Here is a 53,797-nt window from a genome sequence, read left to right as displayed (position 1 = left end):
ATGAACGCACGGCCACCGGGCGGTTACGGCGGTCTCATCGGTTAAGCTCGTTTCGACTCGCGGAGGGCGTTTACGCAGGCGTAACACGGCTGAGCGAGGCTGGCACCACCCCGTCAGCGAAGCCGGGTTCCCCGCCGCGGCCACCGCGCCGCGTTAAGACGGAGGTGACTGACGCGTGGAGATCCTGCTGTTGGTGAGCGCCCGCGCCGGCGAGCCGTCGAGCGTGCTCTCCGCGCTCGACCTGCTCCCGCACTCGGTCCGCACCGCCCCGCGCGACGTGCGCACCCTGGTCAGCGGTCCCAGCCCCGACGCCGTGCTGGTCGACGCCCGCTCCGAGCTGTCCGAGGCCAGGGCCACCTGTCGCATGCTGCACGCCACCGGCCTCGGTGTCCCGCTGCTCGCCGTGGTCACCGAGGCGGGCCTGATCGCGCTCAACGCCGACTGGGGCGTCGACGACGTGATCCTGGCCAGCGCGGGCCCGGCCGAGGTCGAGGCCCGGCTGCGGCTGGCGGTCGGCCGGCTGACCAACGCCACGAACGCCGCCAACGGGCTGATCCGGGCCGGTGAGCTCTCGATCGACCCCGACACCTACGCGGCCAAGCTCAAGGGCCGCCCGCTCGACCTGACCTACAAGGAGTTCGAGCTGCTCAAGTTCCTCGCCCAGCACCCGGGCCGGGTGTTCACCCGCGACCAGTTGCTGCGCGAGGTCTGGGGCTACGACTACTTCGGCGGCACCCGCACGGTCGACGTGCACGTGCGGCGGCTGCGGGCCAAGCTCGGCTCCGAGTACGAGTCGATGATCGGCACCGTCCGCCAGGTCGGCTACAAGTTCGTCACGCCGCCCACGCGCTCCCTGCCCGACAACGAGCTGATGCCGGTCTAGCGTCCCGCGCGTCCCGCGAAAGGCCACCCCGTAACCTCGGGGTGGCCTTCCTCGTTTGTCCTATTTCGCCACATTAAACACGAATAATCCATACGCTGGCGAACGTGAAGATCGGAGCGACCACCCGGACCATCGCGATCGTCACGGTCATCGTCTCGGCGATCCTCGGCAGCTCGAACCTGCTCGGCGACTCCGCCCCGGACGACCGGGACCCGCCGGCCCGTTCGGCCGCGCGGGTCGACGACAGGCCGGGCTCGGGCGGCTACGACCCCGACGCGGTACGCGGTAACCGGCACCGCGGCAGCGCTGATGACCGCCCCGCGCCACGCGCGACGCCGTCGAGCGGTGCGCGAGGCCGGCAGCAGGCGGACGGCGAGCCGGCGCCGCAGGCGGACTCCGCGCCGAAGCCCGACGTGCCGGGTGGTGTCCCGCCGCAGCAGGCCGGGCCGCCGCTGCCGGCCTTCTTCAACCAGCAGGTCGTCGTCGGGCCCGGCAAGCCGCCGCTGCTGCCCGACAAGGAAGGACCGTTCGGCAGCCGGCTGACGACCGGGACGCTGCAGGTCGCGCTCACCTTCGACGACGGCCCGGACCCGAAGTACACCCCCGAGGTGCTCGGCCTGCTCGACGAGTACGGCGTGAAGGCGACGTTCTGCCTCGTCGGCGAGATGGCGGCGCAGTTCCCGGACCTCGTACGCGAGATCGTCGACAAGGGCCACACGCTCTGCAACCACACCTGGAACCACGACGTCGAGCTCGGCACGAAGACCAAGGCGGTGATCCGGTCGGACCTGGCGCGCACCAACGACGCCATCCACGCCGCGGTGCCCGACGCCAAGATCTCCTACTTCCGGCACCCGGGCGGCGCCTGGACCCAGGCGGCCGTCGACGTGGCCAAGGAGTTCGGCATGTCGTCGCTGCACTGGACGGTGGACACCCAGGACTGGACCAAGCCCGGTGCGAAGGTCATCGAGAAGACGCTCGCCACCGACACCGCGCTCGGCTCGATCGTGCTCATGCACGACGCCGGCGGCGAGCGCGAGGGCACGGTGACCGCGCTCAAGGCGATCCTGCCCGAGCTGGAGAAGCGGTTCGCGCTCGCGGCGCTGCCGCCCGGCGTCGACGAGCCCCGGCTGCACGGCCGCGACCTGCCCCTGCACCGCGGCCAGCGCTAGCGACCCCGGGTGGGGCTACCGTGATCACGTGACCAACGTGATCCGCGTCGATCGGCTCGACCGTCTGGACGCCGGCGACGTCGCCGCGGTGCTCGCGCTGGCGGCGCTGGCCGGGGACGCCGACGGCACGTACCCGTTCTCTGAGCACGTCGTGCTGCACATCCGGCGCGGCGGCGAGCAGGCCGCCGTGCACCTGCGGGTCCGCGACGACGACGGCACGCTGGTCGGCTACGCGCACGTCGACACGACCGACGTGGTCGAGGGCGCGGCCGCGGAGCTCGTGGTGCACCCGGAGCACCGCCGGCACGGGCTCGGGCGCGCGCTGGTCGACGCGGCCATCGCCGCCACCACCGCGGCCGGCCTGCGGTCGCTGCGACTCTGGTCCCACGGCGACCACCCGCCCGCCGCCGAGCTCGCGGTGGACCTCGGCTTCGAGCGCACCCGGGTGCTGTTCCAGATGCGCCGCTCGCTGTTCGCGCCGCTGCCCGACCGCGAGCTGCCGCCGGGGGTCACCCTGCGCGCCTTCGAGCCGGGCCGTGACGAGCAGGAGTGGGTACGCGTCAACGCCCGCGCCTTCGCCCACCACCCCGACCAGGGCCGCTGGACGATCGACGACCTGCGGATCCGGATGGCGGAGCCGTGGTTCGACCCGGCGGGGTTCCTGCTGGCGGTCGACTCGGACACCGGCGCGATGCTCGGCTTCCACTGGACCAAGGTGCACGGCAGGGGCGGGCACCAGCACGATCCGATCGGCGAGGTGTACGTGGTCGGGGTGGACCCGGCCGCGCACGGTCGCGGTCTGGGTGGCGCGCTGACGGTCGCCGGGCTGCGCTACCTGCGCGGGGCCGGGCTGGACCAGGCGATGCTCTACGTCGACGAGTCCAACGCGCCCGCGGTGCGGCTCTACACGGGGCTGGGTTTCGCCGTCTGGTCGACGGACGTGAGCTACCGGCGGTCATGGGAGTGACCGGCCGTATTCAGCCAGCGCCCCGAGCAGGCTGAGGAACGCCGCCAGGCACAGCCACGTGCGCACGTGGTTCCAGCGCACCCAGGTCGCCTCGAACGCGACGCGTACCGGATGTGGGTCGGTCATCTTCGCGGGGTCGCCGTCGGCCACCAGCGCGTTGTTGAGCGGCACGTTGACCCGGAACGTGATGCCGAGCTGCACCGCGTAGAGGACGGCCGCCGCGGTGATCCACCAGACGGTCGGCTCGCCGGCGTTCAGGCCCAGCGCGACGAGCGTGAACAGCAGCGCGCCGCCGAACGAGAACGCGAACAGGCCATTGAGGATCTTGATGTTGATCTCGCGCATCGCGGTGACGAAGGTGCGGTCGTCGGTGGCGGCGAGGCCGCGCATCACCGCGACGTCGAACGTGTAGAAGAGGCCGGCGGCCAGGCCCGTGGCCAGCGCCGCGAGAGCGAGGAAGCCACCACGTACGGTCAGCAGTTCGGTCATGTGAGTCAGTCTCGTGGCCGCCGCGCGCCGTTGACCATCGCTGATCCGCTCGCGCGCATGCGCCATCGTCTTCGGCCGGTTCACGGAATCGACATCCATGGCTCAGCAGGTGGCCACGTTCACGGCCGGAGCTGTTCACCGCGCGTTCACTCGGGCCGGGTGAGTCGGCTACCTACTGCTCCTAGCTTCGCTGGTAGCCCCGGGGGCAGCACGCGTCCGGGCCTGACCGAGAAATCGTTTCGAAGGGATATCCCTCAGGTGAAGCTCCAGCGGCACGGCACCATCGCCTGTCTCGCTCTGACCGCGGCCCTCGCGCTCAGCGCGTGTGGCTCGGACAACGAGGCGCCCAGCTCGCCGGGCGCGAGCGGCGGCGCGACCACCGCGGCGGCCGACTGCGCTACGGGCACGCTCAACGCGTTCGGCTCGTCCGCGCAGAAGAACGCCGTTGACGAGTGGCGCAAGGCCTACCAGCAGCTCTGCACCGGCACCACCATCAACTACGAGCCCAACGGCTCGGGTGCCGGCATCCAGTCCTTCATCGCCAAGACCGCGGACTTCGCGGGCTCGGACTCGGCGCTCAAGGAAGACGAGCAGCCGAAGGCCGACGCGCGTTGCGGCTCCGGCCCGGCGATCCACCTCCCCATGGTGATCGGCCCGGTCGCCGTCGCCTACAACCTGCCCGGCGTCGACGGCCTGCAGCTCAAGCCCGACACCCTGGCGAAGATCTTCGCGGGCACCATCAAGAAGTGGGACGACCCGGCGATCAAGGCCGACAACGCGAGCGCCACGCTCCCGTCGACCAACATCCAGACCGTGCACCGGTCGGACGAGTCGGGCACGACCGACAACTTCACCAACTACCTGAGCACCGTCGCCGCGGCCGACTGGACCTTCGGCAAGGGCAAGGCGTGGAAGGCCCCGGGCGGCACCGGTTCCAAGGGCTCCGACGGCGTCGCCGGCTCGGTGAAGCAGGCCGAGGGCACGATCGGCTACATGGAGTGGTCGTACGCGGAGAACGGCGGCCTGTCCAAGGCCAAGATCGCGAACGGCGCCGGTGAGTTCACCGAGCTGACCGCCGAGGCGGCCGGCAAGACCATCGCGGGCGCCGAGGTCACCGGCACCGGCGACGACCTGAAGATGAAGATCGACTACGCGACCAAGGCCGCGGGTGCCTACCCGATCGTCCTGGTCACCTACGAGATCGTCTGCAGCAAGGGCACCCCGGCCGACAAGCTCGCGCTGGTCAAGGGCTTCCTGAACTACGCGGCCAGCACCGACGGCCAGAGCTCGCTGACCGAACTGGGCTACGCGCCGCTGCCGACCGAGGTGCAGACCAAGGTCCAGGCATCGATCAAGAACCTCGCCTGAGCGACTTAGGCACCTAGGAACCTCAACCGAACCGAAGACGAAACGAGCGAGCAGATGGCCGACAGGCACTCCCGCTCGGCCGACGTCAACACCGGGGGGCCGGGCGTGACAAGCAGTCACGCCCGGCCCGTCGGTGCAACGGCGTCGACCGGCGTTCTCGACGGGCGGTCGGGCGGCGACGCTCCGGTGCCGCCGGACTTCCGCCACAACGGTGGCGCGCTCGGCGGCGGCGGGTCACTGCCGCGCCGCAAGGGCTTCGGGGCCGAGAACGCGTTCCGCGGTCTCACCCTCGCCGCGGGCACGATGGTGCTGGTCATCATCGTCGCCATCACCGTCTTCCTGATCGCCAGGGCGGTGCCCGCACTCCAGGCCAACGAGGCCAACTTCCTCACGACCAAGGAGTGGTACGCCACCCAGACGCCGCCGCAGTTCGGCATCGCGGCCCTCGTCTGGGGCACCGTGGTCACCGCGGTGATCGCGCTGCTCGTGGCCGTGCCGATCGCGCTGGGCATCGCGCTCTGCCTGTCGCACTACGCCCACAAGCGGATCGCCACGATCCTCGGCTTCCTGATCGACCTGCTGGCCGCCGTCCCCAGTGTCGTCTACGGCCTGTGGGGAGTGATGGTCTTCATCAACCCGGTCAAGGACTTCTCCGTCTGGCTCAACAAGTACTTCTCGTGGCTGCCGTTCTTCAGCGGCGAAGCGCCGTACGGCCGCTCGCTGCTCCTCGGTGGCCTGGTGCTGGCGATCATGGTGCTGCCGATCGTCACCTCGCTGTCCCGCGAGGTGTTCATGCAGACGCCGACCGCCAACGAGGAGGCGGCGCTGGCGCTCGGCGCGACCAAGTGGGAGATGATCCGCACCGCGGTGATCCCCTACGGCCGCCCCGGCGTGATCGCCTCCGTGATGCTCGGCCTCGGCCGCGCGCTCGGCGAGACCATCGCGCTCGCGATGACGCTCGGCTTCCTCAACGTGATCTCGCTGGACGTCATCTCGAACGGTGGCAACTCGATCGCCGCCAACATCGCCAACGGCTTCGGTGAGGCCAACGAGATCGGCCGGGGCGCGCTCATCGCGTCCGGTCTGGTGCTGTTCACGATCACGCTCATCGTCAACATGATCGCCCGCGCGATCATCTACCGGCGTCGCGAGTTCACGGAGTCCGCCGCATGAGCACGACCACGTTGCCCGCTCCGGGCCAGAGCCCGACGCTGCACACCAAGCGGCTGCCGGCCGTCGCGTTCCTCGGCATCGCCGTCGTCGCGCTCGGCGTCTCGGCCGCGATCTGCTACGGCGCCGGCATCGGTGGCTGGGTGCTCACCCTGGTCCTCGGCCTCATCCTCTACATGGTCGGCGTCTACTTCGCGGTTCGCGCCGTCGAGGGCGCCCGGTCCGCGCGCAACCGCACCTGGAGCGCGCTGATCCACTCGGCCTTCGTGCTCGCGGTGCTGCCCCTGGCCTCCGTGACCTGGACGCTGATCTCCAAGGGCATGGAGCGGTTCGACGGCGACTTCTTCAACGCGTCGATGAACAACATCGGCGCCCGCGACCCCAACGGTGGCGCCTACCACGCGATCATCGGCACGCTGGAGCAGGTCGGCATCGCCGCCGCGATCACGATCCCGCTGGGTGTGCTCGGTGCGATCTACATCGTCGAATACGGCCGGGGCCGGTTCACCTTCCTGATCCGGTTCTTCGTCGACGTCATGACCGGCATCCCGTCGATCGTCGCGGGTCTGTTCGTGCTGGCGTTCTGGGTGCTGATCGTGTCGCCGTGGTTCAACGACGGCGCTCCGGCCTTCTCCGGCTTCGCGGCCGCGTTGGCGTTGAGCGTGCTGATGTTGCCGACGATCGTGCGGTCGACCGAGGAGATGCTGCGCCTCGTGCCGGCTCCGCTGCGCGAGGGTTCGTACGCGCTGGGCGTACCCAAGTGGAAGACGATCCTCAAGATCGTCATTCCGACGGCCCTGCCCGGCATCGTCACCGGCATCATGCTGTCGATCGCCCGCGCGGCCGGCGAGACGGCCCCGGTGCTGCTGGTCGCCGGCGGCAGCGCCGCGATCAACTTCAACCCCTTCACGGGGCAGCAGGGTTCGCTGTCGCTGTTCGTCTTCCAGCAGGCCGGCGACGCCTCCCGGTTCGCGCCCGCCCGGGCCTGGACAGGAGCGCTCACCCTGGTGGCGCTCGTCCTCATCCTGACCATCGCGGCCAAGCTCCTCGCCCGCCGCAACCGCATCCCCCGCTAGATCTGAAGGACTGACAAATGGCCAAGCGTGTCGAAGCGACCGGGGTGACCGCCTACTACGGTTCGTTCAAGGCGATCGACAACATCAACCTGAGCGTCGAGCCGAAGACGGTGACCGCGCTGATCGGGCCGTCGGGCTGCGGCAAGTCGACGTTCCTGCGCTCGATCAACCGGATGCACGAGGTCCTGCCGGGTGCGCGCGTCGAGGGCAAGCTGACGATCGACTCCGAGAACATCTACGACAAGGACGTCGACGTCACCGCGGTCCGCCGCATGATCGGGATGGTCTTCCAGCGCCCCAACCCGTTCCCCACGATGTCGATCTTCGACAACGTGGTCGCGGGCCTCAAGCTCAACGGCGTGCGCCGCAAGTCGGTGCTCGAGGACGCCGCCGAGAAGGCGCTGCGTTCCGCGAACCTGTGGGACGAGGTCAAGGACCGTCTCGGCAAGCCCGGCGCGGGCCTGTCGGGCGGCCAGCAGCAGCGGCTCTGCATCGCCCGCACGATCGCGGTCGAGCCGCAGGTGGTCCTGATGGACGAGCCGTGCTCGGCCCTCGACCCGATCTCGACGCTGGCGATCGAGGACCTGATGTTCAAGCTGAAGGACCGCTACACGATCATCATCGTCACTCACAACATGCAGCAGGCGGCCCGCGTCTCGGACCGCACGGCCTTCTTCTCGATCGAGCGCACCGGTGACCCGGGCCGCCTCATCGAATACGACTCGACCCAGAAGATCTTCAGCAACCCGGGTCAGAAGAAGACCGAGGACTACATCACGGGCCGCTTCGGCTGACCCGCGCTCGATAGGATCCCGGCACCGCCGACCGGCGTGCCGGGATCCTTCGCATACGGGGACGTGATGGCCCACCCGGAGCTTCTGCTCGCCAGGCTCGCCGCCATGGCCCTCGCGCTGGGGTTCGGCTTCGGCGGCCTCGTCGGCATCCTCGACAGCGGCCACCCGATCGCCGCGGTGGCCCTGCTCGCCGCCCTGGTGCTGCTGCACCTGCGCAACTGCGTCCGGCCGCCGGACGGCCGCCGGCCCGCCGGCTGGCGGTGGACCCTGGCGGCCCAGGCGGTGTTGACGGCCGTCGGCATGATCTGGTTCGCCGGCACCTGGTACGGCAACTCCGGCTTCCTGGCCGCCGCCGTGCTGCTGCTCGTCCGCCCGCCGCGCCTGGCCTGGGCCGGCTTCGGGCTCGTGGTGGCCGCCCAGTTCGTCGCCGCCCTGCCGGTCCGCCCGACCGTCGGTGAGGCCCTCTATCTCGCGGTCGGCCACGCGGCCTTCGTCGGGATCGCGCTGTACGCCGTCGCCCGCCTGGCCGACCTCGTCAGCGACGTCCGCGACACCACGCTCGCCCTGGCGGCGGCCGAGGTCGCCCGGGAACGGCTCGCCTTCGGGCGCGAGCTGAACGAGCGCGTCGGCGCGAGCCTGCGCGACCTGGTCGCCGACGGAGAGGCGATCCTGGCCCGCGCCGAGGGCGCCCGGCCCCGGCTCGACGCGGCGCTCGCGCGGGCCCGGACCGCCCTGAACGAGGCGCGCTCGGTCGCCCACGGCCACCGCGACGACGCCGGGTCGGCACCTCGCCGCGCGGCCGCCGACCTGGGCACGGGCAGCGTGGCGGCGCTGGGCATCGCGGCGATCGTGCTGATGATCGCCCCGACCGCGCTGCGCTACGCGGCCCGGGCCGACCTGTCCGCCGGCGAGTGGGCGTTGCTCGTCGCGGTCCTCGTCACCTTCGTCGCCCTTTACCTCTGGGCCTGCCTGCCGCCGCGGCCGCGCTGGTGGCTCCTGCCCGCCGCCGTCGCGCTGGCGACCGCCCCGCTCGCCGTCCTCGACTTCCAGGTCTGGCACGTCGCGTACTTCCTGCCGGGCCTGTCCCTGGTGCTGCTCCGCGGCCCGGTGCGCTGGGTCGTGAGCGTGCCGCTGATCGGCCTGGACGCGGTGCTCTATCTCTGGGACGCCAACCTGGGCGACCCGACCGTGCTCGGCCTCATCTACGAGGCGGTCTGGTCCGGCGAGCGGGCGCTGCTGGTGCTCGCCCTGGCCAGCATGGCCGGTCTCACCGCCCGCCTGGTGGCCGCGCGGGCGGAGCTGGCCCGGGCCGCGGTGGTGCACGAGCGGCTGCGGTTCGCCCGGGACCTGCACGACCTGTTCGGCTACAGCCTGTCGGTGCTGGTGCTCAAGAGCGAGCTCGCGGTGCGGTTGCTCGACCGCGACGCCGGCCGCGCGCGGGCCGAGCTGGCCGCGGGCGTCGAGGTGGCCCGGCAGGCGCTGGCCGAGCTGGAGTCGGTGGCGGTCGGATACCGCGCGATGACGGTGGAGGCCGAGTCCCGCACGGCCCGCGCGGTGCTGACCGACGCCGGGATCGAGGTCACCGGCGAGGTGGCGTCCGGGCCGCTGCACGAGGAGATCGACACGGTGCTGTCGATCGTGCTCCGCGAGGGCGTGACCAACCTGCTCCGGCACAGCACGGCCCGCCGGTGCCGGTTGACGCTCGAGCGCGGCCCCACGCAGGTCTGCTTGTCGCTGGTCAACGACGGCGCGGCGGGCACCTCCACGGGCGGGCGGGGCATGGGCCTGGACAACCTGGCCCGCCGCGTCGGCGCGGTCGGCGGCCGACTGTCCACGGTGTCCGAGGACGACGAGTTCCGGCTCGTCGTCACCGTGCCGCTAGAGCCAGCCCTGGTCGGTGGCGATGCGGATCGCGTCGACGCGGTTGCGGGCGTCCAGCCGGGTGATGGCCGACGAGAGGTAGTTGCGCACCGTACCCACGCTCAGGAATAGCGTTTCCGCGATCTCCTCGGGCCCGGCGCCGGTCGCGGCCAGGCGCAGCACGTCGATCTCGCGTGCGGGCAGCGGGTTGTCCGGCGTCTCCAGCGCCGCGAGGGCGAGCTGCGGGTCGATCACGCGTCCGCCGGCGGCCACCTCGCGGATCGCGTCCACGATGGTCCCCGGCACCGCGTGCTTGAGCAGGAAGCCCGCCGCACCGGCGGCCAGCGCGCGCCGCAGGTGACCGGGCCGGGTCAGCCCGGTGAGGATCACCGGGCGGCAGCCGGGCACCTGGTCGCGCAGCAGCTCCGCCGCCGAGATGCCGTCGAGCGCCGGCAGGTCGATGTCCAGCAACGCGACCTCGGGCCGCGCCTCCAGCGCGGCGGCGACGACCTCGTCGCCCCGCTCGACGGCGGCCACGACCGTGATGTCGTCCTCGAGCTCCAGCACGGCGGCCAGCGACTCGCGCAGCAGCCGGACGTCCTCGGCGATCATCACTCGGATCATGGTGTGAATTCCTCATACGGAGTCGCTGAGCGGCGCACTACCGGCCGATACCGCTGGACCGGAACTCTATCCACATCGGTTGACCAGCACTCGAAGGAGACGAACGATGCGCCGGATCATCGCCTCGACCTATGCCACGCTCGACGGGTTCATCGACAACCCGCACCTGTGGTCGATGCGGCACAACAGCCCCGACGCCATGGCGTACGCCCTCGATCTCGCCCTTGGTTGTGACGCCCTGCTGCTGGGCCGGGTGACCTACGAGGGCATGGCGCAGGCGTGGCCCGCGATGGGCGGCAACCCGTACGCGGACCACGTCAACAGCATCGCGAAGTACGCGGTCTCGTCGACCCTGCGCGAGCCCGCCGCCTGGAACAACTCCGCGATCATCCCGGGCGACCAGGTGCACAAAGCCGTGACCGACCTCAAGCACCAGCCGGGCAAGGACATCCTGATCTGGGGCAACGGCCGGCTCACCGACGACCTCGCCGCGCACGGCCTGCTCGACGAGTACCGCGTCTGGATCTATCCGGTCCTCAAGGGCAGCGGGGAGCCGCTGTTCCGGCCGGAGAGCGTCACGGCGCTCGCGCACGTCGGCACGACGACCTTCGCGTCGGGCGTGGTCGTGCTCACTTACCGCCCGGGCTCAGCCGCCGACGCGGACGAGGCGGGCGGACAGGTGGGGTGACATCGGCTGGCCCAGCGCCGCCATGTCCTGGGCGTAGAGGAGAGCGCCCTCGACGATGCCGTAGAGCCGGTGCCCCGCCGTCACCTCCTTGGCCGTCGGCGCACGCAGGACAAGGTCCGTGGCCATCTCGACCCGGGTGCCGTCGATCTTGCCGATGTGCATCTCCATGATCCCGGTCGGTGTCGTGATCAGGACCTCGAGCTCACCGGTCGGCCGGCCGTCGACCAGCACCGGGCGCCACCACCCCGACTCGCGGCCGGCCGGCTTGACCGGGAGGTTCTCCTCGCTGATGACCCAGGCGCGGGACTCGTAGTAGAGGAACGGCCGGCCGTCATGGGTGATCTTGATTTCCTGGCCGTAGTCGAAGTCCTCGATCGTCGGGAACCCGCCCCGGCCGCGCCCGCGCCACAGGCCGATGTACGGCAGCAGGGGCTGCAGGGCCGGGTGCAGGTCCGGTCCCTCGCGGAGGTCGTAGGTCTCCACGAAGGGATACGGCTCCACCGGCGGGGCGTTGAGCCACGGCGGGGGAGCGATCGGGTTCTCGTCGGTCACCATCTGCCCCTTGCTACGCGTGCTGCCAGGTAGACCAGGCCACCGGCCAGCGCGCCGAAACCCGCCACCAGCAGGCTTACGAACCCGATCTCGGTCACCACGCGAACGATCCTATGCTGAGCCGATGGCTCGTACGTTGATCGTCAAGGTCACCGCCGGGGCGGACGCGCCGGAGCGGTGCGCTCAGGCCTTCACCGTCGCCGCGACGGCGGTTGCCGCCGGGGCCGACGTCTCATTGTGGCTGACCGGTGAATCGTCGTGGTTCGCGCTCCCCGGCCGGGCGGAGACGTTCGACCTGCCGCACTCGGCGCCGCTGCAGGACCTGCTCGCCGCGATCCTGGCCGCGGGCCGGGTGACGCTCTGCACCCAGTGCGCGGCCCGGCGCGAGATCACGGAATCCGACGTGATCGAGGGCGTACGCATCGCGGGCGCGGCGGCCTTCGTCGAAGAGGCCCTGGCCGACGGCGCGCAGGCGCTGGTCTACTGATGGGCCGCGACTGGGTCGACTGGCACAGCGGCTACGCGGACCCGGACTTCCGGCTCTCGCAACGCCTGCGCACGGTGCGGGAGCAGATCCGGCAGGCGCTCGACACGGCACCGCCCGGCCCGATCGCGGTCGTGAGCATGTGCGCGGGCGACGGCCGCGACCTGCTCGGCGTGCTCGCCGACCACCCGCGCGCCGCCGACGTCGACGCCCGGCTGGTCGAACTCGACCCGATCCTCGGCGAGCGGGCGCGGGCAGCCGCCGCGGACCTGCCCGCCCGCGTCGAGGTGGTCACGGGCGACGCGAGCTTCACCGACGCGTACGCCGGCGCGGTCCCGGCCCATCTCGCGTTGTTCTGCGGCGTCTTCGGCAACATCTCCGACGTCGACATCGCCGCGACGATCGCCGCCGCCCCGGAGTTCGTGGCGCCGGGCGGGGTCGTGATCTGGACCCGCCACCGGGAAGACCCGGACCTGGTGCCGCACATCCTCGACTGGTTCGCCGAGGCGCGCTTCGAGCCGCTCTTCGTCTCACCGAAGGACGCCGGCTACGGCGTGGGCGCCCACCGCTACACGGGCGAGGGCCGCCCGCTCACCCCGGGCCGCCGCCTCTTCACGTTCGAACGCTGACCCAAGATCAGGCCGGCAGCGGCGCATGGGTTCGCGACGCTTTGCTCTGCACCCATATCCGCACCACCCCGGTTGACCTGCGGTGCGTATATGGGTGCAGAGCAAAGCGGGGGCACAAAACACCGCGCCCTCCCCGAAATCGGGAAGGGCGCGGATAAAGAGCGCAGAACCGTCAGGCGCGGGCCTTGCGGGGGAGCAGGAAACCGAGCGCGAACGTCGCCGCCGTCAGGCCCAGGGTGATCAGCGTGACCCGCTCGACCCCGACGTCCAGGTGGCCGAAGAAGACCGTGCCCAGGACCGCCACGCCGAGCGCCGCGCCGAGTTGCTGCAGCGACTCCAGCATTCCGGACGCCGAGCCGACCTCGTGGTCGCGGACCTCGCCCATGATGATCCCGAACAGCGGCACGAAGATCATGCCCATCCCGATGCCGTAGAGCGCCAGCGGCGCGATCAGCCGGCCGACGCCGACGCCGCCGGAGAGCTGCAGCACCAGGTAGAAGCCCGCGATGCCCACCATCATCAGCGCCAGCCCGATGTGCAGGATCCGCCGGCCGAGGCGCACCAGCGCGCTGCCGAAGCCCGAGCCGACGAACGCGCCGACCGCCCACGCCGACATCGTCAGGCTGGCCTTCATCGGGCTGTGGCCGAGCACGAGCTGCAGGAACATCCCGACGGCCAGCGAGAAACCGGCGATGGCGCCGAAGAAGACGATCACGAAGAGCACACCCGACGTGTACGACCGGCGGGTGAAGACGCTCAGCTCGACCAGCGGGTGGCGGCCGGAGCCGGCCCGGCGGAGCTGGCGCAGCGCGAACATCACGAACACCGGCACCGCGGCGGCGACCATCGCGAACGACCACAGCGGCCAGCCCAGCTCGCGGCCCTGCACCAGCGGGTAGGCCACCAGCAGCATGCCGACCCCGGCGGTCACGGCGCCGGTCACGTCGAGGCGGGTGCGGGTCCGCGGGGTGCTCGCGACCGGCAGCGCGGCCCGCCCGGCCAGCAGCGCGAACAGGCCCAGCGGCACGTTGATCGCGAACACCATCCGCCAGCCGGTACCGAACAGGTCAGCGTCGATCAGCGCGCCGGCCACCACCGGGCCGAGGATCGTCGAGAAGCCGATGACCGGGCCGAACGCGCCGAACGCCTTGCCGATCTCGTGGGGCGGGAAGAGGTCCCGGAGCAGCCCGAAGCCCTGCGGGATCATGATCGCCGCGAACAGGCCCTGCACCACCCGGGCGACGATCAGGCTCTCCGGCGACCAGGCCACCGCGCACAGCAGCGACGCGATCACGAAGCCGACGACGCCGACCAGCAGCACCCGCCGGCGGCCGAACATGTCGCCGAGCCGCCCGCCGGTGAGCAGGCCGACCGCCAAGGCCAGCGTGTACGACGCCGCGATCCACTGCAGGCTCGTGTAGGTGCCGCCCAGCGACGCCTGGATCGCCGGGGCGCCGACGTTGACGACCGTCGTGTCGAGCAGGTTCATGATCGTCGCGGCCAGGATCGCGAACAGGCCGAGCCACTTGCGCGGGTGACCGGTCCGGGGCGTCGCGGCGGTCGCGGGAGGGCTGGTGACGGTGCGGTCGAGGACGTCGGTGCTCACGGCAACCTCCGAAGCGAAGCGGATCGGAATGAACTGTTCCGCTAGCAACATAGCAGAGCGGAACGATCCGTTCCAGAGGTATGGGCCAGGAAAACAGAACAGAACTCTTCGTTCCGCGTACGTGGTAACGTCAGGTGTCATGACCACCGTCCCGCTCAGCGGCCGGCGCGCTCAGGCCGCACGCAACGACGCCGTGATCCTCGACGCGGCGCGCGAGGTGTTCGTGGCCGATCCGGCCGCCCCCATCGCCGCCGTCGCACACAAGGCCGGTGTCGGGATCAGCGCGCTCTACCGGCGCTACCCGAGCAAGGAGGAGTTGCTCTCCAAGCTCTGTCTCGACGGCCTGCTGATCTACGTGGGCATCGCCGAGGAGGCCAACGCCGCCCTCGACGCCGGTGCCGACCCCGCCGAGACGTTCGTGACGTTCATGCGCCGGGTCATCGACGCCGACACCCACTCGCTGACCCAGAAGCTGGCGGGCACCTTCCAGCCGACCGACGAGCACAACGAGGCCGCCCAACACGCGGGCCGGCTCAACACGCACCTGGTCGAGCGGCTGCACGAGGCGCGGGTCGTCCGGCCCGACATGGCGGTCGCCGACCTCGGGCTGGTCTTCGAGATGATCGCCGTGATCCGGTTCGGCGACGACGAGCGCCGCTCCCAGCTCCGGCACCGCTACCTGGCCCTGCTCCTGGCCGGCCTGCTCCTGCCCGACGCCGCGCCGCTGCCGGGCCCTGCCCCCTTCCCTGGCGAGTTCGCCGGTCGCTGGGTCAAGAAGGATTAGCCGGGCGAACTATCATGCGAAGGTGTCGGACACCTCGCTTGCTGAAGTCCTCCGGGCGCGGGGGCTGCGGCTGACCGCGCAACGGCAACTCGTGCTCGAAGCCGTCTACGACCTGGGGCACGCCACGCCCGAGCAGGTGCACAACGCCGTCCGCGAGACCGCCGCCGGTGTGAACATCACCACGATCTACCGCACCCTGGAACTGCTCGAGGACCTCGGGCTGGTTACCCATACGCACCTCTCGCACGGGTCACCGACCTACCACGCCGCCGGTGGCCACCAGCACGTCCACCTGGTGTGCCGGTCGTGCGGCGAGGTGCAGGAGATCGATCCGTCGGTGCTGCAGCCGCTGGTGGACCAGCTTGCGGCGGAGCGCGGGTTCCGGGTCGACGTCGGGCACGTGGCGCTGTTCGGCGACTGCGGCGGATGTGAGGGGCAGGACCAGGCATGATCGACGCACCCGGTGCGATCGCGGTCGAGGCGATCGACGAGGAGAGCCCCGACGCCGGGGTGGCCGCCCACTACGGCGACCCGGTCCGCGAGCAACGCCTGCTCGCCACCGACGTCGGCCTGGTCGACCGGTCCAACCGGGGCGTCATCGCCGTGCCGGGCGAGGAGCGGGCCTCCTGGCTGCACACCCTGACCACCCAGCACCTCGCCGAGCTGACCGCGGGCCAGGGCAGCGAGCTGCTCGTGCTCTCGCCGCACGGGCACGTCGAGCAGCACGCGTTGGTCGCCGAGGACGGCGCCACCACCTGGCTCGACACGGAGCCGGGCGCGACCGCCGGCCTGCTCAAATATCTCGAGATGATGCGGTTCTTCTCCAAGGTCGACCCGCGCGACGCCACCGCCGACTACGCGATGTTCGCCCTGGTGGGCCCGCGCGCGGTCGAGGCGGCCGCAACCCTCGACCCGAGCCTCGCCGACCTGCGCGCCCCCGACGCCCTGCCCGTGCCGGGCGCCAAGTTCACCAAGGGCGACGCCCCCGACCGGCCGACGACCGTCTACGACGTGCGTGAGCTGCCCGACGGCGGCTGGGCCCGGCGCACCGCGCTCGGCGTCGACGTCCTCGTGCCCCGCGACCAGTTCGCGGCGACCACCCGGAGGCTCCTCGACGCGGGCATCGCACCCGCCGGCCTCTGGGCCTACGAGGCCATCCGGGTCGAGCACCGGATCCCGCGGCTCGGCTGGGAGACCGACCACCGCACGATCCCGGCGGAGGTCGACCTGGTCGCTCCGGCCGTGCACCTCGACAAGGGCTGCTACCGCGGCCAGGAGACGGTCGCCCGGGTCCACCACCTCGGCCGCCCGCCGCGCCGCCTGGTGCTGATCCACCTCGACGGCGTGAGCACCGACCAGCCGCCGGCCCGGGGCACCGAGGTGACGGTCGACGGCCGCACGGTCGGCTTCGTCGGCACGGCCGTCCGCCACCACGAGCTCGGCGCGGTCGCCCTGGCCGTCCTCAAGCGCAACGTCGCCGACGACGCCTCGCTGCACGTCGGCGAGTCCACGGCCGCGATCGACCTCGGGTAAGCACCGGTTCTAGGATCGCGCCATGACAACAACGACGTTGATCACGGTGGCGCCGACCGGGGCCGAGTCGACCAAGGCCGACGTGCCCGCCCTGCCCGTCACCATCGACGAGCTGGTGGTGACGGCCAAGGAGTGCGCCGCCCTCGGCGCGTCGGTGATCCACGTGCACATCCGGGACGAGCACACCCGGCCCACGCTCGACCTGGGCCGGCTGCGCGACACCGTCACCGCCCTGCGCGAGTCGACCGACCTCGTCGTGCAGCTCTCCAGCGGCGGCGCGGTCACCGACCCCGAGGCCGACCGGCTGCGCGTGCTCGACGCGGCACCTGACATGGCCTCCTGCACGATGGGCACGGTCAACTTCGGCGACGATGTCTTCCTCAACCGCTGGGAGTTCATCGTCGACCTGCACACCCGGATGCAGGAGCGCGGCATCGTCCCGGAGTACGAGATCTTCGACCTCGGCCACCTCGCCGCCCTCGAACGGCTGCTCGGCAAGCACGGGCTGCCGGCCGGCGGGCACGTGCACGTCGACTTCGTGATGGGCGTGCCGGGCGGCATGCCGGGCACCACCGCGGCCCTCGTCTCCTGCGTCAACGAGCTGCGCAACCTGCCCGCCGGCACGACCTTCTCGGCCACTGGCATCGGCCGCACGACCATCCCGGTGATGCTCGCCTCGCTGTCGGCGGGCGGCCACCTGCGGGTCGGCATGGAGGACACGATCTCCTACGCGAAGGGCCGCCCGGTCGAGTCCAACATGCAGCTCGTCGCCCGCGCGGTCGGCTTCGCGCAGCTCGCCCAGCGCCCGCCGATGACGCCGCTCGACGCGCGTGACCTGCTGGGTCTCCAGACGAGCAAATGATCAACAGGGGTACGGTCGCAGCCATGGGCAAGTTCTACGAAGGCGGCGTACGCCTGACCGAGGTCGTCCGCTCCGGCTTCCCGGAGGGCTACCACCTCGGCTCGGTGGTGGTGCTCGACGCCGCGGGCAACACCGTCGCCGCCGCTGGTGACGTCGAGTCGCCGATGTTCCCGCGTTCGTCCAACAAGCCGATGCAGGCCGTCGGCATGCTCCGCGCGGGGCTGCGGCTGACCGACCCGGCGGACCTGGCCCTCGTCTGCGCCAGCCACTGGGGGCAGGACATCCACGTCACCCGGGCCGGGGCGATGCTGCGCTCCGCCGGCCTGGACGAGTCGGCCCTGCGCTGTCCGCCGGACATGCCCCTCGACCCCGAAGCGGCGGCCGACGTGATCCGGGCCGGCGGCGGCCCCGCCCGGATCCAGATGAACTGCTCCGGCAAGCACAGCGGCATGCTGCTCACCTGCGTGGCGGCGGGCTGGCCGACCGAGGGCTACCTGCTGCCGGAGCACCCGCTGCAGCAGGCGATCGCCGCCGCCGTGGCCGACATCGCCGGCGAGGAGATCGTGGCCTCCGCGACCGACGGTTGCGGCGCACCGCTGCTCGGCATGTCCCTGACCGCCCTGGCCCGGTCGTTCGGCCGCATGGTCGGGCAGGAGCCGGCGGGACCGGTCGCGGCCACGCCGCACGCCCGCTCGGGCGCGCTCGCCGACGGGCCGAGCGGCAGCGACCACCTCGAGGCGGTCGCCCATGGGTCGAGCGACAGCGACTTGAGGACGGTCGCCGACGCCATGCGGGCCCACCCCGAGCTGGTCTCCGGTCGGGGAACGACCGAGCACCGCCTGATGACCGCCGTACCCGGGATGCTCGTGAAGGCCGGCGCCGAAGGCGTCATGGCCGTCGCGGTGCCGGGTGCCGGCGCCGTCGCGATCAAGATGGACGACGGTGCCCACCGCGGCAACCGCCCGGTGCTGGTCTCCGCGCTGCGCCGGATCGGCGTCACCGGAGACGCCCTGGAGCAGGCCGCCGACGTGCCCGTGCTGGGTGGCGGCGAGCGGGTCGGGGAGCTGCGCAGCCTCTGGTGACGGCTGTCACATTGCTAACTGCGGTTAGCGTTTCGCTTGCAGGAGCTAGCAAGCGGCGCTAGCGTTTTTGGCATGCCCTCGAAGGATCTGCCCCGCGACGTGGGGGGCTTCATCCGCGATCTGCGGCGCAACGCGCAGATCTCGCTCCGCCAGCTCGCCGAGCAGGCGGGTGTCAGCAACCCCTACCTGAGCCAGGTCGAGCGCGGGCTGCGCAAGCCCAGCGCCGAGGTGCTCCAGCAGCTCGCCAGCGCCCTGCGGGTCTCCACACCGGTGATGTACCTGCGCGCCGGCCTGCTCGAGGAGAAGGAAGGCCAGGGCGTGCTCACCGCCATCGCCGCCGACTCCGACCTGACGATCGCCCAGAAGCAGTCGCTCAGCCAGATCTACGAGACGTTCCGCCGCGAGAACGCGCGGCACGCCGAAGCGGAGGCCGAGTCGGTCAAGCAGGCCGCCGCCGCGAGCGAGGCGGCCGCCGCGGCCGCGCGCGCCGCCGACGCCGCCGCCGAAGCGGCCGGTCGTGCCGCCGGTGGCCCCACGCAGGCCCCGACCGGCTGGCCCGGCGACGCGGAAGAAGCCACCCCACCACCGGCGGCGAAGAAGAGCGCCAAGCCGGTGGTCAAGAAAACGGCCAAGAAGGCCGTGAAGAAGGCGGCACCAAGGGCCGCCGAGGAGGAGAACTGATGTCCCAGCCGAAGACGACCCGCATCCCGGCCCCGTTGTACGCGGCCGCCGGCGCCGGGGAGATGGCCTACCGTCAGCTGCTCAAGCTGCCGACGTACGCCAACGACCTCAGCGACAAGGCCGCCAACAACGGCGCCGAGTGGCGCCAGCAGGTGATCACCACGACCACCGAGCTGCGCGACCGGGCCAGTGCGGCCTACCGGCAGGCCAACGAGCGCGCGGTCAAGCTGCGCCGCGAGGACCTCGACATCGACCGCCTGCGTGACCTGGCCATGCGCAACGCCGGCCAGTTCATCGTGACCGCGCAGGACCTGCAGGAGCGGGCGATCAAGTTCTACGGCGAGCTCATCGAGCGCGGCGAGAAGGTCGTGGGCACCGGCATCGTCGAGGCGGCCGACACCGTGCAGGCCGACATGATCGAGACCGGCAAGGAGACCCAGAAGCCGGTCGCGCCGAAGGCGGAGAGCAACGGTCACGGCAGCATCGCGACCGCCGAGTCCAAGCCGGTCGTCAAGAAGACGACGACGACCGCCCCCACCACCCCCGCGAAGAAGAACACCAACAGCACCAAGTGAACCGCTGAAAAGGGGACCGACCTGGCCGGGTCGGTCCCCTTTCGCGTACCCGCCGCCGGGTCAGTCGGCGATCCGGACCCGTACCCGCCGGTTCGCCTTGCCCTTGCTCTCGACCTTGACCACCTGGACCCGACCGATCGCCCGGGTCGACGCGACGTGGGTGCCGCCGTCGGCCTGCACGTCGAGGCCGACGATGTCGACGATGCGGATCTCCTGCTCGTCGGCGGGGATCAGGTTGGACTGGGTGCGGATGATGTCGGGCAGCGCCAGCGCCTCGGCCCGGGGCAGCACCTTGACCGCCACCGCGCGGTCGGCGGTCACCTCGGTGTTGACCAACTCCTCCAGTTTCGCCTTGAAGTCCGGCGGCACCTCCGGGAGGTTGAAGTCCATCCGGGCCTCGCCGGGCTCCATGTTGCCGCCGGTGACCAGCGCGCCGAAGTCGCGGAACACGACGCCGCACAGCACGTGCAGGCCCGAGTGGGTGCGCATGAGCATCGTCCGCCGGTCGTCCTCGACCGCGCCGGTGACGGCGGTGCCGGCCGGCGGCAGCGGGTCACCCTCGGCCGGCAGCAGGTAGAGGTCGTCGCCCTTGCGGGTGCCGACGATCCGGGTCTGCGTGCCCTGCCAGAGCAGGGTGCCGTGGTCCGGCGGCTGGCCGCCGCCACCCGGGTAGAAGGCCGAGCGGTCGAGGACGATGCCGTCCTCGGGCGACGAGTGCAGCACGGTGCACTCCCACTCGCGCAGCGTCGGGTCGATCAGGTCGAGGCGGTGTGTGCGGCCATGCTCGGAAACGCCCATGACCGGGCAGACTACTCCGGGGCGTTGAGAAAGTCGGAGATCCGGGTACGCAGGTCCGCGCGGTCCGTCCAGACCACTCCGGGCCGGTCGTAGACGTGCAGCGTGGCGTTCGGCAGCGCGCCCGCCAGCCGCTCGGCGACGTCGACCGGGTGCATCTCGTCGCCGACGCAGGCGATCACCAGCGCCCGGGCCATGACCGCCTGGAGCTTCGTCGCGTCGACGAGCGCCGTCTGCTCGGCCAGCGAGGCCAGGTCGGTGGCCAGGCCGTCGCGCATGAGCTGGTCGATCCGCTGGCGGAGGTAGGACCAGACCGCCGGGGTGCCGCGCAGGTGCGGCGGGATCTCCACCGAGATCGCGTCGGCGACCGCGGCCACGTCGCCGGCCTCGACCGCGGTGGCGAGGGCGGCCAGCCGGGCCTTGACCGCGGCCGGGCGGGGCAGGTCGAGCACCGCCGGCAGGAAGAAGACCACCCGGTCGAAGCGGTCCGGGCTGTCGGCGACCAGCCGGCTCAGCGCACCGGCGCCAAGGCTGACCCCGAGCGCCCGGGTCGCGCCGCTCAGGTCCGAGACGGCGCGCAGGTCACGGGCCAGATCGGCGTACGACCAGGGCCCGGGCGGCGCGTCGGAGCGGCCGTGGCCGCGGAACTGGAAGTAGACCTTGCGCCCCTCGACCGCGCTGCCCAGCGGGCGGGTGACCGCGATGCCGCTGGCCAGGCCGTGCGCGAACACGGTGGTCGGTGTGCCGGTGCCGGTGACCAGGCGCTCCAGCCGCACGCCGTGCGGGGTCGCGACGAGTTCCGTCTCGGGCTCGGGCAGCGTGGGGCGCCCGTTGCGTGGGGCGCTCGGGCCGGGGCCGTAGGTCCGCGGGCCGCCGTCCGGAGGCGGCGGCCAGCGGAAATCCCTCACCAGAAGCCTTTGCCGTCGGTGAGATCCTTGAGGCCGACGCGCACGTCGAGCAGATAGACGAGAGCCGCGCCGATGCCGATCAACCGGAACAGGCTGAACGTGCCGAACGACGGCAGCAGGGACAGCAGCAGGCAGATGCCGAGGATGGCGAGCCAGCCGCCCTTGGGGAGCGATCCGATCGCGGGGAACGCGTCGGTGCGTTGGGTCAGGCAGTGCACGAACGCCACACCGATCAGCACCAGCGAAAGAACCATGATCAATATACCGATGGCACCGACGACGTTGTCGTAAAAGATGGGCGCGCTGCTGGGCATGGTGTAACTCTACCGATGCCTGGACCTACGGTCGGCATGGAGAACCCGGGCAACCTTCTGTGGGCTGGGCTGGTTTCGTCTCAACGTGGTGCCGCTATCGAGACGACTGGATGGGCAGGCGCGGGTAAGTAGGTCGAATCAGCCGTCGTTCGTGGTCGCCTATCTGTCGATGCCGGCCGCTGGCCGCATCTCGTGTCCCGTTGGTTCCTTTGGTCCCGTTGGTTTGGCTCTTTGGTTTCTTTGTTTTTTGGTTTTAGTGCTCTGGGATGTAGCGCCAGGGTGGGTCGCTGCCGGGGGCGTCGTCGGCTACGTAGACCTGGGTGAGTTTTTGGTCTCCGTTGGGGCCTGTCCAGCGCCATTCGTGGGTCAGGGGGCTCGGGGGTAGGTCGTCGGCGAGGGGTACCTCGATCTGGGTGCCGTCCTGCGGGCCGCCGATGATCGGAATCCAGACGTTTGCCATGAACCGATCATCGCCGGGTGGTTGTCGGGTGCGCAGGGAATCTGGTTATCCGGCCGGGTCCGCGAGGAGGGCGGCCAGCGTCTTCGGCGCCTGGATGCGGTAGCTCTCCGTCAGCAGCTCGCGGACCTCCGTCCAGTCGGTGGTCGGGTCGAGGGCCAGGCCGACCACGTTGTGGCCCCAGTCGGCGCGGAAGTAGGGCGGGCCCGCGTGGGCGAACGCGCCGACCTCGTCGTCGGGGGCGCGGAAGGTCATCACCACCAGCTCGCCGGTGGCGCCGAGCGAGCTTGCCCGCTCCGGGTTGCGGCTGGGGTCGATGACCAGCGCGTGGGCGAACGTCCGCGCGCGGATGCGCCAGCGGACCCCGACCCAGGCATCCTGCTCGTGGGCCTCGGGCAGGCCCAGGCAGATCGGCCGTAGTCGATCGAGGATCGCGGGTGGCAGGTCACCGGGCGCCGACATGGGGGAACCGTAGCGACGGGGTACGACAGTTCCGCGTAGCCTCGCCCCCATGCCGAAGGTCACCCTCCGCCCGGCCGCCGAGGACGACGCGCCCGCGGTCGCCGAGATTTGGCAGCGCGGCTGGTCCGACGGGCACCTGGGCAACGTGCCCGACGCCCTGGTCGCCGTGCGCACCCCGGAGTCGTTCGTCCTGCGGACCGTCGAGGGCCTGCCCCACACGACGGTCGCCGTGATCGGCACCGCGGTAGCCGGCTTCGTCATGGTCGTCGACGACGAGGTCGAGCAGGTGTACGTCGCCGCCGCCCACCGCGGCTCCGGCGTCGCCGCGGTGCTGCTCGCGGAGGCCGAGCGCTTGGTGGCGGCCGAGGGCTACCGCGAGGCCTGGCTGGCGGTAGCCCCGGGCAACGCCCGCGCCCGCCGCTTCTACGAACGCCAGGGCTGGTCGGACGCGGGCCTCTTCGACTACCCAGCCCACACCGCCGACGGCCCGATGCCGGTCCCCTGCCACCGCTACGTAAAAGCGGTCTAGAAACGGAAACGCCCCGCCACCCGAAGGCGACGAGGCGCTCCCTACCCCAGTTCTGTTCTTGTGCGGGCCCGCCACCGAGCGAAGGCTCCGAGGCCGACGGCGGCGATCCCGAAGGTTAGCAGCCCGAAGATGTCGGACCCGGTTGCCGGCAATGGCTCAGGCCAAAGCGGCGATCTTCACAGGGCCTTGCCGGTAATCGTCCAGGTGGTGGTGACGGCGCCGCCCTGGCAGTCATTCGGAGCGGCCTCGTCCAGGTACACGCCGGTGATCGTCAGCGTCTCCGTCCCGCCGTTCGCTGCGACCGTGACCGGAGCCGGAATCGACGGAGTCGCGAACACCTTCAGATAGGTGCCGCACGTGGCCTGCACGCCACTGTTGTTGAAGACTGCGGTTCCAGCGATATCGGCGGAGGTGACCTTGACGGGCACCTTGTTGTTGTTGGTGACCTTCACGATGACCTGGGCCGGGTGCAGACCCGTCTCCGGGTTGTAGTCGGTGGCGCCCGCGTCCACGTTCGGCCAGAGGGTGTCATCGTCGCCGAAGTAGTCGATCTTCGGCGCGTCCACACCAGAGCCGACGACGAGGGCGGACATGTCGGCGGTCGTGCCGCCGGCGCTGGCGGTCGACTGCTCGGAGAACACCGCCCATGCGGTGCCGGCGGCGGCTGCGACGCCGACGAAGGCGAGGGTGGCGGCGAGGATGCGCTTCGAACGCTTCTGCAACGGAGGACTCCTTGTTGGTGCCGGCGTCCGGGCCGGCGTGTGTTCAGGGCGGGGATCACCAGACAAACCGGGATGTTTCTGGCCGGTTGCGGCGACGTAGGAAACTCTGCCCGATCCGGCACGAACTGCGGGATAGAGAACACGGTTTGTGGTTGTTCGCCGACAAGCGATCCCGTGGGTCGGACTGGACGACCCCGAATAGGTGACAACACGAAAACGCGATGAACGCTCGCTGCCAATAGCATGGGAAACCGATTCTGATCATTTCGGGAATGCGCGCCGCGCACCCCCCGCCGACAATCTCCGCGCTATGGCACCCAGAAATCGCGATCAGCCGCCATCCCCGCAAACCCGCAGGTCAGACCCGGTTCGTGTCGCCCTCGCGCGGTAGACGGCCCGTCATGTGGTAGCCGGACGTTTCCGCAGTTCAGAGCGTTGCCCCCGACCCAAGAACATGGATGAAACCACTGAAAACCGGCATAACGGGCCACCCGAAGGAGTTAAGCCGTCAGGGCCATTCTCGGCAATTTGCGAACAGATAACCAGGGACGAGTGCTTGTTGAGCGGAAAGCGCGCGTTCCGGCACAGTTGACAGCGGCGCCGGACCGCCTCCACCGGCCGGCGCCGACAAATCTTTCGCACAATGTTGAAAGGTCGCCAGCCATGCACAGCGTCGCCAAGCGGGCCGCCACCGTCGCCATCGGTGCGGCCGTCGCGTTCGGTGCGTCGAGCGCGGCCTGGGCCTGGTGGACGGTCGAGGGCGAGGCCACCGCGACCGGCTCGACGGGCTCGATCAAGCCGATCGAGGTGGGCTCGGCGTCGGTCCAGGGCCTCTACCCGGGTGCCGAGAAGGACCTGCGGGTCGAGATCTACAACCCGAACCCGTTCCCGGTCGTTATCGACAAAGCCAGGGCGGTCGCGCGGACCGAGGCGGACCGCTGCGACCGCGACGCGATCAGCGTCGAGATCCCGGAGCGGCCGGTCCGGGTCGAGCCTGGCCGGAAGTCCTACACGTTGGAAGACGCGGTGCGGATGCGCGCGGACGTCGGTGGCTGCCAGGGCGCCGACTTCGAGGTGACCATCCGCTACTCGGGCCAGAACGCGGCCTGATCGCCGTCGGCGGGTGGCGCGTGCTGGTTCGGCCGCGCCGCCCGCCGCGCCCAGAAGAGGAACGTAGGAGCGTCCATGCGCAACATGTCCCAGCGCACCGCGATCATCACGCTGGTCGCCGTCATCGTGACCGGCGTCGCCAGCGTGGCCTGGGCCGCCTGGTCGGTGACGGGTTCCGGGACGGCGACGGTGTCGGCGGCGGAGGTGACCGCCCTGCAGGCGACGGCGAAGCCGACCGGGAGCCTGTTCCCGGGCGGCACGGCGCACATCGAGGTCAGCGTCACCAACCCCAACGAGTTCGCCATCGAGGTGCAGTCGTTCGCGCCCGCACCGGAGATCGTCGTCGACCCGGAGCACGCGGCGGCCGGCTGCAGTTCCGGCAACGTGAAGCTCAAGTCGGCGAAGAAGCTCGCCCAGCGCGTCGAGGCCGACGGCCGGCAGACGTTCGTGGTCGAGGACGCGGTCGAGATGGTCTACAACGCGCCCGAGGCGTGCCAGGGTGCCTCCTTCGAGATCACGCTCGCGCTGGCCGGCGTCGGCCTCCCGGACTGAGCCCGTGCGCCGACCGTCCCCGCACGATCCCGGTTCGAAGCCGATCCGGATGCCCGCCCGCCCCATCCGGACAGCCCTGAAGGTGAAACAAGTGAAGCGTCTGATCGCCACGTCCCCCGCGGTGCTCGGCGGCATCGCGGCCGTCACGCTGGTCGCCGGCGCCGGTGCGGCGTTCGCCGCCTGGCGCATCCAGAGCGACGAGGTCGTGCTGACCGCCGAGACCGCCACGCTCTCCCCGGGCAACAAGCCGCAGGTGTCGGCGAAGGCCAGCGCCGTGACGGTGGCGTGGACGCCCAACACGTTCGGCGAGCGGAAGGTCGACAGCTACCGCATCAAGCGGTACGACCTGAGCGGCGCACCACAGCAGCCGCGGGGGAGTTGCGAGGAGAACGTCGCCAAGGAGACGTGTACGGACGCGGGCGTGCCGGTCGGTTCGTGGCGCTACACGGTGGTGCCGGTCAAGGGCGGCTGGACGGGCCCGGAGAGCGCCAAGAGCGACGCGGTGCTCGTCAGCGCCGACGGCCAGGCCGTGGTGGTGCCCGACCCGACGGTCGACAAGCCGGCCGGCCCGGCCGCGGGCCCGGCGATCGTCCAGGTGGGCGACCCCGGCACGCCCGCGGCGCCGCCCGAGCCGGGCGCCCCGGCAACCTGGACCCTGCAGCCCGGCGCCGACGGCGTGCTCGGCACGCGCGACACGCTCACCTACGCGGGCGGCGACCCGATCGCACCCGGGAAGATCATCGAAGGCTGGTCCGGCAAGGACCGCGCGGTCACGGTGACGGCCGAGCCGGGCCGGCCCAACGCCGTCCTGACCGTGGACGACGGGAACACTCGCGTGTTCGGGCCGCTGGCCGTGCCGGGCGGGACGGTGCCCGCCGCCGCGACCTTCGACGCGACCCTGACCGGGGAGAAGGGCCGGATCGTCGTCACGCTCGGGGCCGTCCGCACGCCGCCGGCGCCCACCGAGGAAGCGACGACGCCGACCCGGCCCGAGACCGACCCGACGCCCACGGAGGGGACCGTCGAGACTCCGGGCACCCAACCGTCCGACCCGTCGACCCCCGACACGCCGACCGCCACGGAGTCGGCCGGCACCGGCACCGGCCCGGTCGAGTCGGACCCGCCGGCAGGCGGTGGGGGAGACGGCGGCGGCACACCGGCCGGCGACGGCACCCCGAGCGAGCCGGAGACCCCGGCCGCCATCGAGACGACCGGCGCCGACACCCCGTCGGACGCCGAGGTGACGGTGACCCCGACGGCGAGCGGCGACCCGGCCACCGTGATCGTCGCCGCGACATGACCGCGCCGGTCGACGAGGAACCGACGACCCGGGAACGCACCGGCCGTAACCTCGGCCCCGCCCCGCGCGGTGTAGAGAACGTGCAGCTCACGCCGAAGAAGATCCTCGCGCTGGTCCTCGGGGTCGGCCTGCCCGTCGTGGTCGCCGCCGGCTGGGTGCTCGGCCAGCGCGGCGCGACCGGCGGCGGCGCGGCGGACGGCTCCGGGGCGATGGGCAACGCGCCGCGCGAGCAGGTGCCGACGCCCGCCGCCCGGTACGACGTCTACTCCGACGACGCGCCGCTCGTCGTGCCCATGGCCAGCACGGGTGCCGCACCCGGGCCCACCACCACGGCTGCCGGACCCAAGGCGACCCGGGCACCGCGACCGCACCCGACCAGCACGCCCACCGTGCTGCCCGAGGACCAGACGCCCAGCCCGGAACCGAGCCCGTCGGATCCGGAGCCCGAGCCGACGCCGGAGCCCAGCACCGGTAGCCCGGATAAAACCGGCTAAACCGCCCACAGCGCCCGGCGTCGGCCGTACCGTCAGCGCATGGGTCTGGTCTTGGCGATCGTCTCGGCGATCTGCTACGGCTGCGCGTCGGTGTTCCAGGCGATCGCGGCCCGCCGGGCACCGGGCTCCGAGAACGTCGACGCGCGGTCGCTGATCCGCGTCTTCGCCCAGTGGCCGTACCTGCTGGGCCTGGCTCTGGACGGCGCCGGCTTCGTGGCCCAGTTCATCGCGCTGCGCAGCCTGCCCATCTTCGTGGTGCAGGCCGCGCTGGCGGCGAGCCTGGCGGTCACCGCCGTGGTCGCGATCCCGCTGCTCAAGCTGCGCCTCGGCACGCTGCAGTGGTCCGCGGTCGCCGGGGTCTGCGTCGGTCTCGCGCTGCTCGGCATCTCCGCCGGCCACGAGAACGCCGACACGCCGTCGTGGCCGTTCCGGATCGGGCTGACGATCTCCGTACCCGTGCTGGCCCTGCTGGGTCTCGCCGCCCTCAAGCTCAAGGACCCGCTCCGGGCGGCCACCCTCGGCCTCGTGGGTGGCCTGTTCTTCGGCATCGTGGCGCTGGCCGCGCGGTCGATCTCCGACGTGGACTTCGTGGACTGGTTCACGGGGCCGGAGATCTACACGCTGGTGGTGGCCGGCGGGCTGGCGTTCGTCTTCTACACGATCGGCCTGCAGCGGGCCTCGGTCACCACCGTCACCGCCGGCCTGGTGATCGGCGAGACCGTGCTGCCGTCGGTCGTCGGGGTGATCGCGCTGGGCGACAGCACCCGGCGCGGCTTCATCCCAGTGGCGGCGGTCGGCTTCGCGATCGCGGTGGCGGCGAGCCTGATGCTGGCCAAGTACGGCAGCCTCGAGGAGTCGGAGCCCGCGCCGGAGACCGCCGGCACCGGCCCGGCCGAACTGCAGGCGGACTAGGACTTAGATCGGGCGGGCGCCCAGGGGCCGGTGCACGCCCGGTTCCACGCGGTAGGCGTCGGCCCCGGGCCGGGCGGTCACCGCCTCGACGAGGTCGGTGCCCACGTAGTGCAGGCCGGTGCCGTCGTCGGTCGCGTACCCGGCGGGCAGCGTGCCGTCGTCGACGAGCCGCTGGAACAGGACCTTGCGCGGCTGGTTGGTGGCGTCATGGTGGACGCTGTTGCTGTAGGGCAGGAAGCGCAGCGCGTCGGTCACCGGGTCGAGGTCGTCGGAGAACGAGTCGGTGGTGCCGCCCGCGTGCCAGCAGATGCTGCCGGCGCTGCCGCCGCCCAGCACCACGCCGGCGTCCCAGCACTCGCGCAGGATCTCGTCGAGGCGGTGCGCCCGCCAGACCGCCAGCAGGTTGACCACGCTGCCCCCGCTGACCCAGATCAGGTCGCGGGAGAGCAGGAACGACCGCACGTCGCGGACGTTGGGCTGCGGGAAGAGCTGGAGGTGGCTCGCCTCCGCGTCGTCGGCGGTGCGGAGCACCTCGTGCAGCGAGGCGATCGCGGCCGGGTCGTCGCCGACGGCGGTGGTGACGAAGCAGACCTTGGCGCGGGGCACGCCGGTCAGCGAGATCGCGTGGTGGAGCAGGGCGCTGCGCTGACCGGGCGGCGGGGCGACGGGCGAGACGGCGAAGATCTGCGGCGGGCGGGGCACGCGACCAGCTTAAAAAGCGAACCGGCGGGGCAGACGACGCCCACCCCCGTAAGCGTCGCCCGCTCTCCGCCGGTTTTCAGGTGGCCGGCCGTCCCCCAACGGCGGGCCACCACCCCCAACGCTTTCGCTCGGCTTCCCCCGAAACCCCTTGAGCGTGGCGCTGACTAGAACGCTAGTTCTTCGCGAGATCAGTGGACAAGCGAGAGCGCGTGTCTCGCCCATCACATCGGTCCTTACCGTTCGGTAGGTGTGGACTCGGGAAAGAGATGGGTGAATGCCTGAAGGTTCGCGGTGGACTCGCCGCGCTTGACGCGCCACTCCCATTCGCGCCGGATCGCCGTGCCGAAGCCGATTTCGAGCATCGTGTCGAACGATTCATCGGCATACGTGAGCACGGCGCCGAGCAGCCGGTCGAGCTCGTCCTCGGTGACGCCGGTGAGGCCCACCCGGCCGGTGAGGTACACGTCACCGACCTGGTCGATGGAGAACGCGACGCCGTACATCCGGGCGTTGCGCTGGAGCAGCCAGGCCCAGAGCTCCTCGCGCCGCTCGTCGGGCTGGCGCATGACGAACGCCTCGACGCGTAAGGAGTGCTCGCCCACGATGAGGTTGCAGGTCGTCTTGAGCTTGTGGGTGCCGGGCAGCGTCACCACGTAGGACAGCTCGCCCGTCGACTCGACGGCCAGCTCCCGCTCGGCGCAGACCCGCTCGATCAGCGCCGCCACCTCCGCGGGGCTCACCACGTGATCGCGCCCGCGCCCAATGCCGCCGCCTCGCCCGCGAGCCGGGCCGTCAGCCGCTCCCGATGCTCCGTCACCGCACCACCGTAGACCGCCAGCAGCCCGCTCGCCGTGCGCGACCAGGAGAACTCGCTGGCATGCCGGACGGCGCAGCGGGACAGCTCGACCCGCCGGCCGGGCTCGGCCAGCAGGCCGCCGAGCGCGCGGGCCCAGTCCTCCGGGTCGTGCCCGTCGACCAGCCGGCCGCTGATCTCGTCGCGGACGGCGGTGACCAGCCCACCGACGGCGGCGGCGACCACGGGGGTGCCGCAGGCCTGCGCCTCGAGCGCGACCAGACCGAAGGACTCGTTGTACGACGGCACCGCGACCAGGTCGGCCGCCCGGTAGACGTCGGCCAGGGCGGTGCCGGTCTGCGGCGGCAGGAACCGCACGGCGTGGCTGATGCCCAGCGACGCGGCGAGTTCGATCAGCGCGGTGGGCCGGTCGAGGCCGGTGCCGCTGGGCCCGCCGACGATCACCACGGTCAGGTCGCGGGCGATCTCCGGGTCGCGGGCGTGCAGCGCGGCGGCCGCGGCGAGCAGCACGTCGGGCGCCTTGAGCGGCTGGATGCGGCCGACGAAGGCGACGATGTGGCCCCGCTCGGGCAGCCCCAGCCGCTGCCGGGCGGCGAGCTGGTCGCCGGGGGTGAAGCGGTCGAGGTCGACGCCGGGCTCGACGACGCTGACCAGGTCGGGGTCCGCGCCGTACCGGTCGATCAGGTCGCGCGCCTCGAACGTCGTGTTGGCCACCAGCCGGTCGGCCTCGGCGACCACCTGCTCCTCGCCGACGACGCGGGCCAGCGGCTCGGGCCGATCACCGGAGGCGAGCTGGGCGTTCTTGACCTTGGCCAGCGTGTGCGCGGAGTGCACCAGCGGCACGCCCCAGCGCTCCCGGGCCAGCCAGCCGACCTGGCCGGAGATCCAGTAGTGGGAGTGCACGAGGTCGTAGTAGCCGGGCGCGTGGGCGGCCTCGGCGCGCAGCACGCCCGTGGCGAACGCGCACATCTGCGCCGGCAGGTCTTCCTTGGCGAGGCCCTCGAACGGGCCGGAGATCACGTGCCGGACCAGCACGCCGGGCGACATCTCGACCGTGTGCGGCAGGTCGCTGGAGGTGGCCCGGGTGAAGATCTCGGTCTCGACGCCGGCCTCGGCGAGGCGCCGGGCGACCTCGGTGACGTAGACGTTCATGCCACCCGCGTCGCCGGTGCCCGGCTGATCGAGGGGTGACGTGTGCACGGACAGCGTGGCGATGCGTCGGGGGAGGGGCCAGGGCCGGGGGCCTGCCTGCCGTACGACGCCGGATGGCGCCTGCACCACATCTGCTCCTTCCGCACGGGCCCGATATCGCCGGGCGCCCATGTGTAAACCTCTCCCCCGGGCGACATCTTCCCTATCCGCGCCCGGTTACGCCTACCCGGCGGTAGACGACGTGACGGACTTCATCCGCGAGTGAGGCGCGCCACGCGATGCGAGAGGATTGTCGGCATGCCGATCGCGATCGTCACGGGCGCCTCCAGCGGGATCGGGGCCGCCTCGGCCCGCCGCCTGGCCACCGAAGGGTTCACCGTCGTCCTCGCCGCCCGCCGGGCCGACCGGCTCGACGAGCTTGTGACACAGATCACCGACGCCGGTGGGTCCGCGGTCGCCGTGCCGTGCGACGTCACCTCCGACGAGTCGGTCGCGGGGCTGGCCGAGGCGGTGGCCGACCTGGCCGAGTCGCTGGGTCGCGAGGGCGGTGGCCCGGACGAGCGGGTCACGGTGCTGGTCAACAACGCCGGCGGCGCGCTGGGCCTCGACCCGGTCGAGCGTGGCGAGGTCGCCGACTGGCAATGGATGTACGAGGTCAACGTGCTCGGCACCCTGCGCGTCACCAAGGCGCTGCTGCCGCTGCTCGAGGCGTCGCAGGCCGGCACGATCGTGATGGTCAGCTCGACCGCGGGCTTCATCGTGTACGAGGGCGGGGGTGGCTACAGCGCCGCGAAGCACGGCATGACCGCGCTGACCGGCACGCTGCGGCTCGAGCTGGCCGGCCGCCCGGTGCGGGTGATCGAGATCGACCCGGGCATGGTGCGCACCGACGAGTTCGCGACGATCCGGTTCCGGGGCGACGCGGAGCGGGCCGCGCAGGTCTACGAGGGCGTCGAGATGCCGCTGACCGCCGACGACGTCGCCGACTGTGTCGCCTGGTGCGCGACCCGGCCGCAGCACGTCAACGTCGACCGCCTGGTTGTCCGGCCCTTGGCCCAGGCCGCGCAGCACAAGGTGGCAAAAGGGCCGATCGGCCTGCAAAGGCCGACCAGCTAGCACAGTGGGCGGCAGAGCTGAGCGCGCGCGTAGCAAGCGGCCGCAGGGGGTCGTCACCCGCGGGACCACGAATCCCAACCGGCTGCGCCGGGTGGACAACTGGATCGCGGCCTACGCCGGCCCGCTGCTACGGGACGCCGCCGATCCCCTGGTGGTGGACCTCGGGTTCGGCGCCACCCCGGTGACCGCGGTCGAGCTGCGGGCCCGGCTGGCTCGGGTGCGGCCCGGCGTGCGGGTGGTCGGGCTGGAGATCGACCCCGCGCGGGTGGCCGCGGCCGCGCCGGCTGCCGACCCGCCCGGGCTGAGCTTCGCCCGGGGTGGCTTCGAGCTGGCCGGGCTGCGGCCGGTGGTGGTGCGGGTGCTCAACGTGCTGCGCCAGTACGACGAGGCGCAGGTCGCGCCGGCCTGGGCGACGATGACCGGTGCGCTGGCGCCGGACGGGATCGTGGTCGAGGGCACCTGCGACGAGCTGGGCCGGCTGGCCGCCTGGGTGTGCCTCGACCGTGCGGGGCCGCGCTCGCTCACCCTGGCGGCCCGGCTGTCCACGCTGGACACACCGGCGACGCTCGCCGAGCGGCTGCCCAAGGCGCTGATCCACCACAACGTGCCGGGCGAGCCGGTGCACGACCTGCTGCGGGCGCTGGACGACGGGTGGCGGGCGGCGGCGCCGTACGCGACCTTCGGTGCCCGGCAGCGCTGGATGCGGGCGGTGGCCGCGGTCAAGGCCGGCGGCTGGCCGGTGCTGGACCGCCCAGCCCGCTGGCGGCTCGGCGAGATGACCGTGGCCTGGTCAGCAGTGACAAAATTCTCCTAACCGGACACGACACCTAAATCGCCACCGCCTCGTTGGGCCGTTCGACAACGACCCATCACACAGACGGGGAGGACAGGCTGTGCGTTACCGGCTGTCCCTCATTCTCGCCAGTTTCGCGCTGCTGGTCCCGGCGGTCGCGCTGAGCAGTGCCGCGGCGCAGGCGGCGCCCGCCGCGTACGCGGCACCCAACGACTGCGACACCACGACCCAGGGCTACAACTGCACGCCCACCGACACGCCGACCACGCCGGTCGACGAGCCCGTGACGCCGGAGCCCGTGCCGACGCTGCCGCAGACCGGTGCGGACGCCGGTGTGCTCGCCGGGGTCGGCGGCGGCGTGCTGCTGCTCGGTGCGGTCATCGCCGCCTGGGCCGCGTTCTACCGCCGGCGCCGCTTCGAGGCCTGAGTTCAACACCCCCAGCCCGGTGCGTACCCGGGGGTCCAGTGGGGGTCACAGAAGGGGGTCCGCGCGCCGCGAGGCGCCGCGGGCCCCCTTCGCTTCACAGGGTGCAGTTCACCAGGACCGGTTCCGGGTGCAGCGTGACGCCGAACCGCGCGTGCACGCCGTCGCGGATCTCCCGGGCCAGGTCGAGCAGCGCCGCGGTGCTGCCCTGGCCGCGGTTGGTCAGTGCGAGCGTGTGCTTGCCGGAGATGGCCACCCCGCCCCGGCCGCCGTAGCCCTTGGTGAAGCCGGACTTGTCGATCAGCCAGGCCGCGCTGACCTTGACCAGACCGCCCGGCGCGGGCCAGGCGGGCGGCTCGGCGCTGCCGGCGGCGCGGGTGCGCAGGCGGTCGGCGGCGGCCGCGTCGAGCACCGGGTTGGTGAAGAACGACCCCACCGACCAGGTGTCGTGGTCGACCGGGTCGAGCACCATGCCCTTGCCGGCCCGCAGCGCGCGGACGGCCGCCCGGGCCTGCGCCAGCGGCACCCGGTCGCCCTGGGTCACCGCCAGCGCCCTGGCGAGCTCGGCGTAGCGGACCGGCGCGGACTCGGTGGAGCGGGCCAGCCGGAAGTCGACCGAGAGCACCACCCAGCGGTCGCTGTGCTTGAACAGGCTGGTGCGGTAGGCGAACCGGCACTCCGGCGGCGTCATCCGGCGCACCGTGTCGTCGACCCGGTCGTAGACCTCGACGCCGGTGATCGTCTCGGCGACCTCCTGGCCGTAGGCGCCGACGTTCTGGATCGGGGTGGCGCCGGCCGAGCCCGGGATGCCGGAGAGGCACTCGACGCCCGACCAGCCGGCGTCGACGGTGGCCGCGACGAACTCGTCCCACGGCTCGCCGGCTGCCACCCGGACCACGACCTCGGCGGCGGTGGACGACACGACCTCGACACCGCGTGAGCGGATCAGCACCACCGGGCCGGGGACACCGTCGTCGGCGACCACCACGTTGCTGCCGCCGGCCAGAATCATGGCGGGTGCGGTCGCGCGTACCATTTGCACGATTTGATCCGGACTTTCGGCCACCAGCACCTGGCCCGCGGGGCCGCCCAGCCGCAGCGTGGTGAACTCGGCCAACGCCCGCGGAGCGAGCGGGTCGGCGGCGGTCGGGGGTTCGGCGCTAACGTCTGGCACGGTGTTCACCCTAGGCTGAGAGGCCCCGGCACATGTGGCGACGGTCCGGCCTGGCAACCAAGGAGCTCCCGATGACCAGACTGCACGGCACCAAGGACTTCTGGCTCGGCGGGCTGCGCGCGGAGGGGGCCGCCTTCGCCGCGGCGGTGGCCCAGGCCCCACCGGACCAGCAGGTGCCGTCCTGCCCCGGCTGGACGGTCACCGACCTGATCCACCACCTGGGCAGCTGCTACGAGTGGGTGACCCGGCTGGTCGAGCGGGGCGGCACCGAGCGGCCGGATCCGCGCCAGCACCCCGCCGACGCCCCGGCCGGCGAGGCGGCGCTGGCCTGGTGGCAGATGCGCTACGACAGCCTGCTCGCCACCCTGGACGCGGCCGACCCCGAGGCTCCGGTGTGGAACTGGGCACCGCAGTCCAAGAAGGCCGTCTTCTGGCACCGGCGGATGGCCCACGAGTCGGCCGTGCACCGCTGGGACGCCCAGATGGCGCTGGCCGCGAGCGAGCCGATCGAGGCGAAGCTGGCCGCCGACGGCATCTCCGAGGTGCTCGACAGCTGGCTGCCGGCCGGCCGACGCCGCAGCGAGGAACGCCCGCACGGCGTGGTGCACCTCTTCGCGGCCGACACCGACCAGGAGTGGCTGGTCCGGCTGCGCGGCGAGGGCGTCGCGCTGCTCGACACCGACACGCTCCTCGACACCGACGAGCCGCCGGCCCGCGTGCAGGCCGAGGGCACCGCGAGCGACGTGTTGCTGGCGCTCTACGGCCGGGTGGGCTTCGACGTGCTGGTGGTCAGCGGTGACCCGACGCTCCTGACGGCGTTACGCACGGGGTGACGCCGTGACCAGGGCGAAGAACGGAACGCGGGAGCGGCCGACGCTGGAGGCGGTGGCGCGCCGGGCAGGCGTGTCCCGGGCGACCGTGTCGCGCGTCGTCAACGGGTCGACGACGGTCGCCGAGCCGATCCAGGAGGCGGTCCGGCGCGCGGTCCGCGAGCTGGGCTACGTGCCGAACCTCGCCGCGCGCAGCCTGGTCACCCAGCGCACCGACTCGGCGGCGCTGATCCTGCCGGAGACGCCGACCCGGGTGTTCTCCGACGACCCGTTCTTCCACGGCGTCATCCGCGGCGTCTCCATGGAGCTAGACGCGGCCGACAAGCAGCTCGTGCTGTTGATCGCCGGCTCGACGGCCGGCCACGACCGGGTCGAGCGCTACACGATGAGCCGGCACGTCGACGGCGTCATGTTCGCCTCGATGCACGGCGCCGACCCGCTGCCGGCCGCGCTGATCCGGATGGGCATCCCGGTGGTCTGCAGCGGCCGCCCGCTCGGCCGGGCCACCGTCGAGGTGCCCTACGTCGACGTCGACCAGATCGGCGGCGTGGTCTCCGCGGTCCAGCACCTGCTCGCGTCGGGCCGCAAGCGGGTCGCGACGATCGCCGGGCCGCAGGACATGCCGGCCGGCATCGACCGGCTGACCGGCTACCGGCAGGCGCTGCGCGACTCCGACCGGCGCTCGATCGTGGCGATCGGCGACTTCACCCGGGAGTCCGGCACCGTCGCGATGCGCCAGCTCCTCGACGACGACCCCAAGCTCGACGCGGTGTTCGCGGCCTCCGACCTGATGGCCCACGGCGCGCTGCGGGTGCTGCGCGAGGCCGGACGACGGGTGCCCGACGACGTCGCGGTGATCGGCTTCGACGACATCGAGATGGCGCGCTACACCGAGCCGCCACTGACCACGGTGCGCCAACCGATCCAGCAGATCGGCCGCGAGATGGCCCGGCAGCTCATGCGGCTGGTGGCGGGCGAGGAGATCGAGCCGGTCACGATGCTGCCGACAGAGCTGATCATCAGAGAATCCGCCTGAACCTGCAACAGGCTCGACGGCCTTCACGTTCTTATCGGCGTGGATCGACGGAGTTCGCGTGGACGCTGATACGCGGCACGACTTCAGCGTCTTCGTCGCGAACCGGTCCGCGGGGCTGTTCCGGTTCGCGATGGGGCTGACGGGGCACCCGCAGCAGGCGGAGGACCTGCTGCAATCGGCCTTGGCCAAGGCTTACCGGCATTGGGGCCGGGTACGGAACGGCAATCCGGAGGCCTATCTGCGCCAGGCGATGTGCCGCGAGCAGATCGACTGGTTCCGGCGGCCCAGCTTCGGGCGGGAGCTGGCCAGCGAGCGGCTGCCCGAGCGTCGGGTCGCCGACGGGACCGCGGGCGTCGACCTGCGACTGGCGCTCCGCGAGGCGTTGAGGCGCCTGAGCCCGAGGCATCGGGCCGTGCTGGTGTTGCGCTATCTCGAGGACCTTCCCGACGAGGAGATCGCCGAGCTGGTGGGCTGCCGGCCGGCGACCGTGCGCAGCCTGGCCGCCCGTGGGCTGGAGCGGCTGCGGATCCTGTGCCCGGAGTTGGCGCCCGAGCTGATGGAGGAGCGGCGATGACCCGGGAACTGCGCCGCGCCCTGCGCGAGCTGACCGACGTGTCGCCGCCACCCGACCTGGCCGCCAGGTCGATCCGGCTCGCCGAGCGCCGGCGGCGCAACCGGATAGCGCTGGGGGCCGTGGCCGCCGTGGTGGTGGCGGTGTCGGTCGCGGTGCCACTCGCGCTCCGGCCGGACCGGCACAGCACGCCCGTGCCCATCGCGCCGACGCCGTCGATCAGCCCGGATGACTCGGCCTCCCCGCAGCCGGCGTCGCGGGTCGTGGTGTCCGCCTATGCGCGGGCAACGCCGGGGTCCGCCGGCGGTTGGCCACCGAACGGCGGCTCCTACGTGCTCGACCGGGCCACCGGCCAGTACCGGAAGATGTCGTACGAGGTTGCGGTGCCGGCCCCGGACGGGAAGCGGTTCTTCGTCGCTGACGCCGAGCGTGGGGGGATCATGGACGGCGCCGGCGGTCCCGTCCATTGGGTGGCCTCCTACGGCAGCCAGTCCCGTGGGGTGGAGTGGTCACCGGACGGCCGGCAGGTGCTGATCAGCTCGATCGGCAAGGACGTGCCCGGAGGCTTCACGGTGGTCGACGCGACGACCTTCGACGAAGGCCCGTTCGTGACCGTGCCCGATGTGCAGTCGCTCAACGCTCGCGGACTCGGCTTCTTCTGGAGCCGCGATGGCCGGACCGTCGGGCGTACCCTCTCCAGCTCGGGCGCCGAGTCGGATCCCGACCGGACCGTCGGCATCCGGTTCTACGACCTGAGCGGCAGGACCCTGCGAACGGTCGCGTTCGAGGGCACCGCGATTGTCCGGACCACCGCGGATGTGTCGCCGGACGGGCGCCGCGCGGTGGCTGTCGACGAGTCGCCGAACCGGCGGGTGAGGATCGTCGATCTGCGGTCCGGGGCCGTCACCCGGGAGTTCGCGGCGTCCGGGGTCGCCGGGTGGTACGACGACGACCACCTTGTGGTCCGCGACCGCGACGCGCTTGCGGTGGTCGACCTCACCGGTCAGGTGGTGCGCACGGTGCCCGGTTCGTCCGACCTGCTGTCCGGAGCGGTCGTGCACCTGGTGCCGGCGGCGGGTCTGCCGGCGGCGTCAGCCCGCTACGCGTTCTAGCTCACGGGCCGGGCGGGCCCGGCGGCCGGCCTCGCGGTCGCGGGCCGGGCCCGTCAGCAGATGGCCGCCCGCGGCGGCGACGCCGAGCGCGCCGACCACGATCCAGTGCCAGTCACCGAGGCGCTCCAGGCTGAGCCCGCCGAGGGCCGGGGTGAGGAACGCGGCCGCCGGGAAGGTCAGCGCGAACACCGACTGGTAGCGGCCGCGCAGCTCCTCCGGCGCCAGTTCGGCGTTGACCTCCGCGTTGGGCGGGGCGGCCAGCATCGAGCCGATCGTCCAGATCACCGCCGCGATCAGGTAGACCGCGAGGTGGTCGGCGAACGCCAGCGCGCCGAAGCCGACGCCGATCAGCAGGAGCGCGGCGGCCAGCACGGTGTGCTTGCGGCGCCCGTCGATCAGCGGGGGTACGAACAGCTGGCCGACCACGATCAGGGCGGCGCTGATCGCGACCACCGTCCCGTACGCGGCGGGGCTCAGCCCGTCGGACAGCATCGCCAGCGGCATGATCGTCGACGTCTGCGTGGACAGCACGGCGAGCAGCAGGGTCAGCCCGACGAACACCAGGTACGTGCGGTCCGTGAGGGCGGTCAGCAGGCCACCGTTCGTGGAGGCGGCGTCGCGCCGGCGGAACGTCTCCGGCACCTTCCAGGCGATCACGATCGCGGTGACCGCCGTCGCGCCGGCGTCCGCGAGGAACAGCACCAGGTAGCTGACCTGGGCGAGCACACCGGCCAGCAACCCGGCCGCGGCCATGCCCAGGTTGAACGACCAGAACTGCAGGTTGAACGCGCGCGACCGGCGCTCCGCCGGGACCACGTCGACGATCGCCGCGACGAACGCCGGCATCGGCATCGAGTGCACGATGCCGAGCAGCACGGTGAGCACCGCGATCACGGCCAGGTGGTGCGCGAAGGCCAGCGCCGCCATCAGCGCCGCCGCCACGGTGTGGGCCCAGAACAGGGTGGCGCGGCGACCCCAGTGGTCGGCGAGGACGCCGCCGAGCAGCGTGCCGGCGACGCCGCCGATGCCGTAGCCGCCGACGACCAGGCCGGCCAGGCTGACCGAGGCACCGCGCTCGTCGGTCAGGTAGACCGACATGATCAGCATCGCGAAGGCGCCGACCCGGTTGATCAGCATGCCGGACCAGAGGTACCAGTAGGTGCGGGGCAGGCCGCCCGCGGTGTTCCGCAACCAGGCCCGCACAGCCCGCCGCCCTCTCAGTTAAGAAGCCTTACGAAAGGACGCTACGAAGCCGACGAGGTCGGCGCCAACGTGTCGCTGATCACCCCGGGCGGCGCGGGCTCGACCGTGGCGCGCGGCGGCGCCGGCACCCGGGCGGCCGCGAGTGCCGCCGTGCGCCGCTCGCGGGCGGGGCCGGCGGCCAGGTTGATCGCCGCCGCCAGGAAGGCGACCAGGGCGCAACCGATCCACAGTGCACTGTTGCCCAGCAGGTCGCGCACGAAACCGCCGGCCACGGGCGCGGTGAAGCCGGCGATCGACCACGAGAGCGAGAAGACACCCTGGTAGCGGCCGCGGACCGAGGCGGGTGCCAGGTCGGCGATGGTCGCCGCCGAGGACGGCGAGTAGACCATCTCGCCCAGCGTCCAGACCAGCACGGTCATCGCGTAGAGCCAGGCGCTGCCGGCCACCGCGGTCAGGCCGAAGCCGATGCCCTGCACGATCGTGCCGACCGCGAGCACCCGGGCCCGGCTGTGCCCGGCGATCAGCTTGGGGATGAACAACTGGCCGAGCACGATCAGCACGCCGTTGAGGGCGATCACCCAGCCGAACGTCGACGAGGAGAGACCGTCGTCGGTCATCGCGATCGGCAGCATCGAGATGTGCTGGAGGAAGACGACCGCGGCGAGCAGGTTGACGAACGTGAAGATCAGGAACACCCGGTCGCGCAGCACCATGCCGAGGCCGCCCTGGGCGGCGTGCGCCGAGAGATGGGCCCCGGCGGGCCGGGTCTCCTTGATCTTGATGAACACGATCGCCGCGGTGATCAGCGTGGCGGCCGCGTCGATCAGGAAGAGCAGCAGGTAGTCGAGGTGGGCGGCGAAGCCACCGAGAATCGCGGCGGAGGCGAAGCCCAGGTTGATCGCCCAGTAGTTGAGCGAGAACGCCCGGACCCGGTCGCGGTCGGGCACGACGTCGACCATCATCGCCGCGAACGCCGGCCGGGCCGCCTCGGCGAACATGCCGAGCGCGAACGCCACCACGGCGATCATGACAAACGGGCGGGAGAAGCCGAGCAGCACCATCATCGCGGCGCCGCCGGTGTGCGCGAGCAACAGCGTCGGCCGGCGACCCACCCGGTCGGCCAGGACGCCGCCGACCATCGTGCCGATGCCGCCGCCGGCGCTCCACAGGCCGACGACCAGGCCGGCCTGGATGTCGCTGAAGCCGCGTTCCTTGGTCAGGTAGACCGTCAGGAAGATCAGGACGAAGCCGCCGAGCCGGTTGACCAGGGTGCCGCACCAGAGGTACCAGAAGGTCCGCGGCAGTCCACCCGTTGTCTCGCACAGCCAGCTTCGTACCACTCAAGGCCCCCCTTGGTAATGACCGTCAATCCGCGACGGCCTTACGCAACCTAAATTGCGGTGCCCACTCCCGTCACGCGGATTACCGCATGGCGGTCGTCACGCCGGGCGGTTGCGGGCTGCTCAGCTCGCTGCGCGAGGATGGCGGCATGACTGTGGGGACGTTGGTGCTGCTCCGGCACGGCGAGAGCGAGTGGAACGCGAAGAACCTGTTCACCGGCTGGGTGGACGTCGACCTGACCGACAAGGGCGAGACCGAGGCCCGCCGCGGCGGCGCGCTGCTGCGCGAGCACGACCTGCTGCCCGACGTGGTGCACACCAGCGTGCTGCGCCGCGCGATCCGGACCAGCGAGCTCGCGCTCGGCGAGGCCGGCCGGTCGTGGATCCCGGTGCGCCGGTCGTGGCGGCTCAACGAGCGGCACTACGGCGCGCTCCAGGGGAAGAACAAGAAGCAGACGCTCGAGGAGTACGGCGAGGAGCAGTTCATGCTCTGGCGCCGCTCGTACGACGTGCCGCCGCCGCCGATCGACCCGGGTGACGAGTGGGCGCAGACCGGCGACCCGCGCTACGCGGCCCTGCCGCCGGAGCTGATGCCGGCCACCGAGTGCCTCAAGGACGTGCTCGTCCGCACTCTGCCTTACTGGTACGACGCGATCGTCCCGGACCTGCTGGCCGGCAAGACGGTCCTGGTCGCGGCGCACGGCAACTCGCTGCGCGCGGTCGTCAAGCACCTCGACGGCATCTCCGACGAGGCGATCGCCAAGCTGAACATCCCGACCGGCATCCCGCTGCGCTACGACCTGGACGAAAACCTGAGGCCGATCACCACAGGGGGCGCCTACCTGGACCCCGAGGCAGCGAAGGAAGCCGCGGCCGCGGTAGCCAACCAGGGAAGGTAACCAACGGCAGTGACCCGTAGCGGTGACCCCAGGTGGGCCAACCGCAAACCGGCGGTCAGACCGCAAGCCGGACGACGCCCGGCCACGTGAGGGAGCGTAGTGGCGCGCTCGCGTGGTGCGGCGTCGTCCGGCCGAGCGAAGCAAGGGCCGGACGGCGCCGCACCACGCGAGCTACTCGGCGCCGCGAAGCGACCGAACCATCAAACCTGCTCGCCGGTTACCAGGTAGATGACGTGGTGGCCCGCGTTTACCGCGTGGTCGGCGAAGCGCTCGTAGAACCGGCCCAGCAGCGCGCCGTCGATCGCGGTCTCGGCACCGTACGGCCAGTCGGGGCTCAGCATCACCTTGAACAGGTCGACGTGCAGGTCGTCCATCACGTCGTCGTCGGACTCGAGCTCGGCCGCGCCCACCGTGTCGAGCTTCGACAGCACCTGGGCGATCTTGGCGGCCATCTTGTCGGCGACCTCGGCCTTGGCGGTGAACACCGGCCGGAGCTCGGCCGGGACCGCGGGGGACGGGTGGCGGCGCAGGGCGGTCTTGGCCACGTGCTCGGCCAGGTCTCCCATCCGCTCCAGGTCGGCGGCCACCTGCAGGGCGGTGATCAGGACCCGCAGGTCGCTGGCCACCGGTGCCTGGCGGGCCATCAGGTCGGTGACCCGCTCCTCGACCTGCTGGTAGAGCGCGTCGACCTCGGCGTCGCGGGCGACGACGTCCTCGGCCGCGGGCCGGTCGGCGTGCAGCAGTCCCTTGGTCGCCTCGCTCATCGCGGTGCGGACCGCCTCGGCCATGTCGACCAGCAACTGGCTGACGATGTGCAGATCGGCGCGGAACTCTTCGCGCAAGGCCATCTCGGTGCTCCTGAAGGACGGTGTGTCGGTCGCGGCTGGTGTGACCGGCGGGTAATATCCGGTCACGCTTCGACTTATGTCCGGTTCACCGTAGGTGTACGCCACAGAACGCCAGTGAACGGAACTGAGCCGGCCGGTGAACATTGTGCGATACGCGCCCGGTTTGCCCGGCCCGACCAGCCCGTTCGTTAACAATGACCCTACGATCGCCTCGTGGAATGGGCGATCGTGGCTGGCGTGTGCGTCAGTCTGTTGGCGGGCTTCGCCGCCGGATCGCTGATCCCGCGCGTCAGGCGGCGGGGATCAGCGCCCGTCGCCGCTACCCGCGCTGCTGGCGAGGGAAGGCAGGCGATGCACGATCCGCAACCTGGGCTGGGTCGAAAGAGCCTCGACTCGCTCCGGGTCGGCGTCGTGGTGCTCGACGGGGACGACACGGTGGTGCTGGTCAACCCGGCCGCGCGGGCGATGGGCCTGCTGCGCTCCGAGGGCACCCCGGGCAGCATCGTCGCGCACCCGATCATCCGTACCCTGGCCGGCCAGGTCCGTCGTTCCGGCGTCCGCCGCGAGGTCGAGCTCGACATGCCGCGCGGCGACACCGACCCGCTCGGCGTGCACCTGCGCGCCGTCGGCCTGGGCGGCAACTTCGTCGCGGTCGAGGCGGCCGACGTCACCGAGTCGCACCGGGTCAGCCGGGTGCGGCGCGACTTCGTCGCCAACGTCAGCCACGAGCTGAAGACCCCGATCGGCGCCCTCCAACTGCTGGCCGAGGCGTTGCTCGACGCCACCGACACGACCAACGTGGGCCCGCAGCCCGGCGCCGGCCCCGAGGAGGACGTCGCCGCCGCCCGCCGGTTCGCCGTGCGGATCCAGCACGAGTCCACCCGGCTCGGCCGCCTCGTCAACGAGCTGCTCGAGCTGACCCGGCTGCAGGGCGCCGACCCGCTGCCCGACCCGGAGCCGGTCGCGCTGGACTGGGTCGTCGCCGAGGTCATCGACCGCACCCGGACGACCGCCTCGGCGCGCGAGATCGAGGTCGTGGTCGAGGGCAAGCGCGGGCTCACCGTCTACGGCAGCGACAGCCAGATGGCCACCGCGCTGGCCAACCTGGTCGAGAACGCGATCGCGTACTCGAAGGAAGAGACCCGGATCACCATCACGACCGGTCTGGACGAGGACTCGGTCATGCTTTCGGTGACCGACCAGGGCATCGGCATCGCGCCCGACGAGGTCGACCGGATCTTCGAGCGGTTCTACCGCGCCGACCGCGCGCGCTCCCGGGCCACCGGCGGCACCGGGCTCGGCCTCGCGATCGTCAAGCACATCGCCACCAACCACGGTGGCCGCATCGACGTCGTCAGCACACTGGGGGAGGGTTCGACGTTCACCCTCCGGCTTCCGGCCAGTCCGCCGGACGCCGCCCTCCCGCTACCCCCCTCTATTGAGATCGTGTCCGGATCGCCTCAGTCGAGCTGATCCGAGCGGTAAGGAAGGAAAGTCCGTGGCCCGCGTGCTCGTGGTCGAGGACGAAGAGTCGTTCTCCGATGCCCTCTCGTACATGCTGCGCAAGGAGGGTTTCGAGGTCTCGGTCGCACCGACCGGCACCTCGGCGCTGACCGAGTTCGACCGGACCGGCGCCGACATCGTCCTGCTCGACCTGATGCTGCCGGAGATGTCCGGCACCGAGGTCTGCCGCCAGCTCCGCTCGCGCTCCCGGGTGCCGATCATCATGGTCACCGCCCGGGACAGCGAGATCGACAAGGTGGTCGGCCTGGAGATCGGTGCCGACGACTACGTCACCAAGCCGTACTCGCCGCGCGAGCTGGTCGCCCGCATCCGGGCGGTGCTGCGCCGGCAGGGCACGGAGACGACCGAGCCGGACGTCCCGACGCTGTCCGCGGGCCCGGTCCGGATGGACGTCGAGCGCCACGTGGTGACGGTCGACGGCTCGGCCGTGCAGCTGCCGCTCAAGGAGTTCGAGCTGCTGGAACTGCTGCTCCGCAACGCGGGCCGGGTGCTCACCCGCGGCCAGCTCATCGACCGGGTCTGGGGCGCGGACTACGTCGGCGACACCAAGACCCTCGACGTGCACGTGAAGCGCCTGCGCTCGAAGGTCGAGCCGGAGCCCTCGACCCCCCGCTTCATCGTCACGGTCCGCGGCCTCGGCTACAAGTTCGAGCCGTAGGCCTAACGCTTCTTGACCGGGCGGGCGGGCTCGGCGCTGCCCGTCTGGTCGCCGTTGGCGGCGATGGGGGCGCGGCGCTTCGGGTCGGCCGGGTGCGGGGCGACCAGGCCGCGGCGGGCGCGGGTCGCGCACATCTCCGCCAGCTTCGCGTAGGCCGCCTTGCCGATCAGGGCGATCAGCTCCGGCTCGTAGGACTGCCACATCGCCTCGCGGCCGACGTGGGCCTCCGGTGACGACGTGCACCACCAGTGCAGGTCGTGGCCGCCCGAGCCCCAGCCGCGGCGGTCGAACTCGGTCAGCGTGGTGATCAGGATCTTGGTGCCGTCGGGGCGCTTGTGCCAGTCCTGGTCGCGGCGCACCGGGAGCTGCCAGCACACGTCGGGCTTGTATTCCAGCGGGTGCACGCCGTCGCGCAGGGCCTGGGCGTGCAGCGCGCAACCGCCGCCGGCCGGGAAATCCGGGTCGTTGAGGAACACGCACGGGCCGTCGGGGCCCTGTGTCGCCGTGCGCCGGGCCGGGGTCTTGCCGTCGACCGTGTCCATCTCGGTGTAGTTCTTGAACCCGCGCCGGTAGTGCTGCCACGTCTCGGGCGTCAGCTTCTTGGCCGCCGCGCGGACCCGGGACTCGTCGTCGGAGTCGGTGAAGAACGCGCCGTGCGAGCAGCAGCCGTCGGCCGCCCGGCCCTCGATGATGCCGTGGCAGCCCTTGCCGAAGATGCACGTCCAGCGCGAGAGCAGCCAGGTCAGGTCGGCGCGGATGAGGTGCTTGGGGTCATCGGGGTCGAAGAACTCGACCCACTCGCGCGGGAAGTCGAGGTCCACCTCGCGGCTGCGGGGATCGTCCGGCGAGTCGACGAGGACGCGAAGCTGGCGGCGTGCTGGCACCGAACAAGCCTACGCCCGGATCACGAACGCGCCGGCGTGCCGCACGGCGCGCCGGGCCCCGTCATAGGGTGCGGGCATGAGGCTCGGCGTGCTCGACGTGGGATCCAACACCGTTCACCTGTTGCTGGTGGACGCGCACCACGGCGCGCACCCGTGGCCGGCACACTCCGAGAAGGCCGTGCTGCGGCTGGCCGAGCAGATCGGGCCCGACGGCGCGCTCACCAAAGCCGGCGCCGACGCGCTGGTCAAGGCCGTCAAGGACGCGCAGGCGAGCGCCCGCCGGCTGCGCGCCGACGACCTGCTGGCGTTCGCCACCTCCGCGGTCCGGGACGCCACCAACTCCCAGGACGTGTTGCACCGCGTGCGCAAGGAGACCGGCGTACGCCTGCAGGTGCTCTCCGGCGCCGACGAGGCCCGGGCGACCTTCCTCGCCGTGCGCCGCTGGTTCGGCTGGTCGGCCGGCCGCCTGCTGGTGCTGGACATCGGCGGTGGCTCGCTGGAGATCGCGGCCGGCATCGACGAGACGCCGGACGTCGCGATGTCGCTGCCGCTGGGTGCGGGCCGGCTCAGCCGCGAGCGGCTCGGGGTCGACCACGACACCTCGACGCCGCCGTCGCCCAAGGCCGTCGACGACCTCCAGGCGTACGTGGAGAAGCAACTCGACCACGCCGGCTCCAAGCTGGCCGACGTCAAGTGGGACCGGGCCGTGGCGACCTCGAAGACCTTCCGCACGCTGGCCCGGCTGGCCGGTTCGGCGCCGTCCCGGCAGGGGCTCTGGGAGCCGCGCGCGCTGCCCGCCCAGGGGCTGCGCCAGGTGCTCGGCTTCGTCCGGCTGATCCCGCCGCGCCAGGTCTACGAGTTGGAAGGGGTCAGCGCCAGCCGGTCGCACCAACTGCTGGCCGGTGCGGTGGTCGCCGAGGCGGTGCTGCGGCGCCTGCAGGTGGACTCGGTCGACATCTGCCCCTGGGCGCTGCGCGAAGGCGTGATCCTCCGGCGCCTCGATCAGCTTGAATCGGCTTAAACTGGCGATTTTGGGGTGGCTCGTCCGGGTGGCCGAGGACACCTAGGACTACCCTGACAGTCGTGACCTCGCGCACCCCCGTACTGCTGTCAAGCTCTTCGGTCTTCCCCGAGCCGACCGCGGCCGCTTTCGAGATGGCCGCGCGTCTGGGCTATGACGGCGTCGAAGTGATGGTCTGGACCGACGCGGTGAGCCAGGACGCCGGCGCCCTGCGCGGGCTGGCCGCCCACTACGGCGTGCCCGTCCTGTCCGTCCACGCGCCCTGCCTGCTCGTCACCCAGCGGGTCTGGAGCTCCGACCCCTGGGAGCGGCTGCGCCGCGCGGCCGAGCTCGCCGAGGCGGTGGAGGCGCCGACCGTGGTGGTGCACCCGCCGTTCACCTGGCAGCGCGACTACGCCCGGTCGTTCCAGCCGGGGCTCGAGCGGATCGCGCACAAGCACAGCGACCTGACCTTCGCGATCGAGAACATGTTCCCGGTACGCATGGCCGGCCGCGAGTTCGTGCCCTACCAGCCGGGCTGGAACCCGACCGAGACCGGTTTCGACGCCTACACGCTCGACCTGTCGCACTGCGCGGCGTCCCGGGTCGACGCGCTGGCCATGGCCGACTCGATGGGCGAGGGTCTCAAGCACGTGCACCTGGGCGACGGCAGCGGCGAGGGGCGCGACGAGCACCTCGTGCCCGGGCGCGGCAACCAGCCCTGCGGCGAGCTGCTCCAGTCACTGGCCGGGCGTGGCTTCCGCGGCTCGATCGCCGTGGAGGTCAACACCCGGGGTGCCAAGAGCCGCTCGATCCGCGAGGCCGACCTGGGCGCGGCGCTCGAGTTCGCCCGCGCCCACCTGCCGGCTCCGGCGAAGGTCTAGACCGCGGCCAGCGTGGCCCGCTTGCGCGCGCGGTGCGCCGCGACGTGCGAGCGGGTGGCGCAGCGTTCCGAGCAGAACCGCCGGCAGTTGTTGGACGACGTGTCGAGGTAGACGTTGCCGCAGCGCTCGTCGGCGCACACCCCGAACCGGGCGCTGCCGTGGGTGCACAGCCAGACCGCGAGGCCCCAGACGGCGGCCGCCAGGTATTCGGAGCTCGCCGACGAACCGCGGCTGGTCACGTGCATGTGCCAGTCGCTGGCGTCGTGGCCGGAGATGCGGGGCTGCACCGGATGGTCCTTGAGGAGTGCGTTGATCTCCTCGACGGCTTCGGTGTCCTCGCCGGCGCTGCCGTACCGGAAGACGTCGCGCAGTCTCTTCTGGGCGCGGCGGAAGGTAGTCACGTCACGCTCGGTGACGGCGTCGCACATCCACGCGTTGTCCGCGATGAACACGGCCCGCAGGTCGTCGATGCCCTCCATCGGGGCGTTGACCAGGTCAACGGCGGTGCGCGCATACGCATCGAAGTTCACCCGACAACCGTAGACGACGCGGCACTCCGGTGCCTCGTCCGTCGGGTCACTCCGCGACCGTGCCCTTCCGCTTAGTGATCATGGTGAGCTGCCCAGCTCGCCGCGAGAGTCCCGCGCACGGGCGTTACGCTGCCGTCATGCTCCGTTCGGTCATCCTCGCCGCCTCCCGGTCATCCCGGGTCGAGCGGCTCGTCGAGACGGCTCCGTTGACCCGGGACGTCGTCCATCGGTTCATCGCCGGCATCACCGCCGATGACGCTCTGCACGCGACCCGCGACCTGGTCGGTGACGGGCTGGCGGTCACGCTCGATCACCTCGGCGAGGACACCGTCAACCCCGGCCAGGCGACGGCCATCAAGGACGAGTACCTCTCGCTGCTCGCCGCGCTCGCCGGGGCCAAGCTGACCCCGGCCGCCGAGGTCAGCGTCAAGCTCTCCGCCCTGGGCCAGAAGTTCGACGAGCAGCTCTCGTACGACCTCGCGCGGCAGATCTGTGCCGCCGCGGCCAACGCGGGCACGACGGTGACCCTCGACATGGAGGACCACACCACCACGGACTCCACCCTGGAGATCCTGGCCAAGCTGCGGCTCGACTACCCGACCACCGGCGCCGTCGTGCAGGCCTACCTGCGGCGCACCGAGGCCGACTGCCGGGAGCTGGCCACGATGGGGTCCCGGGTGCGGCTGTGCAAGGGCGCCTACAAGGAGCCCGAGTCCGTCGCCTTCCAGTCGCCGCTCGACGTCGACAAGTCGTACGTGCGCTGCATGAACATCCTGATGTCCGGTGAGGGCTACCCGATGCTGGCCACCCACGACCCGCGGCTGATCGCGATCGGTGAGGACCGGGCCCGCTGGTTCGACCGCGCGCCCGACGAGTTCGAGTTCCAGCTCCTGCACGGCGTGCGCCCCGACGAGCAGCGCCGGCTGGCCGGCGAGGGCTACACGGTGCGGGTCTACGTGCCGTACGGCGACGACTGGTACGGCTATATGATGCGGCGGCTGGCCGAGCGCCCGGCGAACCTCCTGTTCTTCGCCCGCGCCGTCAAATCGCGAAAGTAACTCGGCCGTACGGCTGATCCCCTGATCGGGTGTCCGGCCGTAATCTCGCCCGGATGGCTGAGGAGACAGGTGCGCCGGCTGCACCACGCCGGCGGAGATCCTTGTGGCTTCCCCTCGGCCTGGTCGCCGCGCTCGTGCTGTGCGTCGCCCCGGTCGGGGTCGGAGTCATGGTGTTCCGTGGGCTCGACTCGCCGGCCTGGCCGGCGGCGCCCGGCCCCGGCGTCGCGCCGGCCAGCAGCCCGGTCGCGGGCGACCCCGACAGGGTCACCGCCGCCTGGCTGCGCGAGCGGATCGGCACGGCGCTGGCCGCCCAGGGCACCGCGCTGCTCGCCGGCGACCAGGCCGGGTTCCTCGCCGCGGCCGACCCGGCCAGCCCCGCCGGCGCCACGCTGAAGGCCCAGTTCGCCTCGCTGCGCGGCATGAAGGTCACCCGGTGGGTGCCCTCGGCCGACTCGATCCCGTCGTCGGTCGGGGCGCGCCGGTGGCGCACGCTGGTCGAGGTCGAGCACTGCTTCGTCGAGCCCGACTGCAAGCCGATGACCATCACGTACGGCACGGTCTGGACCGACACCACCGCCGGGCTGAAGCTGGTCGGCATCGAGCCGTCCATGTCCACCTACGACGGCCCGCGCCCGTGGGAGGTCGACCAGCTCGTCGTCGCGACCGGCAAGCGGGTCATGGTGGCCACCACGCCCGCGTTGCGCAAGCAGCTGCCGACCGTGCTGGCCGAGGCCGAGAAGGCCGCGGTGGTCGCCGACCGCTACGCCGTGGGCGGGCCGCCGCCGGCGCACTACGAGGTCTTCTACGCCGGCACCGCGCAGTGGAAGCGTTGGTTCGGCGGCAGCCGGCCGTCCTGGACAGCCGGCTACGCGCTGCCCGTCGGCGGCCGCCAGGTCGACGTGGTCATCAACGCGGCCGCGCCGCAGCGCAACAACCTCGACGACCTGCTCCGGCACGAGATGACGCACGCCTCGACGATGCCGCCGAACGGGTTCCCGACGTCCGCCTGGTGGCTGGTGGAGGGGATCGCCGAGCTGGCCGCGTCCGGTGGGGCGGCGCCGCAGTCCTACGAGGGCATCCAGGAGGTCCGCAAGGTCGTCCGGGAGCGCGGGTGGGCCGGGCCGCTGGAGGACCTGAAGATCGCCGACGGGGCGGCCGACTGGGAGGTGGCCGGCGCCTACGGCATCGGCTACCTGGCCGTGCGGCAGCTCGCGGAGCGGTTCGGCGAGCCCGACGTGCTGGCGTTCATGAAGGCCCTCACCCATGAGCGGATGTCGATCGACGAGGCCAGCCGGGAGGTTTTCGGCGAGCCCTGGTCTGTGCTGAATGCGCAGTGTGTGGCCGCTGTGCGCGCTGCGGTTCGCTGACCCGGCGCCCCGGTTCGCCGATTCGGCGACTCTGCGGCCCGCATCACGCCCGATCGAGGCCCGCAAAATGTCCCCTTTAGGGGTAAATTTCGGGAAAACTCGGTGAGTTGGCTTGACGGATCATGATCAAACCCGCGAAGGCATCGCGCCGGTAACAGCGGCACCGCTACCGTACTAGTTACACGCGCGACTGACGGCGCGCGCCGGGGATGGATTGGTTGGTGAGCCATGGCAGGATCACCACAAGCCGACAGGCTGTCGGAGGTCAAGTTCCTCACGGTCGCCGAGGTGGCGACATTGATGCGGGTGTCGAAGATGACGGTCTACCGCTTGGTGCATTCGGGTGATCTCACCGCGGTGCGCGTCGGTCGATCGTTCCGGGTTCCCGAGCACGCCGTGAACGAATACCTACGCGGCGCGTTCCAAGAGTCCGCATAAGAGTGACCAAGGAGCCGGCCACGGGGCTGCGCAAGCCCCGTGGCCGGGGTCGCCTTGGTCGCCGTGTCGGGCGACGCGTACCCTGGATCGCGATTGCGACCCCGCTGTGCTGCTCATGCGTCCACGAGCCGGGTCGGGTCCGATGTCAGATCGTCGTCGGCCTTCACTTCCCCGTGTCGTCCGGCGCATGTCGCACGTTCACTGGGAGAGGGCTGTCGTATGGGCTCGGTGGTCAAGAAGCGCCGCAAGCGTATGGCCAAGAAGAAGCACCGCAAGCTGCTGCGCAAGACCCGCGTCCAGCGTCGTCGTCTCGGCAAGTGACGCGAACCCGGGCCTGACGTCGCGACCCGGGCCATCGGCCCGGGTCCGTCGAGGTCATCGGCCCGGGCGCGTCCGCGCGGCACCCTCCTGATCCTTGACCGGAGGCCAACGTGAGGTCGCGACCGACAGGCTCGGTTGTCGTCACCGGCGTCAGTCGGTTCCTGGGCGCGCACGTGGCCGCCCGGCTGGCCGCTGACGACCGGATCGGCCGCGTGGTCGGGCTCGACCCGCACGCGCCGCCACCCGAGTTCGCCCACCTGCTCGACGGTGTCGAGCAGGTGCGTGGTGACGCCGGTTCGGCCAGCACCGTGATCGCCGACCTCGAGGCCGAGGCGGTGGTCCACCTCGCGCTGATCACCGCGCCCGACCAGCGGCACGGCGGGCGGGCCGCGATGAAAGAGCAGAACGTCATCGGCACGATGCAGCTGCTCGCGGCCTGCCAGCAGGCGCCGCGGCTGCGCAAGCTGGTGATGCGCTCCTCCACGGCCGCCTACGGCGCGTCGTTCCGCGACCCGGCGGTGTTCACCGAGGACACCGAGCCCCGGGAGGTGCCGCGCGGCGGTTTCGCCCGCGACATCCTCGACATCGAGGGCTACGTCCGCGGCTTCCGGCGCCGCCGCCCCGACGTCACGGCCACCGTGCTGCGTTTCGCGCCGTTCATCGGCTCGAACGCCGACACCACGCTGACCCGCTACTTCGCCCGCCCGGTGGTGCCGACCGTGCTCGGCCGCGACCCGCGCCTGCAGTTCCTGCACATCGAGGACGCGCTGGAGATCGTGCACCGGTCGGTGGTCGACGACCACGCCGGCACGTTCAACGTCGCGGGCGCCGGTGTGCTCTCGCTGTCCCAGGCCATCCGCCGGGCCGGCCGCATCCCCGTGCCCGTGCTCGAACCCGGCCTGTCCGCCGCCTCCAACCTGGTCCGCAACCTCGGCCGCAGCGGTTACGGGCTCGACCAGGTCGACCTGTTCGTGCACGGCCGGGTGGTCGACACGACGCGGCTGGTCGAGGAGTTCGACTACACCCCGCGCAGCACCGCCGACGCGTTCGACGACTTCGTCTCCGGCCACCGCGGTGGAGCGGTGCTCGCCCGGGAGCAGTTGGCCATCGCGGAGCGGGCGATCCTCGACGGGATCCGGCAGGCCCGCGCGACCGTGCAGGAGAAGGCATGAACGACGACCACCGGCCCGACCGGCCGCCACGCAAGTCCACGCGCAAGGCCGCCCGCCGGGCGCCGGCGCAGAAGACCAACGGCACCGTCCGGCCGACGATCCTGCCGACCACCGAGTTCGTCGTCGACTCGCCGTCGACCAACGGCGCCGCGCGCAACGGGCACAAGGCCCCGCCGCCGCCGGCGGTCCTCGACCACCCGGGTGACGTCTGGGACGACCGGGTCGCCCGCGGGCTCGCCTTCCTGCGCCGCCGGCTGGCCGGTGACTACGAGGTCGACGAGTTCGGCTTCGACCCCGAGCTGACCGACAAGGTGTTCCTGCCGCTGCTGCGGCTGCTCTACCGCGACTGGTTCCGCACCGAGGTCTACGGCGTCGAGAACCTGCCGGCCAACGGCCCGGCCCTGGTCGTCGGCAACCACTCGGGCACGGTCGCGCTCGACGCGCTGATGCTGGCCACCGCGCTCAACGACCGCACGCCCAACCACCGGCACCTCCGGCTGCTCGGCGCCGACCTCGTCTTCCGCATGCCGATCGTCTCGGAGCTCGCCCGCAAGTCCGGCGGCACGGTCGCCTGCAACCCCGACGCCGAGCGGCTGCTGCGCACCGGCGAGCTCGTGGGCGTCTTCCCCGAGGGCTTCAAGGGCGTCGGGAAGCAGTACGCGCAGCGCTACAAGCTCCAGCGCTTCGGCCGGGGCGGTTTCGTCTCCGCGGCCCTGCGCACGGGCACCCCGATCGTGCCGGCCGCGATCGTCGGCGCCGAGGAGATCTACCCGATGCTCGCCGACATCAAGCCGCTGGCCCGGCTGCTCGGCCTGCCCTACTTCCCGGTGACGCCGACGTTCCCGTGGCTCGGCCCGCTGGGCATGGTGCCGCTGCCGAGCAAGTGGCTGATCGAGTTCTCCGCGCCGATCCCGACCGCGCACCTGCAGGACCAGGCCGACGACCCGCTGGTCGTGTTCAACCTGGCCGACCAGGTGCGCGAGACGATCCAGCAGACCCTGCACACGCTGCTCGAGCGGCGCCCCGACCCCTTCGGCCGCTGAGGCGAAAGCAACGGTCCGTTGTTAACGGTTTCCGTATAGGAACGGCCCATTCTTAACCTCGCGCTCGGGCCCACTGTTAAGAACGGACCGTTCCTATGGCGAAAGCGTTAACAACGGACCGTTCCTTCAGCCGGCGCGGCGCCGGCGGCGGGCCGCGAGGACCGTCGTGATCGCGCCGGCCAGCAGCCCCGCGGCCAGGGTCGACGGCACCGCCACCTTGGCCGCCTTGCGGCCCGTACGGAAGTCGCGCAGGTCCCAGCCCTGCTCCCGGGCGGCCCGGCGCAGCGCGGCGTCGGGGTTGACGGCGACCGCGTTGCCGACCGCGGAGAGCATCGGCAGGTCGTTGATCGAGTCGCTGTAGGCGGAGCACCGCCGCAGGTCGAGCCCCTCGACGTTGGCGAGCTGCTGGATCGCGTCGGCCTTGGCCGGCCCGTGCATGAGGTCACCGACCAGCCGGCCCGTGTAGGCGC

At 71.8% G+C, this 53,797-nt stretch carries 64 protein-coding genes (1 of these 64 running past the window's edge); 42 read left to right on the top strand and 22 right to left on the bottom strand.

Translation table 11 applies throughout. The features are described 5' to 3' along the window. Positions 1–175: 175 nt before the first annotated feature. The 3 genes from Asi02nite_RS01370 (at position 176) to mshD (ending at position 3,022) form a co-directional block, all read left to right on the top strand. Entirely contained in the window at positions 176–883 is a 708-nt protein-coding gene (locus Asi02nite_RS01370) for a winged helix-turn-helix transcriptional regulator (protein ID WP_203710195.1), read from the top strand. Positions 884–987: 104 nt separating this feature from the next. Continuing rightward, the gene (locus Asi02nite_RS01365; protein WP_239126388.1) at positions 988–2,055 is read left to right on the top strand and encodes a polysaccharide deacetylase family protein; all 1,068 of its coding nucleotides are present in this window, start codon (positions 988–990) and stop codon (positions 2,053–2,055) included. Positions 2,056–2,083: 28 nt separating this feature from the next. Continuing rightward, positions 2,084–3,022, top strand: a complete 939-nt coding sequence (gene mshD / locus Asi02nite_RS01360; protein ID WP_239126387.1) for a mycothiol synthase — start codon at positions 2,084–2,086, stop codon at positions 3,020–3,022. Here mshD and Asi02nite_RS01355 read toward each other — a convergent pair. Further along, the gene (locus Asi02nite_RS01355; RefSeq protein WP_203710194.1) at positions 3,011–3,511 is read right to left on the bottom strand and encodes an anthrone oxygenase family protein; all 501 of its coding nucleotides are present in this window, start codon (positions 3,509–3,511) and stop codon (positions 3,011–3,013) included. The genes mshD and Asi02nite_RS01355 overlap by 12 nt on opposite strands. Before the next feature lie 258 nt (positions 3,512–3,769). Here Asi02nite_RS01355 and pstS point away from each other — a divergent pair, with 258 nt between their 5' ends. The 5 genes from pstS (at position 3,770) to Asi02nite_RS01330 (ending at position 9,911) form a co-directional block, all read left to right on the top strand. Next, positions 3,770–4,879: a phosphate ABC transporter substrate-binding protein PstS gene (gene pstS, locus Asi02nite_RS01350; RefSeq protein WP_203710193.1), complete on the top strand. Its 1,110-nt coding sequence runs from the start codon at positions 3,770–3,772 to the stop codon at positions 4,877–4,879. A gap of 54 nt (positions 4,880–4,933) precedes the next feature. Next, entirely contained in the window at positions 4,934–6,052 is a 1,119-nt protein-coding gene (gene pstC, locus Asi02nite_RS01345; RefSeq protein ID WP_203710192.1) for a phosphate ABC transporter permease subunit PstC, read from the top strand. Then, complete coding sequence (pstA, locus tag Asi02nite_RS01340; protein ID WP_203710191.1) at positions 6,049–7,125, top strand: phosphate ABC transporter permease PstA; 1,077 nt, start codon at positions 6,049–6,051, stop codon at positions 7,123–7,125. Before pstC ends, pstA begins: the two co-directional genes overlap by 4 nt. Positions 7,126–7,142: 17 nt before the next feature. Beyond that, complete coding sequence (gene pstB, locus Asi02nite_RS01335) at positions 7,143–7,919, top strand: phosphate ABC transporter ATP-binding protein PstB (protein WP_203710190.1); 777 nt, start codon at positions 7,143–7,145, stop codon at positions 7,917–7,919. 105 nt (positions 7,920–8,024) lie between these two features. Beyond that, the gene (locus Asi02nite_RS01330; protein ID WP_203710189.1) at positions 8,025–9,911 is read left to right on the top strand and encodes a sensor histidine kinase; all 1,887 of its coding nucleotides are present in this window, start codon (positions 8,025–8,027) and stop codon (positions 9,909–9,911) included. Here Asi02nite_RS01330 and Asi02nite_RS01325 read toward each other — a convergent pair. Further along, complete coding sequence (locus Asi02nite_RS01325) at positions 9,798–10,391, bottom strand: response regulator transcription factor (protein WP_239126386.1); 594 nt, start codon at positions 10,389–10,391, stop codon at positions 9,798–9,800. The genes Asi02nite_RS01330 and Asi02nite_RS01325 overlap by 114 nt on opposite strands. 118 nt (positions 10,392–10,509) lie before the next feature. Here Asi02nite_RS01325 and Asi02nite_RS01320 point away from each other — a divergent pair, with 118 nt between their 5' ends. Further along, entirely contained in the window at positions 10,510–11,091 is a 582-nt protein-coding gene (locus Asi02nite_RS01320) for a dihydrofolate reductase family protein (RefSeq protein WP_203710187.1), read from the top strand. Here Asi02nite_RS01320 and Asi02nite_RS01315 read toward each other — a convergent pair. Further along, positions 11,050–11,643 (bottom strand): heme-binding beta-barrel domain-containing protein, encoded by a 594-nt coding sequence (locus tag Asi02nite_RS01315; RefSeq protein WP_203710231.1) that lies wholly within the window; start codon positions 11,641–11,643, stop codon positions 11,050–11,052. The two genes, Asi02nite_RS01320 and Asi02nite_RS01315, sit on opposite strands and share 42 nt — an antisense overlap. After that, complete coding sequence (gene mtfM / locus Asi02nite_RS42230) at positions 11,640–11,744, bottom strand: small membrane protein MtfM (protein WP_275408206.1); 105 nt, start codon at positions 11,742–11,744, stop codon at positions 11,640–11,642. Before mtfM ends, Asi02nite_RS01315 begins: the two co-directional genes overlap by 4 nt. 23 nt (positions 11,745–11,767) lie before the next feature. On the opposite strand from mtfM, the gene Asi02nite_RS01310 reads away from it, so the two are divergent. Both Asi02nite_RS01310 and Asi02nite_RS01305 read left to right on the top strand, forming a co-directional pair. Beyond that, positions 11,768–12,130 carry a DsrE family protein gene (locus tag Asi02nite_RS01310; protein ID WP_203710186.1) on the top strand — a complete coding sequence of 121 codons (363 nt, stop codon included), beginning with the start codon at positions 11,768–11,770 and terminating at the stop codon, positions 12,128–12,130. Then, positions 12,130–12,756, top strand: a complete 627-nt coding sequence (locus Asi02nite_RS01305) for an SAM-dependent methyltransferase (protein ID WP_203710185.1) — start codon at positions 12,130–12,132, stop codon at positions 12,754–12,756. The genes Asi02nite_RS01310 and Asi02nite_RS01305 overlap by 1 nt, the downstream gene beginning before the upstream one ends. Positions 12,757–12,928: 172 nt before the next feature. On the opposite strand, the gene Asi02nite_RS01300 is transcribed toward Asi02nite_RS01305, so the two are convergent. Beyond that, the gene (locus tag Asi02nite_RS01300) at positions 12,929–14,362 is read right to left on the bottom strand and encodes an MFS transporter (protein WP_239126385.1); all 1,434 of its coding nucleotides are present in this window, start codon (positions 14,360–14,362) and stop codon (positions 12,929–12,931) included. Positions 14,363–14,501: 139 nt separating this feature from the next. Here Asi02nite_RS01300 and Asi02nite_RS01295 point away from each other — a divergent pair, with 139 nt between their 5' ends. The 7 genes from Asi02nite_RS01295 to Asi02nite_RS01265 all read left to right on the top strand — a co-directional run bounded on the left by Asi02nite_RS01295 (position 14,502) and on the right by Asi02nite_RS01265 (position 19,879). Beyond that, complete coding sequence (locus Asi02nite_RS01295) at positions 14,502–15,146, top strand: TetR/AcrR family transcriptional regulator (protein ID WP_203710183.1); 645 nt, start codon at positions 14,502–14,504, stop codon at positions 15,144–15,146. Positions 15,147–15,168: 22 nt separating this feature from the next. Then, complete coding sequence (locus Asi02nite_RS01290) at positions 15,169–15,597, top strand: Fur family transcriptional regulator (protein WP_203710182.1); 429 nt, start codon at positions 15,169–15,171, stop codon at positions 15,595–15,597. Further along, positions 15,594–16,679, top strand: coding sequence for a CAF17-like 4Fe-4S cluster assembly/insertion protein YgfZ (ygfZ, locus tag Asi02nite_RS01285; RefSeq protein WP_203710181.1), 1,086 nt, complete (start codon positions 15,594–15,596; stop codon positions 16,677–16,679). Before Asi02nite_RS01290 ends, ygfZ begins: the two co-directional genes overlap by 4 nt. A gap of 22 nt (positions 16,680–16,701) precedes the next feature. Further along, on the top strand, positions 16,702–17,541 hold the full coding sequence (locus tag Asi02nite_RS01280; protein WP_203710180.1) for a beta-keto acid cleavage family enzyme: 840 nt from the start codon (positions 16,702–16,704) through the stop codon (positions 17,539–17,541). 23 nt (positions 17,542–17,564) lie between these two features. Next, positions 17,565–18,623 (top strand): asparaginase, encoded by a 1,059-nt coding sequence (locus Asi02nite_RS01275; protein WP_203710179.1) that lies wholly within the window; start codon positions 17,565–17,567, stop codon positions 18,621–18,623. 72 nt (positions 18,624–18,695) lie between these two features. Then, complete coding sequence (locus Asi02nite_RS01270) at positions 18,696–19,304, top strand: helix-turn-helix domain-containing protein (RefSeq protein ID WP_203710178.1); 609 nt, start codon at positions 18,696–18,698, stop codon at positions 19,302–19,304. After that, positions 19,304–19,879, top strand: a complete 576-nt coding sequence (locus Asi02nite_RS01265) for a hypothetical protein (RefSeq protein WP_239126384.1) — start codon at positions 19,304–19,306, stop codon at positions 19,877–19,879. Before Asi02nite_RS01270 ends, Asi02nite_RS01265 begins: the two co-directional genes overlap by 1 nt. A 60-nt stretch (positions 19,880–19,939) precedes the next feature. On the opposite strand, the gene Asi02nite_RS01260 is transcribed toward Asi02nite_RS01265, so the two are convergent. The 5 genes from Asi02nite_RS01260 to Asi02nite_RS01240 form a co-directional block, all read right to left on the bottom strand. Continuing rightward, positions 19,940–20,677 (bottom strand): alanyl-tRNA editing protein, encoded by a 738-nt coding sequence (locus Asi02nite_RS01260; RefSeq protein ID WP_203710177.1) that lies wholly within the window; start codon positions 20,675–20,677, stop codon positions 19,940–19,942. An 11-nt stretch (positions 20,678–20,688) separates the two neighbouring features. Next, positions 20,689–21,582: an alpha/beta fold hydrolase gene (locus Asi02nite_RS01255; RefSeq protein ID WP_203710176.1), complete on the bottom strand. Its 894-nt coding sequence runs from the start codon at positions 21,580–21,582 to the stop codon at positions 20,689–20,691. Beyond that, complete coding sequence (locus Asi02nite_RS01250; RefSeq protein ID WP_203710175.1) at positions 21,579–21,896, bottom strand: DUF2516 family protein; 318 nt, start codon at positions 21,894–21,896, stop codon at positions 21,579–21,581. Before Asi02nite_RS01250 ends, Asi02nite_RS01255 begins: the two co-directional genes overlap by 4 nt. A 253-nt stretch (positions 21,897–22,149) precedes the next feature. Then, positions 22,150–22,356, bottom strand: a complete 207-nt coding sequence (locus Asi02nite_RS01245) for a hypothetical protein (RefSeq protein WP_203710174.1) — start codon at positions 22,354–22,356, stop codon at positions 22,150–22,152. A 45-nt stretch (positions 22,357–22,401) separates the two neighbouring features. Then, the gene (locus Asi02nite_RS01240) at positions 22,402–22,815 is read right to left on the bottom strand and encodes an MmcQ/YjbR family DNA-binding protein (protein WP_203710173.1); all 414 of its coding nucleotides are present in this window, start codon (positions 22,813–22,815) and stop codon (positions 22,402–22,404) included. Between the two features lie 49 nt (positions 22,816–22,864). Here Asi02nite_RS01240 and Asi02nite_RS01235 point away from each other — a divergent pair, with 49 nt between their 5' ends. Then, complete coding sequence (locus Asi02nite_RS01235) at positions 22,865–23,344, top strand: GNAT family N-acetyltransferase (RefSeq protein WP_203710172.1); 480 nt, start codon at positions 22,865–22,867, stop codon at positions 23,342–23,344. Between the two features lie 41 nt (positions 23,345–23,385). On the opposite strand, the gene Asi02nite_RS42645 is transcribed toward Asi02nite_RS01235, so the two are convergent. Continuing rightward, on the bottom strand, positions 23,386–23,496 hold the full coding sequence (locus Asi02nite_RS42645; RefSeq protein ID WP_203710171.1) for an LPXTG cell wall anchor domain-containing protein: 111 nt from the start codon (positions 23,494–23,496) through the stop codon (positions 23,386–23,388). A 24-nt stretch (positions 23,497–23,520) separates the two neighbouring features. Next, a complete protein-coding gene (locus Asi02nite_RS01225) occupies positions 23,521–24,066 on the bottom strand; it encodes a hypothetical protein (RefSeq protein WP_203710170.1) in 546 nt (181 codons plus the stop codon). 663 nt (positions 24,067–24,729) lie between these two features. Between Asi02nite_RS01225 and Asi02nite_RS01220 the strand changes: the two genes are divergently transcribed. The 5 genes from Asi02nite_RS01220 to Asi02nite_RS01200 all read left to right on the top strand — a co-directional run bounded on the left by Asi02nite_RS01220 (position 24,730) and on the right by Asi02nite_RS01200 (position 28,434). Then, positions 24,730–25,176, top strand: coding sequence for a hypothetical protein (locus Asi02nite_RS01220; protein WP_203710169.1), 447 nt, complete (start codon positions 24,730–24,732; stop codon positions 25,174–25,176). 75 nt (positions 25,177–25,251) lie between these two features. Beyond that, a complete protein-coding gene (locus Asi02nite_RS01215) occupies positions 25,252–25,728 on the top strand; it encodes a hypothetical protein (RefSeq protein ID WP_203710168.1) in 477 nt (158 codons plus the stop codon). Positions 25,729–25,819: 91 nt separating this feature from the next. After that, positions 25,820–27,028: a hypothetical protein gene (locus tag Asi02nite_RS01210; protein WP_203710167.1), complete on the top strand. Its 1,209-nt coding sequence runs from the start codon at positions 25,820–25,822 to the stop codon at positions 27,026–27,028. Then, positions 27,025–27,522 (top strand): hypothetical protein, encoded by a 498-nt coding sequence (locus Asi02nite_RS01205; RefSeq protein ID WP_203710166.1) that lies wholly within the window; start codon positions 27,025–27,027, stop codon positions 27,520–27,522. Before Asi02nite_RS01210 ends, Asi02nite_RS01205 begins: the two co-directional genes overlap by 4 nt. Positions 27,523–27,561: 39 nt before the next feature. Further along, positions 27,562–28,434, top strand: coding sequence for a DMT family transporter (locus tag Asi02nite_RS01200; RefSeq protein ID WP_203710165.1), 873 nt, complete (start codon positions 27,562–27,564; stop codon positions 28,432–28,434). Positions 28,435–28,437: 3 nt separating this feature from the next. On the opposite strand, the gene Asi02nite_RS01195 is transcribed toward Asi02nite_RS01200, so the two are convergent. The 3 genes from Asi02nite_RS01195 to mshA all read right to left on the bottom strand — a co-directional run bounded on the left by Asi02nite_RS01195 (position 28,438) and on the right by mshA (position 31,231). After that, complete coding sequence (locus Asi02nite_RS01195) at positions 28,438–29,136, bottom strand: Type 1 glutamine amidotransferase-like domain-containing protein (RefSeq protein WP_203710164.1); 699 nt, start codon at positions 29,134–29,136, stop codon at positions 28,438–28,440. A 233-nt stretch (positions 29,137–29,369) separates the two neighbouring features. Further along, entirely contained in the window at positions 29,370–29,876 is a 507-nt protein-coding gene (locus Asi02nite_RS01190) for a type III secretion system chaperone family protein (RefSeq protein WP_373312105.1), read from the bottom strand. Then, on the bottom strand, positions 29,873–31,231 hold the full coding sequence (mshA, locus tag Asi02nite_RS01185) for a D-inositol-3-phosphate glycosyltransferase (protein ID WP_203710162.1): 1,359 nt from the start codon (positions 31,229–31,231) through the stop codon (positions 29,873–29,875). The genes Asi02nite_RS01190 and mshA overlap by 4 nt, the downstream gene beginning before the upstream one ends. Before the next feature lie 168 nt (positions 31,232–31,399). On the opposite strand from mshA, the gene Asi02nite_RS01180 reads away from it, so the two are divergent. The 3 genes from Asi02nite_RS01180 to Asi02nite_RS01170 all read left to right on the top strand — a co-directional run bounded on the left by Asi02nite_RS01180 (position 31,400) and on the right by Asi02nite_RS01170 (position 33,438). Continuing rightward, positions 31,400–32,218, top strand: coding sequence for an SDR family oxidoreductase (locus Asi02nite_RS01180; RefSeq protein WP_203710161.1), 819 nt, complete (start codon positions 31,400–31,402; stop codon positions 32,216–32,218). A 4-nt stretch (positions 32,219–32,222) separates the two neighbouring features. Then, positions 32,223–33,032 carry a class I SAM-dependent methyltransferase gene (locus Asi02nite_RS01175; protein ID WP_203710160.1) on the top strand — a complete coding sequence of 270 codons (810 nt, stop codon included), beginning with the start codon at positions 32,223–32,225 and terminating at the stop codon, positions 33,030–33,032. Positions 33,033–33,111: 79 nt separating this feature from the next. Beyond that, positions 33,112–33,438: an LPXTG cell wall anchor domain-containing protein gene (locus Asi02nite_RS01170; protein ID WP_203710159.1), complete on the top strand. Its 327-nt coding sequence runs from the start codon at positions 33,112–33,114 to the stop codon at positions 33,436–33,438. Positions 33,439–33,532: 94 nt separating this feature from the next. Here the strand turns inward: Asi02nite_RS01170 and Asi02nite_RS01165 are convergent, their stop codons facing one another. Further along, on the bottom strand, positions 33,533–34,609 hold the full coding sequence (locus Asi02nite_RS01165) for a UDP-N-acetylmuramate dehydrogenase (protein ID WP_203710158.1): 1,077 nt from the start codon (positions 34,607–34,609) through the stop codon (positions 33,533–33,535). Between the two features lie 71 nt (positions 34,610–34,680). Between Asi02nite_RS01165 and Asi02nite_RS01160 the strand changes: the two genes are divergently transcribed. Genes Asi02nite_RS01160 through Asi02nite_RS01145 form a run of 4 tightly spaced genes read left to right on the top strand, consistent with a single transcriptional unit; the run spans position 34,681 to position 38,158 of the window. Beyond that, positions 34,681–35,442 carry a maleylpyruvate isomerase family mycothiol-dependent enzyme gene (locus Asi02nite_RS01160; RefSeq protein WP_203710157.1) on the top strand — a complete coding sequence of 254 codons (762 nt, stop codon included), beginning with the start codon at positions 34,681–34,683 and terminating at the stop codon, positions 35,440–35,442. Positions 35,443–35,446: 4 nt separating this feature from the next. Then, a complete protein-coding gene (locus tag Asi02nite_RS01155) occupies positions 35,447–36,475 on the top strand; it encodes a LacI family DNA-binding transcriptional regulator (RefSeq protein ID WP_203710156.1) in 1,029 nt (342 codons plus the stop codon). A 58-nt stretch (positions 36,476–36,533) separates the two neighbouring features. Next, positions 36,534–37,049: a SigE family RNA polymerase sigma factor gene (locus Asi02nite_RS01150; RefSeq protein WP_203710155.1), complete on the top strand. Its 516-nt coding sequence runs from the start codon at positions 36,534–36,536 to the stop codon at positions 37,047–37,049. After that, positions 37,046–38,158: a WD40 repeat domain-containing protein gene (locus Asi02nite_RS01145; protein ID WP_203710154.1), complete on the top strand. Its 1,113-nt coding sequence runs from the start codon at positions 37,046–37,048 to the stop codon at positions 38,156–38,158. The genes Asi02nite_RS01150 and Asi02nite_RS01145 overlap by 4 nt, the downstream gene beginning before the upstream one ends. On the opposite strand, the gene Asi02nite_RS01140 is transcribed toward Asi02nite_RS01145, so the two are convergent. Further along, complete coding sequence (locus Asi02nite_RS01140; protein WP_239126383.1) at positions 38,138–39,361, bottom strand: MFS transporter; 1,224 nt, start codon at positions 39,359–39,361, stop codon at positions 38,138–38,140. The two genes, Asi02nite_RS01145 and Asi02nite_RS01140, sit on opposite strands and share 21 nt — an antisense overlap. A 41-nt stretch (positions 39,362–39,402) precedes the next feature. Further along, a complete protein-coding gene (locus tag Asi02nite_RS01135) occupies positions 39,403–40,701 on the bottom strand; it encodes an MDR family MFS transporter (protein ID WP_203710153.1) in 1,299 nt (432 codons plus the stop codon). A 149-nt stretch (positions 40,702–40,850) separates the two neighbouring features. Between Asi02nite_RS01135 and Asi02nite_RS01130 the strand changes: the two genes are divergently transcribed. Then, the gene (locus tag Asi02nite_RS01130; protein WP_203710228.1) at positions 40,851–41,600 is read left to right on the top strand and encodes a phosphoglyceromutase; all 750 of its coding nucleotides are present in this window, start codon (positions 40,851–40,853) and stop codon (positions 41,598–41,600) included. Between the two features lie 200 nt (positions 41,601–41,800). Here the strand turns inward: Asi02nite_RS01130 and phoU are convergent, their stop codons facing one another. Next, positions 41,801–42,442 (bottom strand): phosphate signaling complex protein PhoU, encoded by a 642-nt coding sequence (gene phoU / locus Asi02nite_RS01125; protein WP_203710227.1) that lies wholly within the window; start codon positions 42,440–42,442, stop codon positions 41,801–41,803. A gap of 219 nt (positions 42,443–42,661) precedes the next feature. On the opposite strand from phoU, the gene Asi02nite_RS01120 reads away from it, so the two are divergent. Beyond that, complete coding sequence (locus Asi02nite_RS01120; RefSeq protein WP_203710152.1) at positions 42,662–43,921, top strand: sensor histidine kinase; 1,260 nt, start codon at positions 42,662–42,664, stop codon at positions 43,919–43,921. A 25-nt stretch (positions 43,922–43,946) separates the two neighbouring features. After that, positions 43,947–44,630, top strand: a complete 684-nt coding sequence (locus Asi02nite_RS01115) for a response regulator (protein WP_203710151.1) — start codon at positions 43,947–43,949, stop codon at positions 44,628–44,630. Positions 44,631–44,632: 2 nt separating this feature from the next. Here the strand turns inward: Asi02nite_RS01115 and Asi02nite_RS01110 are convergent, their stop codons facing one another. Further along, positions 44,633–45,514, bottom strand: a complete 882-nt coding sequence (locus Asi02nite_RS01110; protein ID WP_239126382.1) for a DUF3109 family protein — start codon at positions 45,512–45,514, stop codon at positions 44,633–44,635. Between the two features lie 76 nt (positions 45,515–45,590). On the opposite strand from Asi02nite_RS01110, the gene Asi02nite_RS01105 reads away from it, so the two are divergent. Next, positions 45,591–46,535 (top strand): Ppx/GppA family phosphatase, encoded by a 945-nt coding sequence (locus tag Asi02nite_RS01105; protein WP_203710150.1) that lies wholly within the window; start codon positions 45,591–45,593, stop codon positions 46,533–46,535. A gap of 62 nt (positions 46,536–46,597) precedes the next feature. Beyond that, positions 46,598–47,398 carry a sugar phosphate isomerase/epimerase family protein gene (locus Asi02nite_RS01100; protein WP_203710149.1) on the top strand — a complete coding sequence of 267 codons (801 nt, stop codon included), beginning with the start codon at positions 46,598–46,600 and terminating at the stop codon, positions 47,396–47,398. Here the strand turns inward: Asi02nite_RS01100 and Asi02nite_RS01095 are convergent. Continuing rightward, on the bottom strand, positions 47,395–47,928 hold the full coding sequence (locus Asi02nite_RS01095) for a CGNR zinc finger domain-containing protein (protein ID WP_203710148.1): 534 nt from the start codon (positions 47,926–47,928) through the stop codon (positions 47,395–47,397). The two genes, Asi02nite_RS01100 and Asi02nite_RS01095, sit on opposite strands and share 4 nt — an antisense overlap. Positions 47,929–48,065: 137 nt before the next feature. Between Asi02nite_RS01095 and Asi02nite_RS01090 the strand changes: the two genes are divergently transcribed. From Asi02nite_RS01090 to Asi02nite_RS01065, 6 genes are all read left to right on the top strand, one after another. After that, on the top strand, positions 48,066–48,986 hold the full coding sequence (locus tag Asi02nite_RS01090; protein ID WP_203710147.1) for a proline dehydrogenase family protein: 921 nt from the start codon (positions 48,066–48,068) through the stop codon (positions 48,984–48,986). Between the two features lie 101 nt (positions 48,987–49,087). Then, entirely contained in the window at positions 49,088–50,353 is a 1,266-nt protein-coding gene (locus Asi02nite_RS01085) for a hypothetical protein (RefSeq protein WP_203710146.1), read from the top strand. A gap of 228 nt (positions 50,354–50,581) precedes the next feature. After that, positions 50,582–50,791, top strand: coding sequence for a helix-turn-helix domain-containing protein (locus tag Asi02nite_RS01080; RefSeq protein ID WP_089253551.1), 210 nt, complete (start codon positions 50,582–50,584; stop codon positions 50,789–50,791). 219 nt (positions 50,792–51,010) lie between these two features. Further along, a complete protein-coding gene (locus Asi02nite_RS01075; protein ID WP_007465623.1) occupies positions 51,011–51,112 on the top strand; it encodes a 30S ribosomal protein bS22 in 102 nt (33 codons plus the stop codon). Positions 51,113–51,222: 110 nt separating this feature from the next. Then, complete coding sequence (locus tag Asi02nite_RS01070) at positions 51,223–52,284, top strand: NAD-dependent epimerase/dehydratase family protein (RefSeq protein WP_203710145.1); 1,062 nt, start codon at positions 51,223–51,225, stop codon at positions 52,282–52,284. After that, positions 52,281–53,327: a lysophospholipid acyltransferase family protein gene (locus tag Asi02nite_RS01065; RefSeq protein ID WP_239126381.1), complete on the top strand. Its 1,047-nt coding sequence runs from the start codon at positions 52,281–52,283 to the stop codon at positions 53,325–53,327. Before Asi02nite_RS01070 ends, Asi02nite_RS01065 begins: the two co-directional genes overlap by 4 nt. A gap of 126 nt (positions 53,328–53,453) precedes the next feature. On the opposite strand, the gene Asi02nite_RS01060 is transcribed toward Asi02nite_RS01065, so the two are convergent. Beyond that, positions 53,454–53,797, bottom strand: the final stretch of a protein-coding gene (locus Asi02nite_RS01060) for an HAD family hydrolase (protein WP_203710144.1). The gene runs 532 nt beyond the window's last position; the window shows 344 of its 876 coding nt (coding positions 533–876); the start codon falls outside the window, past its right edge; its stop codon occupies positions 53,454–53,456.

The organism is Asanoa siamensis, assembly GCF_016862555.1.
Lineage (GTDB): Bacteria > Actinomycetota > Actinomycetes > Mycobacteriales > Micromonosporaceae > Asanoa > Asanoa siamensis.
This window is presented reverse-complemented; position numbering and strand designations above follow the sequence as displayed.

Excerpts from the sequence above, each read along its gene's own strand:
- Asi02nite_RS01355 (WP_203710194.1), bottom strand. The coding sequence starts at position 3,511 with ATGACCGAACTGCTGACCGTACGTGGTGGCTTCCTCGCTCTCGCGGCG.
- pstC (WP_203710192.1), top strand. The coding sequence starts at position 4,934 with ATGGCCGACAGGCACTCCCGCTCGGCCGACGTCAACACCGGGGGGCCG.
- pstA (WP_203710191.1), top strand. The coding sequence starts at position 6,049 with ATGAGCACGACCACGTTGCCCGCTCCGGGCCAGAGCCCGACGCTGCAC.
- pstB (WP_203710190.1), top strand. The coding sequence starts at position 7,143 with ATGGCCAAGCGTGTCGAAGCGACCGGGGTGACCGCCTACTACGGTTCG.
- Asi02nite_RS01330 (WP_203710189.1), top strand. The coding sequence starts at position 8,025 with ATGGCCCTCGCGCTGGGGTTCGGCTTCGGCGGCCTCGTCGGCATCCTC.
- Asi02nite_RS01325 (WP_239126386.1), bottom strand. The coding sequence starts at position 10,391 with ATGATCGCCGAGGACGTCCGGCTGCTGCGCGAGTCGCTGGCCGCCGTG.
- Asi02nite_RS01320 (WP_203710187.1), top strand. The coding sequence starts at position 10,510 with ATGCGCCGGATCATCGCCTCGACCTATGCCACGCTCGACGGGTTCATC.
- Asi02nite_RS01310 (WP_203710186.1), top strand. The coding sequence starts at position 11,768 with ATGGCTCGTACGTTGATCGTCAAGGTCACCGCCGGGGCGGACGCGCCG.
- Asi02nite_RS01305 (WP_203710185.1), top strand. The coding sequence starts at position 12,130 with ATGGGCCGCGACTGGGTCGACTGGCACAGCGGCTACGCGGACCCGGAC.
- Asi02nite_RS01295 (WP_203710183.1), top strand. The coding sequence starts at position 14,502 with ATGACCACCGTCCCGCTCAGCGGCCGGCGCGCTCAGGCCGCACGCAAC.
- ygfZ (WP_203710181.1), top strand. The coding sequence starts at position 15,594 with ATGATCGACGCACCCGGTGCGATCGCGGTCGAGGCGATCGACGAGGAG.
- Asi02nite_RS01280 (WP_203710180.1), top strand. The coding sequence starts at position 16,702 with ATGACAACAACGACGTTGATCACGGTGGCGCCGACCGGGGCCGAGTCG.
- Asi02nite_RS01275 (WP_203710179.1), top strand. The coding sequence starts at position 17,565 with ATGGGCAAGTTCTACGAAGGCGGCGTACGCCTGACCGAGGTCGTCCGC.
- Asi02nite_RS01270 (WP_203710178.1), top strand. The coding sequence starts at position 18,696 with ATGCCCTCGAAGGATCTGCCCCGCGACGTGGGGGGCTTCATCCGCGAT.
- Asi02nite_RS01265 (WP_239126384.1), top strand. The coding sequence starts at position 19,304 with ATGTCCCAGCCGAAGACGACCCGCATCCCGGCCCCGTTGTACGCGGCC.
- Asi02nite_RS01260 (WP_203710177.1), bottom strand. The coding sequence starts at position 20,677 with ATGGGCGTTTCCGAGCATGGCCGCACACACCGCCTCGACCTGATCGAC.
- Asi02nite_RS01250 (WP_203710175.1), bottom strand. The coding sequence starts at position 21,896 with ATGCCCAGCAGCGCGCCCATCTTTTACGACAACGTCGTCGGTGCCATC.
- Asi02nite_RS01245 (WP_203710174.1), bottom strand. The coding sequence starts at position 22,356 with ATGGCAAACGTCTGGATTCCGATCATCGGCGGCCCGCAGGACGGCACC.
- Asi02nite_RS01240 (WP_203710173.1), bottom strand. The coding sequence starts at position 22,815 with ATGTCGGCGCCCGGTGACCTGCCACCCGCGATCCTCGATCGACTACGG.
- Asi02nite_RS01235 (WP_203710172.1), top strand. The coding sequence starts at position 22,865 with ATGCCGAAGGTCACCCTCCGCCCGGCCGCCGAGGACGACGCGCCCGCG.
- Asi02nite_RS01220 (WP_203710169.1), top strand. The coding sequence starts at position 24,730 with ATGCACAGCGTCGCCAAGCGGGCCGCCACCGTCGCCATCGGTGCGGCC.
- Asi02nite_RS01215 (WP_203710168.1), top strand. The coding sequence starts at position 25,252 with ATGCGCAACATGTCCCAGCGCACCGCGATCATCACGCTGGTCGCCGTC.
- Asi02nite_RS01205 (WP_203710166.1), top strand. The coding sequence starts at position 27,025 with ATGACCGCGCCGGTCGACGAGGAACCGACGACCCGGGAACGCACCGGC.
- Asi02nite_RS01200 (WP_203710165.1), top strand. The coding sequence starts at position 27,562 with ATGGGTCTGGTCTTGGCGATCGTCTCGGCGATCTGCTACGGCTGCGCG.
- Asi02nite_RS01180 (WP_203710161.1), top strand. The coding sequence starts at position 31,400 with ATGCCGATCGCGATCGTCACGGGCGCCTCCAGCGGGATCGGGGCCGCC.
- Asi02nite_RS01160 (WP_203710157.1), top strand. The coding sequence starts at position 34,681 with ATGACCAGACTGCACGGCACCAAGGACTTCTGGCTCGGCGGGCTGCGC.
- Asi02nite_RS01145 (WP_203710154.1), top strand. The coding sequence starts at position 37,046 with ATGACCCGGGAACTGCGCCGCGCCCTGCGCGAGCTGACCGACGTGTCG.
- Asi02nite_RS01130 (WP_203710228.1), top strand. The coding sequence starts at position 40,851 with ATGACTGTGGGGACGTTGGTGCTGCTCCGGCACGGCGAGAGCGAGTGG.
- Asi02nite_RS01105 (WP_203710150.1), top strand. The coding sequence starts at position 45,591 with ATGAGGCTCGGCGTGCTCGACGTGGGATCCAACACCGTTCACCTGTTG.
- Asi02nite_RS01090 (WP_203710147.1), top strand. The coding sequence starts at position 48,066 with ATGCTCCGTTCGGTCATCCTCGCCGCCTCCCGGTCATCCCGGGTCGAG.
- Asi02nite_RS01080 (WP_089253551.1), top strand. The coding sequence starts at position 50,582 with ATGGCAGGATCACCACAAGCCGACAGGCTGTCGGAGGTCAAGTTCCTC.
- Asi02nite_RS01075 (WP_007465623.1), top strand. The coding sequence starts at position 51,011 with ATGGGCTCGGTGGTCAAGAAGCGCCGCAAGCGTATGGCCAAGAAGAAG.
- Asi02nite_RS01065 (WP_239126381.1), top strand. The coding sequence starts at position 52,281 with ATGAACGACGACCACCGGCCCGACCGGCCGCCACGCAAGTCCACGCGC.